Source organism: Nocardia jinanensis (assembly GCF_014645735.1).
In the GTDB taxonomy this organism is placed as follows: domain Bacteria; phylum Actinomycetota; class Actinomycetes; order Mycobacteriales; family Mycobacteriaceae; genus Nocardia; species Nocardia jinanensis.
The window spans coordinates 1-57671 of sequence record NZ_BMMH01000030.1; the positions used below are offsets into that span (position 1 = coordinate 1).

Annotated in this window: 52 protein-coding genes and 1 tRNA gene (1 of these 53 running past the window's edge); 25 read left to right on the forward strand and 28 right to left on the reverse strand. The window is 67.0% G+C overall.

Going from position 1 to position 57671, the window contains the following annotated elements:
- Positions 1-299 precede the first annotated feature (299 nt).
- Complete coding sequence (locus IEY68_RS32390; protein WP_062999948.1) at positions 300-1508, forward strand: glycosyltransferase family 4 protein; 1209 nt, start codon at positions 300-302, stop codon at positions 1506-1508.
- Between the two features lie 195 nt (positions 1509-1703).
- Here IEY68_RS32390 and IEY68_RS32395 read toward each other — a convergent pair whose 3' ends face one another.
- Positions 1704-3473, reverse strand: a complete 1770-nt coding sequence (locus IEY68_RS32395; protein WP_058853974.1) for an MmpA family trehalose lipid delivery protein — start codon at positions 3471-3473, stop codon at positions 1704-1706.
- A 163-nt stretch (positions 3474-3636) separates the two neighbouring features.
- Here IEY68_RS32395 and IEY68_RS32400 point away from each other — a divergent pair, with 163 nt between their 5' ends.
- Positions 3637-4827 carry a polysaccharide biosynthesis protein gene (locus IEY68_RS32400; RefSeq protein ID WP_229719180.1) on the forward strand — a complete coding sequence of 397 codons (1191 nt, stop codon included), beginning with the start codon at positions 3637-3639 and terminating at the stop codon, positions 4825-4827.
- Here the strand turns inward: IEY68_RS32400 and IEY68_RS32405 are convergent.
- The 4 genes from IEY68_RS32405 to IEY68_RS32420 all read right to left on the reverse strand — a co-directional run bounded on the left by IEY68_RS32405 (position 4784) and on the right by IEY68_RS32420 (position 11186).
- Positions 4784-9013, reverse strand: a complete 4230-nt coding sequence (locus tag IEY68_RS32405) for an alpha-(1->3)-arabinofuranosyltransferase (RefSeq protein WP_156426005.1) — start codon at positions 9011-9013, stop codon at positions 4784-4786. The genes IEY68_RS32400 and IEY68_RS32405 overlap by 44 nt on opposite strands.
- Before the next feature lie 119 nt (positions 9014-9132).
- Entirely contained in the window at positions 9133-9303 is a 171-nt protein-coding gene (locus IEY68_RS32410) for a DUF2613 domain-containing protein (RefSeq protein WP_082681090.1), read from the reverse strand.
- 239 nt (positions 9304-9542) lie between these two features.
- Entirely contained in the window at positions 9543-10643 is a 1101-nt protein-coding gene (locus IEY68_RS32415; protein WP_058853072.1) for an isochorismate synthase, read from the reverse strand.
- A gap of 30 nt (positions 10644-10673) precedes the next feature.
- Entirely contained in the window at positions 10674-11186 is a 513-nt protein-coding gene (locus IEY68_RS32420; protein ID WP_058853073.1) for a universal stress protein, read from the reverse strand.
- Between the two features lie 105 nt (positions 11187-11291).
- Between IEY68_RS32420 and IEY68_RS32425 the strand changes: the two genes are divergently transcribed.
- From IEY68_RS32425 to IEY68_RS32435, 3 genes are all read left to right on the forward strand, one after another.
- Positions 11292-12473, forward strand: a complete 1182-nt coding sequence (locus tag IEY68_RS32425) for a glycoside hydrolase family 3 N-terminal domain-containing protein (RefSeq protein ID WP_058853074.1) — start codon at positions 11292-11294, stop codon at positions 12471-12473.
- A gap of 164 nt (positions 12474-12637) precedes the next feature.
- Positions 12638-13270, forward strand: a complete 633-nt coding sequence (locus tag IEY68_RS32430; protein WP_058853075.1) for a TetR/AcrR family transcriptional regulator — start codon at positions 12638-12640, stop codon at positions 13268-13270.
- Positions 13271-13390: 120 nt separating this feature from the next.
- Positions 13391-14587 (forward strand): DUF5685 family protein, encoded by a 1197-nt coding sequence (locus IEY68_RS32435; RefSeq protein WP_229719181.1) that lies wholly within the window; start codon positions 13391-13393, stop codon positions 14585-14587.
- A gap of 9 nt (positions 14588-14596) precedes the next feature.
- Here IEY68_RS32435 and IEY68_RS32440 read toward each other — a convergent pair whose 3' ends face one another.
- A complete protein-coding gene (locus IEY68_RS32440) occupies positions 14597-15682 on the reverse strand; it encodes an acyltransferase family protein (protein ID WP_229719182.1) in 1086 nt (361 codons plus the stop codon).
- 361 nt (positions 15683-16043) lie between these two features.
- Between IEY68_RS32440 and pgfA the strand changes: the two genes are divergently transcribed.
- The 4 genes from pgfA (at position 16044) to IEY68_RS32460 (ending at position 20009) form a co-directional block, all read left to right on the forward strand.
- The gene (pgfA, locus tag IEY68_RS32445) at positions 16044-17219 is read left to right on the forward strand and encodes a cell envelope lipid trafficking protein PgfA (RefSeq protein WP_058853077.1); all 1176 of its coding nucleotides are present in this window, start codon (positions 16044-16046) and stop codon (positions 17217-17219) included.
- Between the two features lie 264 nt (positions 17220-17483).
- Positions 17484-18905 (forward strand): ATP-binding protein, encoded by a 1422-nt coding sequence (locus tag IEY68_RS32450; protein ID WP_058853078.1) that lies wholly within the window; start codon positions 17484-17486, stop codon positions 18903-18905.
- Positions 18906-19069: 164 nt separating this feature from the next.
- Positions 19070-19486 carry a DUF6915 family protein gene (locus IEY68_RS32455; RefSeq protein ID WP_058853079.1) on the forward strand — a complete coding sequence of 139 codons (417 nt, stop codon included), beginning with the start codon at positions 19070-19072 and terminating at the stop codon, positions 19484-19486.
- Complete coding sequence (locus tag IEY68_RS32460; RefSeq protein WP_058853080.1) at positions 19476-20009, forward strand: hypothetical protein; 534 nt, start codon at positions 19476-19478, stop codon at positions 20007-20009. Before IEY68_RS32455 ends, IEY68_RS32460 begins: the two co-directional genes overlap by 11 nt.
- Positions 20010-20088: 79 nt before the next feature.
- Here IEY68_RS32460 and IEY68_RS32465 read toward each other — a convergent pair whose 3' ends face one another.
- Entirely contained in the window at positions 20089-20652 is a 564-nt protein-coding gene (locus IEY68_RS32465) for a flavoprotein (RefSeq protein WP_058853081.1), read from the reverse strand.
- 292 nt (positions 20653-20944) lie between these two features.
- Positions 20945-21265 carry a hypothetical protein gene (locus IEY68_RS32470; RefSeq protein ID WP_229719173.1) on the reverse strand — a complete coding sequence of 107 codons (321 nt, stop codon included), beginning with the start codon at positions 21263-21265 and terminating at the stop codon, positions 20945-20947.
- Between the two features lie 169 nt (positions 21266-21434).
- Between IEY68_RS32470 and IEY68_RS32475 the strand changes: the two genes are divergently transcribed.
- Together IEY68_RS32475 and IEY68_RS36600 are read left to right on the forward strand one after the other, a co-directional pair.
- Positions 21435-22661 (forward strand): helix-turn-helix domain-containing protein, encoded by a 1227-nt coding sequence (locus tag IEY68_RS32475; RefSeq protein ID WP_058853083.1) that lies wholly within the window; start codon positions 21435-21437, stop codon positions 22659-22661.
- Positions 22662-22752: 91 nt separating this feature from the next.
- The gene (locus tag IEY68_RS36600; protein WP_199804857.1) at positions 22753-22896 is read left to right on the forward strand and encodes a hypothetical protein; all 144 of its coding nucleotides are present in this window, start codon (positions 22753-22755) and stop codon (positions 22894-22896) included.
- A gap of 358 nt (positions 22897-23254) precedes the next feature.
- On the opposite strand, the gene IEY68_RS32485 is transcribed toward IEY68_RS36600, so the two are convergent.
- The 4 genes from IEY68_RS32485 to IEY68_RS32500 all read right to left on the reverse strand — a co-directional run bounded on the left by IEY68_RS32485 (position 23255) and on the right by IEY68_RS32500 (position 28396).
- Positions 23255-23815: a hypothetical protein gene (locus IEY68_RS32485; RefSeq protein ID WP_156426004.1), complete on the reverse strand. Its 561-nt coding sequence runs from the start codon at positions 23813-23815 to the stop codon at positions 23255-23257.
- Between the two features lie 110 nt (positions 23816-23925).
- On the reverse strand, positions 23926-25440 hold the full coding sequence (locus IEY68_RS32490) for an RNA-directed DNA polymerase (protein ID WP_082681092.1): 1515 nt from the start codon (positions 25438-25440) through the stop codon (positions 23926-23928).
- A gap of 731 nt (positions 25441-26171) precedes the next feature.
- On the reverse strand, positions 26172-27038 hold the full coding sequence (locus IEY68_RS32495) for a MaoC family dehydratase (RefSeq protein ID WP_058853084.1): 867 nt from the start codon (positions 27036-27038) through the stop codon (positions 26172-26174).
- Complete coding sequence (locus IEY68_RS32500; protein WP_058853085.1) at positions 27038-28396, reverse strand: 3-oxoacyl-ACP reductase; 1359 nt, start codon at positions 28394-28396, stop codon at positions 27038-27040. Before IEY68_RS32500 ends, IEY68_RS32495 begins: the two co-directional genes overlap by 1 nt.
- 189 nt (positions 28397-28585) lie before the next feature.
- Here IEY68_RS32500 and IEY68_RS32505 point away from each other — a divergent pair, with 189 nt between their 5' ends.
- Positions 28586-29878, forward strand: a complete 1293-nt coding sequence (locus IEY68_RS32505) for an acetyl-CoA C-acetyltransferase (protein WP_058853086.1) — start codon at positions 28586-28588, stop codon at positions 29876-29878.
- Between the two features lie 287 nt (positions 29879-30165).
- Here the strand turns inward: IEY68_RS32505 and gnd are convergent, their stop codons facing one another.
- Entirely contained in the window at positions 30166-31197 is a 1032-nt protein-coding gene (gnd, locus tag IEY68_RS32510; protein ID WP_058853087.1) for a phosphogluconate dehydrogenase (NAD(+)-dependent, decarboxylating), read from the reverse strand.
- A gap of 338 nt (positions 31198-31535) precedes the next feature.
- Between gnd and IEY68_RS32515 the strand changes: the two genes are divergently transcribed.
- The gene (locus tag IEY68_RS32515; protein WP_063916403.1) at positions 31536-34184 is read left to right on the forward strand and encodes a VanW family protein; all 2649 of its coding nucleotides are present in this window, start codon (positions 31536-31538) and stop codon (positions 34182-34184) included.
- Between the two features lie 92 nt (positions 34185-34276).
- On the opposite strand, the gene IEY68_RS32520 is transcribed toward IEY68_RS32515, so the two are convergent.
- The 4 genes from IEY68_RS32520 to IEY68_RS32535 form a co-directional block, all read right to left on the reverse strand.
- Positions 34277-35368 carry a glycoside hydrolase family 183 protein gene (locus IEY68_RS32520; protein WP_062999947.1) on the reverse strand — a complete coding sequence of 364 codons (1092 nt, stop codon included), beginning with the start codon at positions 35366-35368 and terminating at the stop codon, positions 34277-34279.
- 151 nt (positions 35369-35519) lie between these two features.
- The gene (locus tag IEY68_RS32525) at positions 35520-36029 is read right to left on the reverse strand and encodes a type VII secretion system-associated protein (protein WP_062999945.1); all 510 of its coding nucleotides are present in this window, start codon (positions 36027-36029) and stop codon (positions 35520-35522) included.
- Between the two features lie 15 nt (positions 36030-36044).
- A complete protein-coding gene (locus tag IEY68_RS32530; RefSeq protein ID WP_189094620.1) occupies positions 36045-36983 on the reverse strand; it encodes a hypothetical protein in 939 nt (312 codons plus the stop codon).
- Positions 36984-37145: 162 nt separating this feature from the next.
- Positions 37146-38981, reverse strand: coding sequence for an acyl-CoA dehydrogenase (locus tag IEY68_RS32535; protein WP_062999941.1), 1836 nt, complete (start codon positions 38979-38981; stop codon positions 37146-37148).
- Positions 38982-39262: 281 nt separating this feature from the next.
- Between IEY68_RS32535 and IEY68_RS32540 the strand changes: the two genes are divergently transcribed.
- Positions 39263-39862, forward strand: a complete 600-nt coding sequence (locus IEY68_RS32540; RefSeq protein ID WP_062999939.1) for an alpha/beta hydrolase family protein — start codon at positions 39263-39265, stop codon at positions 39860-39862.
- A gap of 49 nt (positions 39863-39911) precedes the next feature.
- Here the strand turns inward: IEY68_RS32540 and IEY68_RS32545 are convergent, their stop codons facing one another.
- The 3 genes from IEY68_RS32545 to IEY68_RS32555 form a co-directional block, all read right to left on the reverse strand.
- Positions 39912-40577: a class I SAM-dependent methyltransferase gene (locus IEY68_RS32545; RefSeq protein WP_062999937.1), complete on the reverse strand. Its 666-nt coding sequence runs from the start codon at positions 40575-40577 to the stop codon at positions 39912-39914.
- A 42-nt stretch (positions 40578-40619) separates the two neighbouring features.
- Entirely contained in the window at positions 40620-41873 is a 1254-nt protein-coding gene (locus tag IEY68_RS32550) for an erythromycin esterase family protein (RefSeq protein ID WP_062999954.1), read from the reverse strand.
- Positions 41874-41967: 94 nt separating this feature from the next.
- Positions 41968-43044, reverse strand: coding sequence for a glycoside hydrolase family 183 protein (locus tag IEY68_RS32555; protein WP_229719174.1), 1077 nt, complete (start codon positions 43042-43044; stop codon positions 41968-41970).
- A 334-nt stretch (positions 43045-43378) separates the two neighbouring features.
- Between IEY68_RS32555 and IEY68_RS32560 the strand changes: the two genes are divergently transcribed.
- A complete protein-coding gene (locus IEY68_RS32560; protein WP_062999933.1) occupies positions 43379-44899 on the forward strand; it encodes a TLP1 C-terminal extension domain-containing protein in 1521 nt (506 codons plus the stop codon).
- On the forward strand, positions 44899-45663 hold the full coding sequence (locus IEY68_RS32565; protein ID WP_062999931.1) for a crotonase/enoyl-CoA hydratase family protein: 765 nt from the start codon (positions 44899-44901) through the stop codon (positions 45661-45663). The genes IEY68_RS32560 and IEY68_RS32565 overlap by 1 nt, the downstream gene beginning before the upstream one ends.
- A 437-nt stretch (positions 45664-46100) precedes the next feature.
- On the opposite strand, the gene IEY68_RS32570 is transcribed toward IEY68_RS32565, so the two are convergent.
- Together IEY68_RS32570 and IEY68_RS32575 are read right to left on the reverse strand one after the other, a co-directional pair.
- The gene (locus IEY68_RS32570) at positions 46101-46352 is read right to left on the reverse strand and encodes a hypothetical protein (protein WP_062999930.1); all 252 of its coding nucleotides are present in this window, start codon (positions 46350-46352) and stop codon (positions 46101-46103) included.
- An 88-nt stretch (positions 46353-46440) separates the two neighbouring features.
- Entirely contained in the window at positions 46441-47250 is an 810-nt protein-coding gene (locus IEY68_RS32575) for an alpha/beta fold hydrolase (RefSeq protein ID WP_062999928.1), read from the reverse strand.
- Positions 47251-47530: 280 nt separating this feature from the next.
- On the opposite strand from IEY68_RS32575, the gene IEY68_RS32580 reads away from it, so the two are divergent.
- The 5 genes from IEY68_RS32580 to IEY68_RS32600 all read left to right on the forward strand — a co-directional run bounded on the left by IEY68_RS32580 (position 47531) and on the right by IEY68_RS32600 (position 50548).
- Positions 47531-47863, forward strand: a complete 333-nt coding sequence (locus IEY68_RS32580) for a hypothetical protein (RefSeq protein ID WP_062999926.1) — start codon at positions 47531-47533, stop codon at positions 47861-47863.
- A 71-nt stretch (positions 47864-47934) separates the two neighbouring features.
- Positions 47935-48513 (forward strand): NAD(P)/FAD-dependent oxidoreductase, encoded by a 579-nt coding sequence (locus tag IEY68_RS32585; protein WP_062999924.1) that lies wholly within the window; start codon positions 47935-47937, stop codon positions 48511-48513.
- Between the two features lie 51 nt (positions 48514-48564).
- Positions 48565-49074: an NADPH-dependent FMN reductase gene (locus IEY68_RS32590; RefSeq protein WP_062999922.1), complete on the forward strand. Its 510-nt coding sequence runs from the start codon at positions 48565-48567 to the stop codon at positions 49072-49074.
- A 10-nt stretch (positions 49075-49084) separates the two neighbouring features.
- Positions 49085-49582, forward strand: coding sequence for a flavin reductase family protein (locus tag IEY68_RS32595; RefSeq protein WP_062999920.1), 498 nt, complete (start codon positions 49085-49087; stop codon positions 49580-49582).
- Positions 49583-49744: 162 nt separating this feature from the next.
- Positions 49745-50548, forward strand: a complete 804-nt coding sequence (locus tag IEY68_RS32600; protein WP_062999918.1) for an alpha/beta fold hydrolase — start codon at positions 49745-49747, stop codon at positions 50546-50548.
- On the opposite strand, the gene IEY68_RS32605 is transcribed toward IEY68_RS32600, so the two are convergent.
- The 3 genes from IEY68_RS32605 to IEY68_RS32615 all read right to left on the reverse strand — a co-directional run bounded on the left by IEY68_RS32605 (position 50545) and on the right by IEY68_RS32615 (position 51877).
- Complete coding sequence (locus tag IEY68_RS32605) at positions 50545-50895, reverse strand: DUF732 domain-containing protein (protein ID WP_189094622.1); 351 nt, start codon at positions 50893-50895, stop codon at positions 50545-50547. The two genes, IEY68_RS32600 and IEY68_RS32605, sit on opposite strands and share 4 nt — an antisense overlap.
- Positions 50896-51334: 439 nt before the next feature.
- Positions 51335-51408, reverse strand: a tRNA-Gly gene (locus IEY68_RS32610).
- Positions 51409-51505: 97 nt separating this feature from the next.
- On the reverse strand, positions 51506-51877 hold the full coding sequence (locus IEY68_RS32615; protein ID WP_062999914.1) for a VOC family protein: 372 nt from the start codon (positions 51875-51877) through the stop codon (positions 51506-51508).
- Positions 51878-51965: 88 nt separating this feature from the next.
- Between IEY68_RS32615 and dcd the strand changes: the two genes are divergently transcribed.
- Entirely contained in the window at positions 51966-52541 is a 576-nt protein-coding gene (gene dcd, locus IEY68_RS32620; protein WP_062999912.1) for a dCTP deaminase, read from the forward strand.
- Positions 52542-52716: 175 nt separating this feature from the next.
- On the opposite strand, the gene IEY68_RS32625 is transcribed toward dcd, so the two are convergent.
- Positions 52717-53289 (reverse strand): TetR/AcrR family transcriptional regulator, encoded by a 573-nt coding sequence (locus IEY68_RS32625; protein WP_062999911.1) that lies wholly within the window; start codon positions 53287-53289, stop codon positions 52717-52719.
- Between the two features lie 94 nt (positions 53290-53383).
- On the opposite strand from IEY68_RS32625, the gene IEY68_RS32630 reads away from it, so the two are divergent.
- Entirely contained in the window at positions 53384-53896 is a 513-nt protein-coding gene (locus IEY68_RS32630; protein WP_229719175.1) for a hypothetical protein, read from the forward strand.
- Between the two features lie 152 nt (positions 53897-54048).
- On the opposite strand, the gene IEY68_RS32635 is transcribed toward IEY68_RS32630, so the two are convergent.
- Entirely contained in the window at positions 54049-54489 is a 441-nt protein-coding gene (locus IEY68_RS32635; protein ID WP_229719176.1) for a hypothetical protein, read from the reverse strand.
- 244 nt (positions 54490-54733) lie between these two features.
- On the opposite strand from IEY68_RS32635, the gene IEY68_RS32640 reads away from it, so the two are divergent.
- Positions 54734-56110, forward strand: a complete 1377-nt coding sequence (locus IEY68_RS32640) for a helix-turn-helix domain-containing protein (RefSeq protein WP_062999907.1) — start codon at positions 54734-54736, stop codon at positions 56108-56110.
- Here IEY68_RS32640 and IEY68_RS32645 read toward each other — a convergent pair.
- A complete protein-coding gene (locus tag IEY68_RS32645) occupies positions 56079-56345 on the reverse strand; it encodes a protein kinase domain-containing protein (RefSeq protein WP_062999905.1) in 267 nt (88 codons plus the stop codon). The two genes, IEY68_RS32640 and IEY68_RS32645, sit on opposite strands and share 32 nt — an antisense overlap.
- A 424-nt stretch (positions 56346-56769) precedes the next feature.
- Here IEY68_RS32645 and IEY68_RS32650 point away from each other — a divergent pair, with 424 nt between their 5' ends.
- On the forward strand, positions 56770-57671 hold the 5' portion of the coding sequence (locus tag IEY68_RS32650; RefSeq protein ID WP_062999901.1) for a pyridoxal phosphate-dependent aminotransferase. It continues 352 nt past the right edge of the window; 902 of the gene's 1254 nt are visible here — the first part of the coding sequence; it begins with the start codon at positions 56770-56772; its stop codon lies beyond the right edge, outside the window.

The window sequence follows — 57671 nt, forward strand, 5'->3', positions numbered from 1 at the left end:
GTCCGTAGGTGGGCGACTATCGAGTGTGTCCAGAGTGGTGCGCCTGCTCAGGCTGGTCGAGGTGCACCTCTGCCTTCACCTTCCGTCTATTCTGGATGGTCGGCGTTTGCGGCGGGGCCCGCCCCGGTTCTGGAGCGACAGAGCGAAGGAGCGCAGCGACTGAGCGCCGGAGTGAAGAACCGGGGTTAATAGGGCCCCGCCCCGCGGCGCCGCAGGCGCCGCCAATAAACACAGCGTTATTGTGGACCGCGATGCCCATGTCCCGTCCGCGGGACCCGAGCCCACCGGAGAAGCCTCACGTGCGCGAAGTACTTCTGCTCTGCTGGCGTGATACCGGTCATCCACAAGGCGGCGGTAGCGAGCGGTACCTGGAACAGGTAGGCGCGCAACTCGCCGCCCGCGGGGTGCAGGTGACGCTGCGTACCGCCCGCTATCCGGGAGCGCCGAAGCGGGAGCGGATCGGCGGTATCGATATCAGCAGGGGCGGCGGCCGGTTCTCGGTATATCCCCGCGCGCTGGCCGCGATCGCGCTGGGCCGGCTGGGCCTCGGGCCGCTGCGCGGTATCCGGCCCGAAGCCGTGATCGATACCCAGAACGGCATTCCTTTCTTCGCCCGGCTGGTGTCGGGTGTGCCCACGATCGTGCTGGTCCATCACGGACACCGGGAGCAGTGGCCGGTGGCCGGACGGTTGGTCGGCCGGATCGGCTGGTGGATCGAATCGGTGCTCTCGCCCCGGGTGCACCGGGCCGACCAGTACCTCACCGTTTCGCTGCCCTCGGCCGAAGAACTGTCGACGCTCGGCGTCGACCGGTCCCGGATCGCGGTGGTCCGGAACGGCGCCGAGGCTGTCCCCGCGCATGTGCCCACCGGCACCGCGGCTGTGCGCTCGACCGAGCCCCGGGTGGTGGTGCTGTCGCGGCTCGTCCCGCACAAGCAGATCGAGGACGCGCTCACCGCGGTCGCCCGGTTGCGGAACCGGATCCCCGGGGTACGGCTGGATGTTATCGGCGGCGGCTGGTGGGCGGACAAGCTACGTGATGAAGCCGCGGCGCTCGGTATCGCCGATGCGGTGACCTTTCACGGCCACGTCGACGAGGGCCGTAAGCACGAACTGCTCTCCCGTGCGTGGGTGCACGTACTGCCCTCCCGTAAGGAGGGCTGGGGTCTGGCGGTTATCGAGGCCGCCCAGCACGGTGTGCCGACCGTCGGTTACCGGTCCTCTCGTGGTCTCACCGATTCCGTCGTCGACGGCGTGACCGGGGTGCTGGCCGACAATGCCGACCAACTGGCCGATATCGTCGGTGAACTGCTGGACGACGCGGCCGCCCGCACGATCATGGGCGAGAAGGCCCGCGCCCGGGCCCGGGAGTTCTCCTGGGAGCACACTGCCTCCGGTGTGCACCGGGTGCTGGCGGCCGCGGCTGCGGGCCGGCGGGTCAGTGGGCTCATCTCGGCGGGGGAGGATACGGCCGCCACTGTGCATGTCGAACTCCCCGCCGGCGCCTGACCCTTCTCCGGTGGTCCGCCGCACCCGGACCTCCTGAACAGCTCGCGCGGCGAATCCCGTACCGGTCGCGCCCGGCCGGTCCCGGCCTCGGCTCCTGAGCGCGCATATGCCGAAATTCCGATGTCCGGTCTCGACCGGGTGCCGGATCTCTGCGTGTGAACCGGCCCGGATGCCGAATCCGATCACGGTCGGCCCTCAGCGCCGGGCCCGGCGAATCAGGGCACCGTACGCGTAGGTGGCGAGCGGTATCACCAGCAGCAGCGCCCACAGAATATGTGCGGCGACCACCAGGGACCGGTGTGCCGGCGCGGGTCGCGGCCGCACGTCCGGGACCTGGTAGAGCGCCAGTTCGCCGGTGCTGTGGACCGGCCGCAGCCGCGCCAGGGTCGCCGCGGAGTTCCCGAGCGGGCCGGGGGTGTCGCGTTCCACCAGGACCCAGCCGACACCGAGCTGTGCCAGCTGATCCGGCGGACCTCCGTCGAGCAGCAGATTCTCCACTGTCTGCGCACGGGCCCCTTCTCCGGTCACCGTCAGATCGTGGACGGGTAGCGCGCCGGTTTGCAGGACATCGCGCGGCAGCATTCTGGGCGCCGGGTCCAGGACCGGGGCGGACCCGCTGTAGGGAAAGCGCCGGAACATTCCGCCCGGTAGTACGGCGATATCACCGGGTCCGTCGATCCGTTCGGCGATCTCGTGCCAGGAATCCGGGTAGCCGATCGCTCGCAGCTGCCCGTCGGCACCCCAGCCCAGGTCGAGCAGCGGCAGGGTGAGCACACCGATGAACAGCGCGGCGAGTGCCGGCGACCAGCGCGCCGGGCCGTCGGCCGGCCCGGTTCGCGCACCAGTGGGGCCGGCACTTTCTTCGCGCACCTCGCCCTCGCGGCTCCGGCCGGCGAACCCGAGGCATGCGGCCGCCGCGCAGAGTGCGTAACCGGGGGCGGCCAGCGCCACGAATTTCTGGGTGTCGCGTAGCAGTCCCGCACCGGGGACTTCGACGACCAGCCATTCCATGAAAGTCAGCCCGGCCGGGGTGGCGGTGAGTGCCGGGACCAGTACTGCCGCGCCGGCCAGCGCGATCAACACCCGGCGGGCCCGGGTGCGGTCGGGATCGCCATCCGCCGCCACCACTCGCCGGATCCCCAGCGCAACGACTGCGAGCAGCAGAATTGTCGCGAGCGCGGCGATCGGAGTGGTCCGCGATACCGGTACCGCCTCGGCGTTCCAGATTCCGCCCAGCCCGGCGAGACTGCCCACGGTGGCGAGCCAGGGTTCGGCCCGGGCGGCGAAGGCCGTGACACCGGCGGGATCGGAGGGTTCGGCCGCGACCCCCGAGGCCGCGGTGGCGACCAGCCACGGTGCGCTGGTGACGGCCATGAGCACGAGTACTCCGGGACTGCGTCGCGGGCCTGCCACCAGCAGGGCTACGGTCCCGGCGAGCAGGGCGCCGGTGGGAGTGAGACCGGCGGCCGCGAGGCAGCCGGCCAGCACGGACCAGTTCCGGAAACGCTCGAAGCCGCTGTGCCCGGCGGTGCGCAGCCGCAGCGCGGCCGATGCCGTCCACGGTAGGGCGGCATAGCCGGTGAGCAGGCTCCAATGGCCCTGCAACAGCCGTTCGGCGATATAGGGATTCCAGACCACGAGCGTTGTCGCGACCAGTTGTGCCGCGAGCGGGGCGCCGAGCAGTTCCCGTACGAGCACAGCGGCGCCGTATCCGGCGGCCCACAGGGCGGCGAACAGGATGATCTTCACGATCAGTCCACCGTCGATCACCGGGGAGAGCGTGGCGAGCAACCAGTCCTGGGGCACCGCCCGCGGGGCGGCATCGCCCAGGCCGAGCGCGGTATCGGTCGGATAGGAACGCGGGGTGCTCACGGCGTCGCGGAGCAGCAGATATCCGGGGCGCAAGAGGGGTGCGGTGATCAGGAGGGTGAGCAGCAGGCTGTAACCGGCCGGGAGCCAGGACATCCACCGGCCTGCTCGTTGCGCGCTCACGGCCAGTCACCCTACGTTCGGTCGGCGCGGCGGGGCGGACCGGTATGCGGACCGAGCTTGGTGGGACACTAGCGCCGTGCAGTCCGTTCGCCGTCTCCCCGCCGTGGCGGACATGACCCTGGTGACCGCGGGCGCGATGACCGCGAATATCGCGAGCTATCTGCTGCAGTTGCTGGCCGGGCGCTGGCTCGGAGTCGCCGGGTACAGCGAATTCGCCAGCCTGCTCGCGGTGCAGCTGCTGTGTGCGGTACCCGCACTGGCGTTGCAGAACGTAGTGGCGCGTGAGCTCGTGCACGGGGCCGATATCGCCGCACTGCGGGCGTTGCGCCTGCGGTGTGCGCTCCTGGTGGCGGCGGCGGTCGTGGTGCTGGTACCGGTGGTGAGTGTGGTGCTCGAGGTCGGTATCGCGGCGTCGGCCGCGGCGCTGGGGTCGGCGCCGGCGCTGGTGGTCCTGGCCGGGGAGCAGGGGGTGCTGCAGGGGGCGCGGCGATTCCGCGGGCTGGCCGTGGTGCTGGGGGTCGCCGGGATCGCCAAAGTGCTCCCGGCGCTGGTGGTGCTGGCCTCCGGCGGTGGCGCGACCCCGGCGCTGTGGGCCGCCGCCGCCGGTATCGCCGCCGCCGCGGTGTACGCGCGGATGGTGGCGGGTAGCGGCCGCCGGCCCATATCGGCCGGTGATCCCGGCGCGGCGGCCGCCGCCGACCGGCCGGCGGGGGTCGCGGGCGGGCTCGCCGGGGTTTTCGCGGTCCTGCAGGCCGCGCAGGTACAGGCAGCGCTGATGGCGCTGTCCTCCGCCGATCTGATCGTGGTCCGGATCGTGCTGGACGAACCCGACGCCAGCCGCTACGCCCTGGGCACCATCGCCACCAAGATCGCATTCTGGTTACCGCAGGCGGTCGGGGTGGTGCTGTATCCGCGGATGGCGCAACCGGCCTCGTCGGGTTCGGCGGTCCGTTCGGCGCTCGCCGTGCTGTCCGGAATCGGGGTGCTCGCCGTAGCGGGCGCGGCGGTGGCCGCACCGCTGGCCCCTCTTTTCGCCGGACAGGACTACGCGCCGATCCAGGGACTGCTATGGCTGTTCGCCCTGCACGGCGCGCTCCTGGCGGTCCTGCAGGGTGCGCTGTTGTCGGCTATCGCGGTGCAGCGGACGGCGCTGGCGGTACTCGCCTGGGCCGGTCTGGTGATCGAGGTGGTCCTCATGCTCACCCTGGCGAACAGCGTCACCGGGCTGATCGCGACGGCCGCGTCGGTGGCGGCGGTCACCACGACTCTCGTCGCGGTACTGGTCATCCGGACGGCGGCGGGTCGTCCGGTCCCGGCTCCCGCCTGATCCGTGGTAGCGCCGACAGGCCTACCGCGACCACCGCCACCAGTGCGGGGAACTGGACCCACAGCGAATCACCCATATAACCGCCGGGCATCCGCCACGGGCCGGTCGACAGCGCGGCGGACGAGACCGCGGTACCGATTCCGGCGACCGCCGCGAGGGCGCGGCGAGGTATCCGGGGCGCGAATCGCAGCGTCGCCGAGCCCGCGACGGCGAGTACGGTGCCGGTCAGCCCGGCGATCAGGGTCGCGGCGGCCGTCAGGCCGAGCGCCGCGAGTATTCGCGGCGACCACACGGCCGGCGCCGGTGCCACGGGGCCGGTCCGCGGACCACGCGGCACCGCGAGCGCGAGGAGCGGGATCAGCAACAGGAGGCCGAGGACGATGGCGATCCGGTACCAGCTGTCGATCGGAAAGGAAAGGGTGACCGGACCGGTGGCATCGCCCGGTAGCAGCCAGCCCTGCTGCCAGCCGTCGACCACTATCGGCTGGAGTTCACGTCCGTCGGCGGTGTGTGCGGACCAGCCCGCGTTGGTACTCAGCGGGAGGGTCAGCAGCCGGGTCCCGTCGCCCGCGACAGGTGCTGGGGCCTGGGTGTTCACCAGTCGCAACCGGTCGACGAAGAACAGGTCCGTCGGCGCCACCAGTACGTCGACCTCGCCGGTCGGTAGGGCGACCGGTCGCACGGTTCCGGGCTCGGTGGCCGGGAACGCGCCGGTGTCTTGCGGGAAGTCCGGGCACACCTGGGCGGGAACCGGTTCACCGGAACGTAATTCGCCCACCGTGGCGGTGACGCTGGTGTGCAGCAACCGGCCGCCCACCGCGATGGTCGGGCCGGTATCGCAGCCGACGGTCACCAACCGCTCCGCCGGGGCGGGTGGCGGATACTCCGGCCCGAGGACGCCGACCTCGGCGAGTCCGGGCGGCTGGGGCTGGTGGTAGCCGAGTGCGGTCCGGTCCAGTACAGATTCCCAGCTGCGGATACTCAACTCGATCCGGTCGGTCACCGTGGGATGCAGGTCGATCCGGGAGACTTCGTCGGGGTCCTCGAGTTCCCGGACCTGCGGACCGTTGCCCAGATTCACCGTGACGGAGGTGGGCGCGGCGGGCAGTCCGCCCACGGAAGGCGTCAATTCCAGCCCGGTCACCAGGGTGGGTTCCGGGAGTTCGATCGTCAGGGACGGTTTCGGCCCCAGCTTGTCGCGGACGGTGTCCTCCGGCGCGGTCCAGCTGGTGCGGGGGTCACCGTCGGTGGCGGCGAACGCGGAACCACGCAGATCACCGACATCGGAGGCGCCGCGCGCCACGGGCCGCGCGGGATCGGTCAGCAAGGCCTCCAGCGCTGGGCCCTGCCGTGGACGGATCATGAGTAGCGGATCGACAGTGGCGGGTACGGGAACCGAGAGCGTGCGCCCGAACGGCCCCAGCTCCTCCGGTGCCAGCGCCAGCCCCTTACCGCAGCGGACGCGGTCGGGGCTGTCGAAACACGCACTGCGGCCGGGAAACTCCTGGCCGAGGTCCCAGCTCGTCACGGTGGCCTCCGGGAGGGGCGGCGGGAGGACGGTCCGATGGCGGATCTCGACCGGGACGGGGGCCTCGCGCACGGTGTAGTCGTCCAGACCCAGTTCGCTGATCCCGAACTGGCCACCGGTGCTGCCGCGTTCGGTGCGGATGGCGGTGATCTTCACCCATTCGGTGGAACCGACCGGCAGTGCGACCGACACCGATTCGCCCGGCTCACTGATCCGCGCCGAGACGCTGCCGTGGTTGGTGCGCACCTCCACCCACTTCACCGGGTCGCCTATAGCGGCGGGGGTGGTGGTGAACCGCAGCAGCCCGGACTTGAACGGTTTGTCGAGGTCGAGCCGGATCCATTGGCCCAGAGCGTATTCACCCGCATTGCTGATCCAGGCGGTCGCCGGATCGCCGTCCACCGCGGCGGCGGTCGAGTTCCCGGGGGCGGCGCCACCGATCTGTGTGGCATCGGCCGCCGAACTGGACGCGGTGATGGTCGCGCCCGTCCAGCCGCCCTGCACCAGTTCGGCGCCGGGGACGTCGTAGTCGGGGGCCAGGTTGTGGGTTCGGCGTGCGTCCCCGGGCGCGCGCAGGGCGGAATTGTGGTTGTCGACCTTCCCGAAATCGGTTTCCCGGTTCATCGGGGTGTCGGTCACTGTCACCGGGCCGGCCGGCAGCCCCGCCGCGGCGGCGTCGGCGGCCAGCAGGGTGGGTTCGCGCGAGGTGGCAGGGTCGCGGTGCAGGCGTTCCAGGACCTCCGGCCCGCCCTGAACCACCGGGACCGAATCGAGCGGAACCGTATACGCGCCCGGGAACTGTTCGGGCGCACCGGTTCCGCCGCGCAACTCGGCCGGAGTACCGGGGACGGGTGCGTCGACCCGGTAGATCTCCACCGCGGGGTAATCGGGGCGCAGATCCGCGTCCACTACGAAATCATCTCTGCCGGAATCATTTTCGACAGTCTTGCCGAACTCGGCGACCTTGTGCAGGCCCGGCGAACCCTCCACCGCGCTGTGCGCCAGCATCGGTCTGGTCGAGCGGGAGGTATCCGGATCGAGATCGTTGCGCAGCACCAGCACCCCGATACCTTGCCCGCGCAGGGCGGCGGCCAGCCCGTCGGAGGGCCGTCCGTCGGCGATCAGCCGCTGCACCGAATCCATCGCCCGGATGGTGCCGGGCGGATTCAGGGGGACCGCGTCGCGCACCGCCCACGGGGTCTCGGCCAGCGCCTGTAAGGGTTCGTCCCGGGTCAGACCCCATACCTGACTACCGAACGGGGCGCCGGGAACGACCAGTGCGCGGGTGTCGGCGGCGTTCTCGTGCAACCAGTCCGCAGTCTGCTGCCAGTAGGCGGGGACCTCGTCATAGGCGCCGCGCGGTGCGAGTTTTCCGGTCCAGGCCAGGGAACTGGACAGTGCGAGCGCGGCGAGTACCAGCATGGCGACCGCGACCCGGCGGTCCCGGTGCGGATTGGCGAACGCCGCGCGCCAGACCTCGGGCCGGACCGAGGCGGGCAGCGGGACCCGGGACAGCAACTGGGCGATCCCCAGCACCAGCGGCAGCCGGATCAGCGGCTCCAGTTTGTGCACATTGCGCAGCGGTGCGCCGCCGGAATCGAGAAACATCCGGATGGGCTCGGCGAACGGTCCGCCCAGGTGTCCCGCATAGCCCGCGCAGATACCAGTGAGCCCGACGCACAGGATCAGCACCAGCTGTCCGCGCGACGGCATCGACCGCAGTGCCAGCCCCGCCATCCCCACCGCGGCGATCAGGCCGGTGGCCAGGACCGCGGCGGGCTGGGTGACCAGTACCGCGCCCGCGATCCGCTCCGGGGAGACGAAGGGTGTCCAACTGTTCGTGCCGCGCAGCACTTCGCCCAGTGAGGCCCACTGCGTGGTGACACCGGAGGATTCGATGTAGTCGAGGAACGGTGGACTCACCCGGCCCAGTAGCAGCAGTGGTACCGCCCACCACGCCACCGCGAGCGCGAGCAGCGGCACCCAGGCCAGCGTGAACCGCCACCACGTGCGGTTGGGGCGGAAACTGGCCCACCACAGCAGTGCGGGAAGGAAGGCGGCCACCGTGGCCACCGCGTTGACCGCTCCCATCAATGCCAATGCGACGGCACTGCCGGCCGGGGACCGCGCTCCGCCGCGCCGATGCCGGCGGTAGGCGGTGCCGAGCGCGGCGGGTGCGAGCAGAACCCAGGGCGCCAGCATCATGGGCAGCGTCTCCGAGGAGATCGAGCCGACGGTGGTCAGTACCCGAGGGGAGAGGGCGAAGGCGGCAGCCGCGATGACCCGCGAGCCGCGGCTGCCGATCCCGAGCGTTTCACAGAGTTTGACCACGCCCCAGAAACCGGCGAGGAGCAGAAGCGCCCACCAGACGCGCTGAGTGATCCAGGCGGGCAGGTGCAGCAGATCACCGAGGGCGAAGAACGCGCCGTGCGGGAAGAAATAGCCGTAGGCCTGGTTCTGTACCTGGCCCATCGGTGCCTGGCTGCTCCACAGGTGGCCGGCGCGGGTGAGGAAACCGAGTGGATTCTCGGCGAGATCGTATTTGGTATCGGCGACGGTGAGGCCGGGGGCTTGCAGGAAGGTCAGCAGGAAGGCGGCGAAGGCCGATCCGAAGAACCAGCGGCGGCCCAGTTCGCCGGTGGGTGCCGGATCCGGGATGGAACGGGGGGCCGCGTCGGCGGGTTCGACGGGGTCGGACTGGACGGGCACCGTGGGTCAGGCGTTTGCCGTCCCCGCCGGAAGGAACCGACGGGGACGGGATGAGATCGGGCCGGGTCTCAGCGCTTGCCGTATTCGACGCTGTTCAGCAGCGAGCTGTCCGCATTACCGCTGCGGTCGACCTCTGGGCGGGCGTTCTGCTGCAGCGCGGCGGTGATGGCGAAGACCGCGATCGCGCCCAGCAGGGCGCCGCCGACCGCACTCGCTACACCGGGGACAGCAAACTTCATCGCAGCACTCCAAACTCGAAGCAGGCAGATATCTGGGTCAACCTAGCAGGACCGGCGGGGTCCGGGTAGGCACCGTCGGGTGTTTCACCCTAACGGTTGCCGATACCCCCGCCCGCACCGCCGTGGATATCGAGCCCGGGGGGCACCGTCCCCTTCCGATACCTGGATCAGCAGAGTCTTCCCGGCCGACTCCGCGGCCCGGCGGAGTCGGCCGGGTCGTGCCACCGGGATCGGTGGATTCATTCGCCGTCCGGCGGTACGGCGCAGTCGAGGGCGCCGAGCAGAGTGCGCAGTTTGACGGTGGTCTCGGCCAGTTCGGCGTGGGGATCGGACGCTGCGACTATCCCGCCGCCCGCGTGGGCGCGCAATGTCTGCCCGCCGGCGGCCAGTTCCGCGCTGCGGATGGCGACCACCCATGTCCCGTCACCGGCGGCATCGCACCACCCGACAGCGCCTCCGTAGAACCCGCGGTCCTCCTCGTGGCCGGTGATGTATTCGAGCGCGTCCGCGGTCGGGGTGCCGCAGACCGCCGGGGTCGGATGCAGCAGCAGAGCCAATTCGAGCGCGTTGGGCGCCGGTTCCCGCAGTATGCCGTGGATCGGGGTGCCCAGATGCCACATATCGTGGGTGGCCACGAGTTTCGGGCGGCGGGGTATCGAGAGGCCGGTGCAGACCGGGGACAGTCGTTCGGCGATCCAGTCGACGACGAACGCGTGTTCGGCGTGGTTCTTCGCGCTCGCCGACAGTATTTCGGCCTGGGCGGTGTCGGCCTCGTGGTCCGGGAGCCGGGGCAGGGTGCCGGCCAGTGGGTACAACTCGACCCAGGTACCGCGCCGGTGCACGAGCAGCTCGGGGCTCGCGCCGATCAGCGTCGCCCCCTCGCGCCCGGCGGGTGTCAGGTCGACCGCGAAGATATCGGCCCGCGGATGCCGGGTCGACAGATAACCGGCGAGGACCTCGGGGTCCAGCGGGCTTGCCGCTTCGGCCAGCACGGACCGGGCGGCCACCACTTTGCGTAGACGGTTGCCGGGATCTTCGAGGAGTCGCACGAGCCGGGCCACCCGGGCGCGGTGTTCGGCCGGACCCGGTGTCTGGACCACCGCCCGTACCCGGGGTAGTTCCGGCAGCGCGGCCGGGCGCCAGGGTCCCGCGGTGTGCAGAAATTCACCGGGCTCGACCAGCGCGGCAGGGCCTCGCGGGTCGAACGGCAGCGCTCCGGCGATCGCCGGAGCGGCCCCCTCGCGCAGCGCGGCCGCGGCCTGCCACGGGTCGCGGTGGACGGCGCGCACACCGGTACCGCGCACCACACTGTCGGGTCGTGCCAGCAGGAAGCCGGTCATGATCCGACAGTAGCCATGTTCGCGTAGGCCCTACTTTGCGGCGTGATCGTCACGCCCGGTCCTGCGCGACCCGGCCGGCTGTGCCGGGGGTACCAGGAAAACCGGACGATGGCAGTGTTTGAGCACGGCATCGGCGACACTGCTGTGCACAAGTGCCCGCAAACCGGTGGCACCGCGGGTGCCGGCCACGATGATGTCGACGTCGAGTTCGTCGGCGACATCGACGACCGCCTGCCACGCGCTGGTGGCGTATTCCTGGGTGCGTGCCTCGGCGTTCAGCCCGGCCAGGCCCGCCAGGTGCACGCCCTCGGCGTTGATATCGCGGGCGGTGGTGTAGGCGATGTCCTCGAGTTCCTCGTCGGGCACCCATTCCGGCTGCACCATCCCGGAGATACCGGAAATACGCGCCGCTTGGCGCACCATCGGCTCCCAGGCGGTGACGACCACCGCGCGATCGGCGGCGAGGAAACGTCCGGCGTATTCGATCGCGCGTTTGGCGTGTTCGGAACCGTCGTAGGCGATGAGCATCAGATCGCAGGGCATGGCGGCGACCTCCAGGGCGAACTCCTGACGGGTGTTACCAGATTACCCCCGCACGGAAGCCGAGCCGAGGTTTCACGCGCGGGGGGCGCGGGCTACCGTCGAACGATGCGGAAGATACCGTTCGTCCTGCTCGCGGTGCTCGCGATGCTGCTCACCGGCTGTTCCGGCGGTGACGGCGGCGGATCCGGTACCGCGACCACAGCGACCCCGGGTGGCGCGACCGGCCCCGAGGTCGCGGCCAGTGGCGAGGCCGGCCCCACCACCACGACCGGAGGCGATTGCGCCGCCCAGTTCCTGGGGCAGCTCAGCACCCGGGAGAAGCTCGCGCAGCTGCTCACCGTAGGAGTGACCGGTACCGACGATGCGCTCGCGGTGGTCCGCGACCATCAGGTCGGCGGGATCTTCGTCGGCAGCTGGACCGATCTATCGATGCTCACCGACGGCGGGCTCGCGCAGGTGACGGCCGCGGCGAAAACGCCGCTCATGGTGACCACCGACGAGGAAGGCGGCCGGGTGTCGCGCCTCGCGAATCTGATCGGGACCGCGCCGTCGGCCCGGGAAACCGCGCAGACCATGACACCCGACGAGTTCTACACCGCGACCCTGGACCGCGCGCGGGCGATGCAGGGGTTGGGGATCACTGTGGATTTCGCCCCCGATATCGACGTGAGCTCCCAGCCCGACGATTCGGTGATCGGTGACCGCTCGTTCTCCGACGATCCGGCGGTGGTCACCGAGTACGCCGACGCCTATATCCGGGCCATGCACGAGGTCGGTGTCGGCACGGTGCTCAAACATTTCCCGGGCCACGGGTCCAGCACCGGCGATTCTCATCTCGGGGCCGTGACGGTACCGCCGCTGTCGGAGCTGAGCGATAGCGATCTGGTGCCGTTCCGTGAACTGATCGGTTCGGGTTCGGCGGTGATGGTCGGTCATCTCGACGTCCCCGGACTGACGACCCCGGGTGTGCCGGCCAGTATCAGCCCGGAGGTGATGAACCTGCTGCGCGAGGGCTCGGGGTACGGGGCGGCACCGTTCGACGGTGTGATCTTCACCGATGACCTGAGCGGAATGGCCGCGATCACCGATCGGTTGTCCATCGAGCAGGCAGTGGAGGCGACGCTGGTGGCGGGCGCGGATAATGCTCTGTGGATCAGTACCGACGCCGTGGGCCAGGTCCTCGACCAGTTGGAGCAGGCGGTGGCCGCCGGACGTTTGCCGATGGAGCGGGTGGATGCCTCCGTGTTGCGGATGGCCGACTACAAGCGGGTGCCGCGCGCCTGCTGAGCGCGCGGTGCCCTGGCCGGTGGGGGCGGCCCGGGCGAAACGATGGATTCGGGTTTCCGGCCGTCCACCGGAAGAACACCGGCGCGCGTGCATCGCGGCCGGTGGTTCCGGTCCTGGGGAACTTACTTTGGAGTAATATAAAGGGCTCACTGGTAGGAGACGTGATGGCGGGCGGTACGAAAAGACTTCCGAGAGCGGTGCGCGAGCAGCAGATGCTCGATGCCGCGGTCGAGGTCTTCTCGCGCAAGGGTTTCCACGAAACATCCATGGACGCCATCGCCGCCGAAGCCGAGATCTCCAAGCCGATGCTGTATTTGTACTACGGCTCCAAGGACGAACTCTTCCGCGCCTGTATCCAGCGCGAGGGCCTGCGCTTCCTCGAATCCGTCGCACCCGCCGGCAACCCGCTGCTCAGCCCGCACGAACAATTGCGCACCGCACTCGAGGGTTTTCTCGGCTTCGTCGATCTGCACCGTAATTCCTGGCAGGTCCTGTACCGCCAAGCCCTCGGGCAGCAGGCCTTCGCGTCGGAGATCGAGAACGCCCGCGAGCGGGTGATCGAATTGACCGCGAAACTGCTGGAGTCCAGTGCCAAACACGCCGAACCGGGCACCAACTTCGATATCGTCGCCGTCGCTGTGATCGGCGCGGGGGAGGCCATCGCCGATTCCGTGGCCGACGGCCGGATCGATGTGGCCGAAGCCGTGGATCTGCTCGACGCGCTCGCCTGGCGCGGGTTGGCGGGCCGCAAACCCGGCTCGGCCGATAATGGCGACCCCGCGGAATTGCCCGAATAGTACGAATTGCCCGCTCAGTGGGGCTCGCTCTGTTGCGCAGAACCCGGTCGGTCCGTATTTTCTATCCGCGCAACGGATGTCGCGGCGGTCGCCATCCGATCGGGAGGGCAAGTGTTCGGAATGTTGCGGCCGTGCCGGCACGGCGCCGCGAAATACGGGGTGGACCCAGGGCTGTGGCAGTCCCATATGTGCGGATTGTGTCTGGGCCTGCGCGACGGGCACGGGCAACTGGCGCGTAGTGCGACCAATACCGACGCGGTGGTACTCGCGCTGCTCACCGAGGCCCAGGCCGCGTCCCCCGCCCCGCGTCGCACCGCCGGACCCTGCCCGCTGCGCGGGATGCGTACGGCGCGGGTCCCGGTAGCTGCCTCGGCGCCGGTGCAGCTCGCCGCCACGGCCTCCCTGCTACTGGGATCCGCCAAGGTCGCCGACCATATAGCGGACGGCGATACCCGGCCCCGCCTGCACCGGCCGATGCGCCGGGTCGCGACCGGCTGGGCCACCGGGGCACACACCCGGGCCGCCGCCATCGGCCTGGATATCGCCCCGCTGGTGGCGGCGATCGAGGCGCAGGCGGGCGCCGAACAGCGGGTCGCCGCCGGTGACGGACTACCGGGCGCGGCCGCCCTGGACGATCTGACCCTCGCCAGCCGCCGCTGTGCCGCGGAGTTCTTCGCCCATACCGCGGTGCTCGCCGACCGCCCGGAGAATGTGGACGCATTGCGCGGCGCGGGTGACGAATTCGGCCGGATCGCGCATCTGGCCGACGCGCTCACCGACTATGACGCCGATGCCGCCGCGGATCGCTTCAACCCGCTCGCCGCGACCGGTACCACCCAGGACGAAGGCTATGCCCTGGTCCGGGAATCGCACCACTCGTTGCGGTCCGCACTGCGGACCGCCGGCCTGACCGATATCCCGGCCCTGCGCTGGGCGTTACTGGACCCGCTCACTACCGCACTGCGCCGGATCGGCCGCACCATCGCGGCACCGCCCGTCGCCTCGGCGCAGAAGTATCAGCAGTATCCGGTGAGCGTTCATCCCACCGATCCGCGGGCGTCCCTCGGTCCGCAGCGGCCAGGGGTCGCCGAATCGATCCAGCTGATCCTCACCCAGTACTGCACCGGTTATGCCTGCTGCGCCGAGCACACCCGGCCGTGCAGTGGTGAGCGGCAGCAGTCCTGGGCCGAGCGAGGATGCGATTGCAGCGGTTGTTGTGAGTGCGGCAGCTGCTGCGGCGACTCAGCGAGCTGTTGCGGTGACGGTTGCTGCTGTGGGGACGGTTGCTGCTGCGACGGCTGCGGTTGCGACTGCTGAGTCGCGCGTTCAGGATTTGGCGGTCCGCGGCCGGTCTCGTCGCCGCGCCCACTGCCGGCACGGTTCCTCCACCAGGGCGTGGCTGGCCGCGGCGATCGGCAGGGTGAACGCGACCGTCAGCACCAGCACTACCCCGAAGTTGCCCTGGAACGGCAGGATGCCGAACACCGGGAAGATCACCGACAGCACGGCGAGATGCCAGATGAAGATGCCGTAGGACCAGCGTCCCGCCATCGCGACCGGCGCCGCGGTGAGCCACCGGTGCGGTTTGTCCGGTGGTCCGAGTACCAGCGGGGCCAGCAGCGCGAAGCCGATCACCGCGCCGAGCCCCATCTTCGCGGCGTACTGCCAGGGTTCGGCCCGGGTCAGCCCGGCGACTCCGCCCAGTCGTGTCGACGACGCCACGAACGCCGCGGCGGCGATCAGCCACATCAGCCGCTGATTGCCCAGGAACCGCAATCGCTGCCGCCACCGGTCGTCGCAGGTCAGTTCGGCGAGCAGCATGCCGCCGGCGAACCAGGGGATATAGGCCGGTAGCCAGTTGTCGGCATGGATGGCGTCGAGAGTCGGTACCGGAATGAAGTTCCAGCTCAGGAACAGCAGCCCGAATACAAGGACCGCCGGTACCCGCGCCGCCGCCGCACGGCCGCGCAATCCGTGCAGCAGCCAGGCCAGTAGCGGCAGCGCTGTATAGAAGGCCACCTCGACCGACAGACTCCACATCTGGGTGAGTCCGTCGGTGAGGGTGAGGGGTACGAAGACCTGTAGCAGCAGCAGGTTCGAAATCCATACTTGCAGGCCGGCGGTACCCGCGGCGGCCGGGACCAGGACGAGGACGGTACAGACCACGACCCAGTACGCGGGCACGATCCGTGCCACCCGATGCCGCAGGTAGTACCCGAGACCGGGCGCTTCGCCGAGTCCGCGCGCGGTGAGCGCGTGCGGGCGCCACAGCAGGAAGCCGGACAGTGCGAAGAACACCGCGACGGCCATATCGAAGCGTTCCAGCAGCCGTCCGAGTCCGGGTATACCGTTGGCGCCCGTCTGGAATGCCACGTGAGTGAGCACTACACCCAGCGCCGCGAGGCCGCGCATCCCCTCGAGTGCGGGAAGAAAGCCCCGCTGACGCGCTGCGGGGACCGGCGATTGCCCGGACGGTCGTGTGCCGCCGCCGGGCCGGGCCTGGTCAGCGGTGGTGGCGGCCGGTCCGCCGGGGGGCCGGGAGCCGGTATCGGTGGTCGGGGTGGTGGTCATCAGGGTCCAGTCTGCCGGGCCGCTTGCGCGTGAAGGAAGCCGGCATTTCACAATGCGGGTTACACTCCCCCCGATTTCGGTCTGATTCCGCCCTCACCACCGCCCGGGTAACCCCCAGGCTGTTAGTGTCAGGGCTCACGAGTGCCGCGGCGTCCCGCTGTACCCGCGGAACGACCTGTGTTCTACGACGAGGAGACTTTGCATGGCACTGAGTGCCGGAACCAGAAGGACGGTCGCCTGCGTGCTCGTGGGTCTCGGCGCGTTGTTGCTCGTTGCCGCGCTGATGATCCCCACCTACACCGTCAGCAAAATGGCCAAGACTCCCCTCGATCTCGAGATCACCACGGTCGCGGTCAACCAGAAGGATCAGGAAAGCCTGGTCCTGGACTCATCGTCGCTGACCGCCGCGGGCCGCTCGGCGGAGGTCAACAAGAATGTGCCGCTGGTCTCGCAGCGCTTTCTCACCGTCGAGGATCCCTCCGATGCCGACGAAATGACCATCCAGGCCGGTAACACCCTGCGCCGGATCGACAAATCCGGTGACACCGGTGTGCTGACCGCCTACGTCGACCGGGTCACCATCGACCGCGTGTCCGGTGAGCCGGTGGCCGCCGATCCCAACGGTTCGATCGCGATCACCACCAACTCCAAGGGTGAAGCCCTCGCCGATCCGGTCCAGCACACGGGGCTGCAGTACCGGTTCCCGATCGGTACCGAGAAGAAGACCTACCCGTACTTCGACGTGCTCGCCCGGACCACCACCGATATGGAGTTCCAGGAAGAGACCGAGATCAACGGCACCAAGGTCTATCACTTCCGGCAGAACGTCCCGGTGACCAATCTGAACGATGTCTCCAAGGCGCCGACCAACAAGCTGGAACTGCCCGCCGCCAAGTGGGGTGTCGAGGGCGGCGAGGAACCGGTCACCATGTACCGCTTCTACGGCAACACCCGCGACGTGTGGGTCGAGCCGGAGACCGGCACGGTCGTCAAGGGCGGCGAACAGCTCAACATCTTCTACGGCCGCAGCGCCGACAAGGTGGAGGTGCAGGCGCTCAAGGCCAATATGGTCTTCGATACCGATACCGTCGAATCGCAGCTGGCGGTGGCCAAGGATAATATCGACAAGCTGTCGCTGTTCGGCCGCGTGCTGCCGATCGTCTTCGGCATCCTCGGTGTGCTCGCGCTGATCGGCGGTATCGCACTCGGACTGACGGGCGGCCGCGGCGGTTACCCGGCCCGGCCCGCCGGTCCTTCCGGTCGCCGGCCCAGTGGGGGCTCGTCGGTCGCCGCTTCGGAAGCACCGACCACCACCCTGCCCCGCACCGGTAACGCGGACGCTCCCACGGAGACGATCAAACTCCCGAAGAACCTCTGAGGTAAGAACACAGGAGGTGCCCCGGACCGATGGTCCGGGGCACTTTTTGCTTTCCCCGGCAGCGCCTTTCACCACCGCAGCCGATCTGCAATGTCTCGGCGCATTCCGAAGGACCCGGCATACGGTCTCAGTCCCGGGATGCTGACCCACCCTCAAGGTCCGCAGCGGGGGCGGCGCGACCTTGTCCGGGTTCGGCCATGGCCGGCGGCTAAAAGACTATCATTGATGATAGTATCATTAAAGATAGTATCCTGGGAGGCGGTTGTGGACGGATTCATCGGGCGACGTGCTGAGCTTGCCCTTCTCACCGAACTGCTCGAGCCGCTGCGCGAGGGCAGCCGGTCGGGGCGACCAGGGCGAGCGTTACTGATCCGGGGCCGTAGGCGGGTGGGGAAGTCGCGGCTGGTGGAGGAGTTTCTAAATCGGGCGCGAGTGCCGCACGTGTTCTTCACGGCGGTGGGCGGGTCGCGGGGCGAGGACCTGGCGGGATTTGTTGCCGATCTCGCAGGTTCGGACCTGCCCGGCGCCGCGCAGGTCTCGGAGTTCGCGGAACCGAAGACGTGGCGAGCCGCGTTCGATCTGCTCGCCACCGTGCTGCCGACGGATCGTCCGAGCGTCGTCGTACTGGACGAAATGCCCCATCTGGTGCGGGAGGATCAGGCGTTCGAGGGCACGCTGCAGAAAGTGTTCGATCGGACCCTGTCGAAGTTGCCGGTGCTGCTCGTGCTCATCGGATCCGATATCGCGATGATGGAGAAGCTGAACACCTACGGCCGTCCGTTTTATCAGCGCGGTACCGAGATGGTGGTGCCGCCGATGAATCCGCACGATGTCGCGGCAATGCTCGATCTGTCACCGGCCGATGCATTCGATGCGTACCTGGTCAGCGGCGGTCTACCTCTCATTCTCGAGGAGTGGCCGCGAGGGGCCGGGCTGTGGGAATACCTCGACTTCGCGCTCCGCCGCCCCACCTCGGCCCTATTGGTCAGCGCCGAACGGGCGCTGGCCGCCGAATTCCCCACCGAGGCGCAAGCGCGCACGGTGCTCGGCGCGATCGGTCACGGCGAGCGGACTTTCAGCCTCATCCGCCGGACAGCCGGGGATCTTCCCCCGACTTCACTCACCCGATCACTCGGGTTGCTCACCGAGCGACGTATGGTGGCGGCCGAGCGGCCGCTCTCGGTGCAGGCGAGCAGGGAAACCCGCTATCGCGTCGAAGATTCGTATCTGCGGTTCTGGCTTTTCTTTCTCGGTCCCGGTATGCCCGCGATCGAACGTGGGCGGGGAGATCGAGTGCTGGAGACGATCCGGGCAAGCTGGACATCCTGGCGGGGCCGGGCAGTAGAGCCGCTGATCCGGGAGGCGCTGTGGCGGGCCGCGGACAGGTACCTGCCCGCGGGGACAGGGGCGATCGGCGGTTACTGGACACGGACGAACAACCCGGAGATAGATATGGTCGCCGCCGATCGGGGGCCGATCGCCAAGCGGATCACGTGTGTGGGATCAGTGAAATGGCTCGAGAACAAGCCGTTCGATCAGCGAGATCTCGCCGCTCTCATCACCCACCGGTCACAACTACCGGGCGCCGATGCCGATACCCCGATGCTGGCAGTCGCGCGGGCGGGAGGCTCGACGGCGGGCGCGCGAGTGCTGACACCGGACGAACTGCTCACAGCGTGGGCCTGACGAATTCGCCCTACCGGACAAGAACATCCGGTGGAATCCGTCGGACCGCAGAACCCGAGATCGGTACCCCACCTACCGGATTCATCCGGATCTGTCACCCCGGCATGGCACAATCCTGCGCACCTTCCCAGGCGGGGTCGGGAATGCTCGAACCGAGGAGCTCGATGGCTCAATCATGGCTGCACGCCGAAGCGTCCGCGCGACACTTCGGCGGCTCCCCCGACGATTACATCGCCATTCACGAGTGGATAGATGCTTTCAAATCGATCGTCGGCGACGTAACCCATCGTCAGTACCGACACAATTCGCACGGTCCGTGGATGGCGCAGGAAGTATTCGGGCGCAGCATCACCAACAGCGCAGGTAAACGAATTCTCGTCCGCGATATCACCGAGAACCACATCGTCGAGGATCTCGGTTGGCTGCCGTCACCCGCGGATTGGTCGGCCTGTCTCACCTGTAAGACCTGGATGGGCGGTAAGCGAAACAAATTCATCGGTCGCGAAGAGTTGCTGAACTCGGCGCTGCCCCATCCGAACAGAGCCCACGGGACAACCTCCGAGGAGAGCCATGACCACTGAAGAAAACTCGATCGTCGGGCGGCCGATCCGTGGAGAAATCGAGTATTTCGACACCTCGCTGGTCGAAGAGTTGTGGCCGGACGATGAAGAAGATTCCGGAGACACCGCACCGGTCGAGCAGAAACCACTGACCGATTTCATCGCTGCCCTGGACGCGGTCTTCGCATTCCCGGAGGTGCAGTCGATTCGGTGGGAGCAGTACACGCCGTACTTCAACGACGGTGATCCCTGTAAGTTCAGCGCCGACGATGTCGGGTTCCGGATCGACGGGATCGACGAGGGTGTTCTCGACGAGCACGGCTGCATAGCTGTCTGGCTGATCAGGTCCGCCGATGATCACAGTCAACGGAATGCAGCGGAGTATCCGCAGATCAGCGACGCGCTGTTCACCGCCATGAATGCTTTCGACGCGGCAATCATCGATGGTGCCCACGACGCCGACCTGCTCGAACACTTCGGCGACCCGGCGCAGGTGGTCGCCACCCGCGCGGGTTTCGACGTCGAGTTCTACGAACACGATTGACGCTCGCGTGTCCCGGAAAGCAGGACCCCTCTCCGTAAGCCGGAGAGGGGTCGAACGGTTCACGTCGAAGCGTCGATGGTCAGCTCGATATCGAGAGTCTCGGGTGATCGAGTGCCGCGCGCCAGGCCATTTCCCACGGGAAGCGGTCGATATATCGTTCGCCGGTGCCTGGTTCGGGCTGTTCGTAGACCTCATCGCCGACGAGCATGGTCACGCCCCAGTCGGAGAGCTTGCGGATGGCGTCCTGCACAGCGGGAAAGCTGATCTGTGCCCGGTTCGAGAACGGCACAGCTACGACAGGCAAGCCCTTGCCGACTGCTTCGACCAGCAGGCCGAGTGGGAGGGTGTCGGATATTCCGGCCGCCCACTTCGCCACTGAGTTGCAGGTGATCGGGGCAACGATCATCGCGTCGGCCGGGGGAAGCACATCGGGGGCGCCCGGTTCCTTGTACTGGCTGCGCACGATATGCCCGGTCTTGGCTTCCAGCGCGGCGGGGTCGATGAACCGGCGCCCGTCCGGGGACGCGATCACGCACACGTCCCAGCCGTCCGCTTGGGCCAGGTCGACGAGTGTGCCGATATTCCGCGCGGCAGACGAACCGGTCACGATGGCGTACAGGACGGGATTTCCCTGCTCGTTCATGGCCTCATGGTGTCAGTACCACGTATCGGTCCCGGGATGCTCCCTCGGGCCACACAACAGTGACCGGCATGTTTCGATCGCACACCACAGCCACGACATCGGCCGTGCCACCGTAGCCGCGCGCGGGCTTCCCGTCCCACACCGCGAACAGCTCGTCGGCTTCATCGAGCACCGTATCCCCAGTACTGCCGCGCGGCGTCTCGCGGCGATCAGGGTCTCCGAGGCGGGTAGAACACCGCCCACGCGATCACGGCCAGTGGGAGGCCGATCGCCACTGACAGGCCGAGTGTGGTCATCGCTGCCGGCCCATATCGACCAGGGGCCAACGGTACCCGCGCGGGTAGACCTGCATCGGTGTCGCCAAAGCCGCGATGTCGGTGATGGCATGCCGCACCGCGTCGGCATGCTCGAAGCTGGGCACGATCACTGCTGCTGCCCCGTGCTCATAGATTGTTCCCGCCAGGATCAGCACACTCGCCAGTGGGCCGGTATCGAGCCGGACCGTCCACACCAGCCGGTAGCCGTACCGCTGCGCGACCTGGTGGATATCCACCCCGTTGCCGTGCATGTCCCTGCGAATCAGCCCGATTGCCTTCGGAGCTTCACCCTGCATCGTGTCCCCTGTCGTCTCCCTGCTATGGCATGCACCCACCGCCGGGGCTATGTGAGCAGCCCGGCGGTGGGGCTGAGAGAAGGGTGTCAGCGCAGGTACAGCGTTTTGCCCCGCTGCGGGGCATCGCACGTAAAGTGTGTGTTGTCACGGCCGTTCCGAGGGAGTACGCATGAGCGCCGAACAGCACGAAGGGGATCAGTTCGTAGGCCAGCGGGTACGCCAGATCCGCGCCCGTCGCGGTATCTCGCAACAGGTGCTCGCCGACCGGGCGGGGCTCAGCCGGGGTGCCATTTCCAAATACGAGATCGGCGAACGGCCCATAGACTCCCGCCGCACGATGCTCGCTCTCGCCTCAGCGCTCGGTGTCACCCTTGGGGAACTGACGGGATACGAACACGACCGCGTAGATCCTTCCGCCGCCGGGTTCCATGCTTCTGTGCCCGATATCGAGGTCGCGTTGTGGACGCAGGGGAACAACACGCACGCCGCCCCGCCGTGCTCCCTGGATGAACTGTCGGCCACTGCTCAGCGCGCGGCCGAGCTGCGTATAGCCTGCGATTACGCCACGCTCGGTCCGCTGCTCGCGCCGCTGCTCACCGACTCCTACCGGCATATCCGGGACCTGAACGGAGCTGAGCGTGAACGGGCATGGGATGTGCTGGCGATGGTCGCGCACACCACGGCGGCGGCGCTGAAAGCGCGCGGGTACGGGGCGCTGTCCTGGACGGCTGCGCAGGAAGCGGAGAACGCAGCGCGCAACATCGGTGGGACGGCCGCATTCGCCGCTACCGCCTTCGCACGGAGTCAGGTGTTGCTCTCGCAGCCAGGCTCTCTACCTGCCGCGCTGGCGCACGCAGAGGGCACAGCCGAGCAGATCGCCGCTGATGTCCGCACGGTGGGCGAGATAGAGACGTTTGGGATGTTGCACCTACAGGCGTCGCTTGTGACCGCGACCCTGGGCGGCGACCCCGAACCGCACCTGGACGAGGCCGCAGCACAGGCGAGCAGGCTGGCGCAGGCGGACCGGGGTACCTCCATCCTTCGCAATCCGACCTTCGGCCCTGCCAACGTCCAGCTCTGGCGGATGTCGGCGGCGATGGAGCGGCGGGAACCCGGCCAGGTGCTCGCGCTCGCCCCGACTCTGACCCCGGACAACCTGCCGGCCGAGGGACGACGTGCTCAGTACTTCGTCGAGATCGGCCGTGCGCAGGCCATGCAGAAGAACTACCGCGATTCCCTGTACTCGCTGCTGAGGGCTGAGCACGCTGCCCCGCAACACGTCCGGAACATGGTCCACGTCCGGGAGTTGGTGGGGCACATGATGCGTAAGGCGCGGCGCGACCTAACCACAGGGGAATTGGGTCGGCTCGCTCAGCGCGTCGGTGTGGCGCCGTAGCCAAGCATCAGACCACGACTGCGCCTCTCCAAAGTATAAAACTGACGGAGCTGCTTGACGCCAGGTTCCGTTGATCCGTAGGGAGATTCGGGTGAGTAAGCACATCACTCCCCGGACTCCGCGCTTGAACGGGAAGGTGGAGCGTTCACACCGCATCGGCGCCGAGGAGTTCTATCGACTTCTCGATGGCGTCGTCATCGACGACGTAAACGTCTTCAACGCCAAACTCAAATAGTGGCACGACTATTACAACTGCCACCGACCCCACGGCGGACTCGAGGGCCAGACCCCACACGAGAGACTTCGACATCAGACGACAACCGACATCAGACGACAACCAGGGACCGAGTGTAGTCGATCTTCGTCAGCGGAATAATTATCAGGGTGAGAAGACTTGCCGAATTTCTCTACCACATCAAAAGCGTGAACGCGCCGATTAGGATGCCCGCCCCCGCTGCGCTCCGGCGAGCACCGGGCTCAACGAAATGGACAAAGTTCCCCGTCAGCTACAATCACCCCAGAAATCAACGGCCGCGGATCGCGTCAATAATTCTGTTGCGCCATCACATCGCCGAATTATCCAATTATTGTACCTACGCGGATACCTGCAAACCGATCATCCATGTCGTAATATCATGCATTACCTCCACCTTTGATTTCCCGCTGGCGGTTGCCGCGAGATCTTCGATATTAATAGAAACATATCGCGATCGTCGGGGATTTAAGAGAGTGGCGGTATTTATCTGATGCCCGGCAGCGTGCAGCATTGCTATGTACGTCACGATTTGCCGGTAGTCCATGCTGCGAAACGGCCTAGTAACTGCTTTTACTTCGATCAGTTCGCTTGCGCATTGGATGTCTGCAAAGGTTATGTCGACAACGCCGCAACCTGGAATTGTAGGACTGAATTGTACCCCAATCTTTCCATTGAGATACTGTTCAATGCGACCCGACAGCTTGTCCACTTCCGCCCACTCTTCTTTTGTCAGCGGCGTTTTGGACAATTCGGATCTTGGCAATCGAGTGACAAATTTCCGTGCATCTTCTTCAATTTTAAACCTGGTAAGCCTGCCGCCGTCGGTGTTATTCTTAGCTAGGAGAAAGGCGACTTCGGCTAGTAGTGAATGTCTCCCGGTTTCGGAATAGCTGCGCACCGACTTTCCAAGAGGTTGCGAATTCTTATTCGCCCACCTCACGACCTCGCCTAGGGCGGGTGCGCAGCTATCCCAGATGGAATTCTGACGAGCGAACGTGCCAGCTGAAATCATGCCGGGACCTCCCAGTTGATGTCCTGGAACTTGCTCGCAGCCCAATCTCGCACTACGAGGTCTAACGTGTTTGCATTGGGTTTGTTTGCCTGCCTCCAGTGGCTGCCTTCATCGCCGAGAGTATAGGAAGCCACCATAAAGGATCGTCTTACCCATGGATGCATAGTGGCTATGTAGTTTTTCAGGTCGCTCAGCCAATAGTTGGTTCTCCAGCGTGCAAGCGTAAGTACTATATCCCGTTGTATTATTGGTGCGGGGCCAGTGCTAAAGCCATGCGATGCGTCGAATAGACTGATTAGCAACTGCTCGTTCTCTGTCGATTTATGCCCGGATAAGACTCGGATCATGTATGCAAGATTAAGGTCGATCTTTGCAATGAAGTGGGAATCGGAAATCATCCCGCGGAGACGGGCGCTCACCTGTTCCGAGAATTCACTGTCGTCAATATGATCCATCGTCCCGCGAAGGGATACCATCACCTGAGGAGTAACGGGTACGAGTGTTTCAAGGTTCTCAAGTAGCGATAGCGCTGCTTGCCTTCTAGGTACGGGATCCAGGTAGCTTAGGGACGACACCAGTCGGCGTGTCAAAGCAGTGTGTATGCGACCCTTATCCATTTCCGCTCTGAGTAGTGCGAGAATATCGAACTCCTCGATTTTATTCTTGAGATTCTCGTAATCGTCATCCGCTGTTGCCGAATAGGGATCATAATGCAAGTGTAGGCCGAGAAAGCGAGCGGCACTGCCCCGGACGGCCTCGGGAGGATCGAGTGTTGATAGATACTCGGCTGATGTCATTATCCGAGTCTTGGTTTTCTGCAGAGATAGACCTTCGTTCCGAAGAAGCTTTTCGGATAGAAATCCGATTGCGCTATACGCGGACTCCATGTCTGGAACGAAGAAGCGGTAGTCATCGGCGTACCTGCAAAAATTGTTTGTTGCACGCTCTGTGAGTAGCAGTTTGTCGACGCGATTCAATACAAGCTCAGAGAGAATTCGAGCTGCTGGGCCACCAACCGGGAGTCCATAAGACGTGTTGCCCGACAGCTTGCCGAGCACCTTCATTATTTGTCTTGTTATACCTCCGGCGCGGTCCACATCGCGCAGGGAATTCTCAAGCCTGTGATGGTAAATTCTAGAATAGAAGTCCGAGATATCGGCGGCAACCACAAATCCCTCAGCTTCAGCAAGGGTCCGCGTCTTCTCTTGAAACTGCTTCCAGCTCTCTTGTGAGAATAATCCATCGGATGGTAGTGGCCGGTATCTATAAGAGAATACCTTCTCATCAGATTCAGAAATCCGTGTGCGTTCAATCTCGTCTGCGAGGCTGAGCACCAAGGCTAGGAGGTAGGCATTCCATACTGGATCGATTTGCGTTGCCCAGCGGAATCCTACGTAGCCGACCGGTGCAAGTGTTGAATAGTTGTCTATAACTGCGCCTCCGATTCGGCTATCAAAATTTCGATCCATGTCGGAAATCACTTCCGAAACCTTGTCGGGTACGTCGTGCATCACGTGATTCTCGAAGGGTAACGGAAATACGTCGGTATCTCCCCAGTGGGCAACATTCTGAACTGCGCGATTGATTGCTGAAGAATCCAGAAGAGGCAACCCAAGTCCTTCGCCGAGTGTGTCGTTACGGAGGTAAGACTACCGGCTAACGTCGGTTGGCCCCTGGCGATGAGCGCGATCCTGCCACCGGCGTTGACTCAGGGTTTGAACTCTCGGCGTTGTGCACGTGCCCACGCGCGTCGCTGTCTGTGTGCAGCCTGCTCATGCAGAGGCAGTTTGAGTGCTTCGCCGCGAACACCTCAGCCCAGCGGCATGTACTGCCGCACCCCGTTGCGCTTGCCAACTATATCTTTGCTAAGGGGTAGCCATCATTTGAGGTTCCCGGCGTTTCGTATGGGAGGCGCGCCGACCGTGCGACTTGTATGTGTCCAACTAACTCCAAACGTATGCCCCTGCTCTGTGTCGTTATCGAACATACGTCTGAGTCTTAGTTGGTTGTCGAAACCGAATACTTCACCAGGTCACCGGGAGCTTCGGGTTGGCGACTGTCACCTGTCGTAGTCTCTCGTGTTCGATGCTTCCGGTAATGAAAAGGTCAGGAGTTCGATTCTCCTGGCCTACTGCAGCAACAGGCTTTGACGTTGCTGACGGGTGCCTTCTCGTGGTTGTGGCACGTAGAACCCCGCTCCGGAGAGTCCCGGGGCGGGGTTCGCACGTAGGTCCCGGGCGGCTCAGCGCAGTGTCGCGGTGAGGTGCGGGTAGCCCTTCTTCGGATGCTTCAGTGCCAGATCCCAACCCTGCTCGACCTGGTCGGCGTACACGTTGACGGTAGACGGCAGCAGGATCGGCTTGCCGAATTTCACGGCGTAGGAAGCCTTGTCCGGAATCCGGCCCTCGAGAGTTGCCAGGATGGTTGCCGCCGACCACATTCCGTGCGCGATGGCCCGTGAGAAACCGAATGCCTTGGCACCCAATGCCGAGGTGTGAATCGGGTTCTGGTCGCCGGAGGCGTTCGCGTAGCGGGTGATCGTCTTCTGATCCACCTTCAGCGTCCGCAGCGGGGGCGGCGGCACCTCGTCCGGTTTCGGTTCGGGCTTGGGCCCGCCCGACAGCGATGTCTTCTGCTGGTGCAGGAAGGTGGTGACCTGCCGCCACACCAGTTCCCGGCCCACCCGGATCTCGCTGATCGCGTCGACCAGCAGACCCTTGGGGTGTTCGCGCAGGTTCTCGATATGCGCGGTGATATCGAGCGGTTCGCTCAGCGAGATCTCCCGGGTGCGTTCGATCAGGTTCTCCGCGTGCACCGCGCCGACCGCCACGAACGGGAAATCGCGCTGTACCACGAGTTTCATCACCAGCGGGAAGGTGATGATGAACGGATAGGTCAGCGGCAGGGTGTCGCCGAACCGCAAACCGGTGGCCGCGCAGTAGGCGGCCAGGTGTTCCGGATCGGCCCGGAAGCCGTCGAGCCGGACCTCACGGTCCGGAATCACCGATTTCCGGGCCGATACCAGCGGTAGCGGGACCGCGCCCAGCGCGGCCTTCACGAACAGGCTGCTGTTCTTCGGCGGTGTGTCGAGAGTGATGGTCTCGGTCATCAGGCGCCGATCATGCTCTGGCCGCAGACGCGGACGATATTGCCGTTCACCGCGTTCGACGCCGGGCCGGCGAAGTAGGCGATGGTCTCGGCGACGTCCACGGTCTCGCCGCCTTGGTTCAGCGAGGCCATCAACCGGCCGCCCTCCCGGGTGGCCAGCGGGATCGCCGCGGTCATGGCGGTCTCGATGAAACCGGGCGCGACGGCGTTGATGGTGATGCCCTTGGCGGCCAGTTCGGGTGCCTCGGCGTTAACCATGCCGATGACCCCGGCCTTGGACGCGCCGTAGTTCGTCTGCCCGCGGTTGCCGGCGATACCCGCGATGGAGGAGACGTCGATGACCCGGCCGCCCTCCTTCAGCGCGCCTGCGGCCACCAGTCCCTGGGTGATCCGGTGCGGCGCGGCCAGATTGACGTTCAGTACCGCGTTCCAGCGGCCCTCGTCCATATTCGCCAGCAGTTTGTCCCGGGTGATCCCGGCGTTGTGCACGATGATGTCGATTCCGCCGAAGCGTTCGGTGGCGAATTCGGCCAGCCTTTCGGCGGCGTCGGGTGCGGTGACGTCCAGTGCCAGCGCGGTGGCGCCCACCTTGTTGGCGGTTTCGGCCAGCGCCTCACCGGCTGCCGGGATATCGGCGACGATGACCTGCGCACCGTCCCGGGCGAAGACCTCGGCGATGGTGGCGCCGATACCGCGGGCGGCGCCGGTCACCACGGCGACCTTGCCGTCGAGGGGCTTGTCCCAGTTCGCCGGGGCGACCGCGTCGTCCTTACCGACGCGGATCACCTGGCCGTCCACGAAGGCCGATTTGGCGGACAGGACGAACCGCAGGGTCGAGGCCAGACCGGTCGCGGCCGGGGAGGCGTCGGGGTGCAGGTACACCAGTTGCGCGGTGGCGCCACGCAGCAGTTCCTTGCCCACGGACCGGGTGAAGCCCTCGAGCGCCCGCTGGGCGATCTGACCGTCCACGCTGCCGGCGAGTTCGGGAGTGGTGCCGATGACCAGCACCCGACCGGACGGCGCGATACTGCGCATGGCCGGCTGGAAGAACTCGAACAGCTGCGACAGATCCTCGATGCTGCCGATACCGGTGGCGTCGAAGACCAGGGCGCCGTACTTGGTTCCCGTGGTGAGGGAATCGGCGAAGGTGTAGTCGCCGGCCAGCAGCGCCCGCAGCGGTTCGGCGACGCGGCCCTTACCGCCCAGCAACACCGGCCCGGGCAGCGCCGGCTCACCGGCCACGTAGCGCCGCAGTTTCTCCGGCTTCGGCAGACCCAGCTTGTTCGCGAGGAACCCGCCCGGCGCGGAATTGACGAACGATCCGTAGAGGTTGGGTGCACCCTTGCTCTTGGCTGCCACAGTTCCCACCTTTTCTGTTGCTCGATGTGGTGTCGGGAGTCGCCGGAGGCGGTGTCGACATTGAACTTACTCCGGAGTAAGTTTATCGTAAACCGAGCGCGGGCGGGCGTCGGACGCCGCGGCGGGGAGCCGCGGCCCGGGCCCGGAGCACCCGACCCTCTCGCCAACTCGACAACCTGGGAGACCCGAGTGACCACCACACCCCGAACGACTCGTCCGGTAGCCATCCTCGGCGGTAACCGCATCCCGTTCGCGCGTTCCGACAAGGCCTACGCCCACGCCTCCAACCAGGACATGTTCACCGCGACCCTGGACGGGCTGGTGAGCCGATTCGGCCTGCAGTCCGAACGTCTGGGCATGGTCGCCGGCGGCGCGGTCCTCAAACGGGTCGGCGAGCACGGCATGATCCGGGAGAGCGTGCTCGGCAGCCGGCTCAGCCCCTACACCCCCGCCCACGATCTGCAGCTGGCCTGCGGCACCGGCCTCCAAGCCATCGTCACGGTCGGCGATGCCATCGCGGCCGGCCGGATCGAGGCGGGAATCGGCGGCGGCACCGACACCACCTCCGACGCACCCATCGGGGTCAGCGAGCGGATGCGGGAGTGGATGCTGAACATCAACCGCGCCCGCACCAACGCCGAGCGGCTCAAGCTGGTGGGGCAGTTGCGCCCCGGCATGGTCGGGATCGAGATTCCGCGCAATGCCGAACCGCGCACCGGGTTGTCGATGGGCGAGCACGCCGCCATCACTGCCAAGGAATTCGGTGTCGCCCGCGACGCACAGGACGAACTGGCCTACCTGTCGCACAAGAACATGGCCGCCGCCTACGAGCGGGGTTTCTTCGACGATCTGGTGACCCCGTTCCTCGGACTCACCCGGGACGACAACCTGCGCCCGAACTCCTCGCTCGAGAAGCTGGGCACCCTGAAGCCGGTCTTCGGTGTGAAGCTGGGCGACGCCACGATGACCGCGGGCAACTCCACTCCGCTCACCGACGGTGCGTCGGCGGTGCTGCTGTCCAGCGACGAATGGGCGACCCAGCGCAACCTTCCGGTGCTCGCGCATCTGGTGGACAGCGAAGTCGCCGCGGTCGACTACATCCACGGGCCCGACGGGCTGCTCATGGCCCCCACCTACGCGGTACCGCGGCTGCTGGCACGTAACGGCCTGACCCTGCAGGATTTCGATTTCTACGAGATCCACGAGGCCTTCGCCTCGGTGGTGCTGGCCACCCTGCAGGCCTGGGAATCGGATCAGTACTGCAAGGAGCGGCTCGGCCTGGACGGGGCGCTCGGCTCGATCGATCGCGCCAAGCTGAACGTCAACGGCTCCTCGCTGGCCGCCGGGCACCCGTTCGCCGCCACCGGTGGCCGGATCGTCGCCCAGGCCGCCAAGCAGCTGGCGGAGAAGGGGTCGGGCCGTGCGCTCATCTCCATCTGCGCGGCCGGGGGCCAGGGCGTGGTCGCCATTCTGGAGCGCTGAACCGGTCCACGACGGGTCCGTCCGGCGGGTGAGGGAAGCGCCCACGGCCGAGGCGGACCGACAGGGGATACGAGGTGCCCCGATCGGGAAGATCGGGGCACCTCTGTATCCGGCGATCGGACGCTCGCGCATACGCGTTCCCTTTCATCGGGACGTCGAGAGCGGATCAGGTGCTGATTTCCCGCGTGGCACGCTTCGGCCGTATCCCGGCGCTGATCGAATCGTGCGCGGGCCGGGCGGTGCCGGCGCCGCCCGGCGGTATGTCACCGGCAGGTGACCCGCGGTTTCTACTCCTGGCCGGGCAGTTCGTGATGTCCGCCGAAGGCCTCCCGCATCGCGGAGAGGGCTTTGTCCGCGTACGCGGATTCCCCGCGCGAAGCGAAGCGCTGGAACAGCGCCGCCGACAGCACCGGTGCCGGTACTCCGATATCCACCGCCGCGTCGAGTGTCCAGCGACCCTCCCCGGAATCGGAGATCCGGCCGCCGAAGGAATCCAGGTTCGGGTCGGCGCGCAGTTGCGCCGCGGTGAGGTCCAGCAGCCAGGACGCCACCACCGACCCGCGTCGCCACACTTCGGCGACCTCCCCGATATCGATGTCGTAGCGGTAGTACTCGGGATGTTCGAGCGGAGTCTCCTCGGCGGAGTATTCACCGCCGGCCCGGTTGCCGTAATCGGCCTTGTGCAGGATGTTGAAGCCCTCGGCGTAGGCGGCCATGGCGCCGTACTCGATCCCGTTGTGCACCATCTTCACGAAATGGCCCGACCCCGCGGGACCGCAGTGCAGGTAACCCTGTTCGGCGGGACCGGGCTCGCCCGTCCGCCCCGGAGTCCGTGGCGCGGCCGAGACCCCGGGCGCGATGGCCCGCAATAGCGGTTCCACGTACCGCACCGGTTCCGCCGCACCCCCGATCATCAGGCAGAACCCGCGCTCGCGGCCGTACACACCACCCGAGGTACCGATATCGAGGTAGTGGATACCGAGCGGGGCCAACTGCGCGGCCCGGGCGATATCGTCGTGGTACCGGCTGTTACCGCCGTCGATGACGATATCCCCGGGTTCCAGCAGTCGCGCCAGCTGATCGACGGTGGCGCCGGTGAGGCCGGCCGGGATCATCACCCACACCACCCGGGGGGTGTCGAGTTCGGCCACGAACTCCACGAGATCGGTGCTACCCCGGAAACGGCCACCGAGCTCGGTGGTGAGGTCGTCGATCACCTCGACGTGGCGTTCGCATCCCACCGCGGTATGCCCGGCCGCGACGATCCGCCGCACGATATTGGCCCCCATCCGGCCCAGCCCGATCATGCCCAACTGCATCTCGCGTCTCCTTCGCATAGGAGTCCGGTTCGCACGTCGTCACCGATTGTGCCCGCCCGTCGAGAAAATCCGTCGACTCGATGTGTAACGACCTGTGCGCGGCACCGATATACCGGTCGGCTCCGTGCATTCGCCTGACCCCCGACCCGGCGACTGCACGGGGCCACTCTGCTGTCCGGGACTCGGTTCGGGCGATATGTCCCAACTGCGACGTCAGTGCGTATCCAGATGGCGCAGCTGTGATCGATCAGGCACTGAAGATTACAGTTCGGACAACTATCGTTGGCGAAGGCTCGCACCCGCGAGTCCCCGAAGTATCGATTTGGGGAGGACGGTTCGTGAGCAGCGAATCGAACACCGACCGAGGTGACAGACGCGATTCCGGCCGTCCGCAGCCGATCGACGGCGGCCTACGTCAGCTGCTCGAGACCGGCCGTGCCCAGCAGGGCCGGCCTTCGCCCGAACCGACAGAACCGGCCGACAATGTCAGAGCCGGCTGGCGCGGCGGCAGTTCCTGGCTGAACCCCGCCAACGGAGCGCAGCCGGACCGGGGACCGTCGTCATCGGGTTCGGATCCCGGCGCCGACTCCCCCCGAACCTCGGCCCACACCCCAGAGATCTCGCGGTCCGCCACTCCACCGCTGCCTCCTGGTCGCGCTCCCGCCGGGCACGGTCCCGGCGCTCCCACCGGGGCCGACCCCAGGACTGCCCCCGGACCGTCCGCCGGCCCCGGCGTGCCCAGCGGTCCTGCTGGGCCTTCGGGTCCCGGGCCGTCCGCCGGTCCTGCTCGGCCTTCGGGTCCCGGGCCGTCCACTGGTCCCGTTCGGCCTTCGGGTCCCGGACCGTCCGCCGGTCCCGCTCGACCGCTCGGGCCGTCCGCGTCCACCGGGCCCGCCCCCGCCGACCCCACCGGCTCCGATTACGCCACCCAGCAGTTCCCGCTGCCCGCTCCCGCGTCCGCCGCCTTCGCCGACTCCGACCCCGACGATGCGCCGACCGAGGTTTTCGATTCGACCGCGCTGACCCAGCGCCTCTCCGGGGGCCCGTCGTCCTGGCCGGGACATCCCAACAATCCGACCAGCGCCGATATCCTGTCGCACGGTGGATCCGAGCCGCCGGCGCCGCCACGCGGCCCGGGCGGGGGCCGCGGCACCGGCGGGCCCGGTGACGACAACGGCCGGTTCTCGGCCGCCCGCGCCCGGCTGCGCGATTCCGCGAAAGCCCGGCGCGTGCTGCTGGTCGCCGCGATCGTTTTCGGTGTGGCGCTCGTGGGCTATATCTCCGATCTGGTGATGACCTCCGGCAAGATCCCGCGCGGGGTCGAGATCGCCGGTGTCGCCATCGGTGGGATGGACGAAGCGGACGCCCGCGCGAAGTTGCAGGAAAAACTCGATCCGCGCGCCGGTGAATCCGTCCCGGTGAAGATCGCCGATGTGCAGACCCAGCTCGTGCCCGCCGCCGCCGGTCTCGGGGTCGACTGGGAGGCGACCTGGGAACGAGTCGGTGGTCAGCCGCTCAACCCCGCCTCACGTCTGCTGTCCTTCGTCGCCACCCGCGAGGTCACGGTGGCCAGCTCGGTCGACGAAGCCGCGCTGGGCCGCACCTTCGAGGAGTTGAAGGTGCACGATCAGCCGCCCGTGGAGGGCGGTATCCACTTCGAGGGCACCCGGCCGGTCGAGGTGAATCCCACTTCCGGCCGGGTACTGGATCAGGCCGGCGCCCGCACCGTGCTCACCGAAGAATGGGCGACCGCGAGCACCCTGGACCTGCCCGTCGCCACCGCACCGCCCGCCGTCCGCCAGGACGCGATCGATCAGGCGATGCACCAGATCGCCGAACCCGCGGTGAGCGCGCCGGTCGGTTACATCGGTAAGGGCGAGGCGAATGCCACCCTGAGCCCGGAACAGATCGCCACCATCGTCGGCTTCGTACCCGACGGGAACGGCGGGCTGCGGGTCGAGTTCGACCACAAAGTGGCCACCGACCTGCTCGCACCGCAACTGGCCTCGACCGAGGTCGAACCCAAGGACGCGACCTTCACCTTCTCCGGCACGCCCACCGTCGTCCCGGCCGTGGTCGGCGACAAGATCAACTGGGCGAAGACGCTGGAGCAGCTGCCCGCGATGCTCGCCGCCGCCGGCGCTCAACGCACCACACCCGGAATCTATGAGCGGATCGAACCCAAGCTCACCACCCAGGCGGCCGAGGCGCTCGGGATCAACGAGGTGATGGGCGAGTTCACCACCAGTGGTTTCACCGGGCCGTCCGGGGTGAACATCCGTACGGTCGCCCAGGAGGTCAACGGCGCGGTCGTCAAACCGAACGACACCTTCTCCCTGAACACCCACACCGGTCCGCGTACCGCAGCCGAAGGCTATGTGGAATCGGGCATCATCGACCACGGCCGCCCCAGCAAGGCGGTGGGTGGTGGGATCAGCCAGTTCGCGACCACTCTCTACAACGCCGCCTATTTCGCGGGCCTCGAGGACGCCGGTCACACCGAACACAGCTACTACATCTCCCGCTATCCGGCCGCACGGGAAGCGACCGTATTCGACGGCGCCATCGACCTGCAGTTCCGCAACAACACCCCGCACGGTGTGTACATCCAGGCATTCGCGGACAGCTCCGAGGTGACGGTCCGTATCTGGGGCACCAAAACGGTGAATGTGGAGTCCTTCACCGGCGAGAAGACCAAACCGACCGAACCGGAAACCGTCACCCTCCCCGAGGGCGACGACTGTATCGCCTCGACGGGCGCACCGGGTTTCACCATCTCCGACACTCGCGTGATCAGCGATGTGAATACCGGCGCGGAGGTGTCCCGTACGACCCGTACCGTGAAATACGACCCGGTGCCGGAGGTCAAATGTGAATCACCGGACAAGAAGCCGGAGGAATCCGCGGACGCACCGAGCGGCGGCAGCGGGCCCAGCAGTAGTCCACCCACCAGCAGCCGGCCCGGCGGCCGCCCGGGCTCCCGCTGAACGAGGTCCCCGCGGGAGCACGACCGAGCCAATACGGAACCGCCCGCCCCGAATACCGGGGCGGGCGGTTCCGTCTCCGTCGGCGAGTGCCGTTACAGCGGGGTCCGCATGAGCAGCACGTTGTACTGGCGGTGCACCGTGAGCAGGAAGTACAGATCGCTACCGGTCTGGTAGGGGAAGATCATCGGCGCGTACGACGTCGGGAGCGCGGCCGCCTCCAGCAGTACCCGGGGGGTGCTCCACGGCCCCTCGGGTGAGTCCGCGGTCCGCAGCACCACCGAGTTGAACGGATCGGTCGTCAACATCACGAATTTGCGCAGGTGGTCGTTCCACTGCACGGACAACTCGGCCACCCCGTCGACCACCGGCGCGGAAGCTTTCGCGTCGTTCGGTTTCCAGCCGTGACCGTCCCAATACTCGTAGGCGTCGAGATTCGCGATATCGGCTTCCCGCACCCGCGATACGTATCCGGGGTGGTTGCGGCCCGCTGGAGTGCCGTACCGATAGACGAACCCGTCGTCCTCGACGAAGGCGTTCTGCTGGAAACGTTCGTGCCCGTCCACATTGGCCCGCCGCGTATTCGGCAGCTGGGCCCAGGTCCGCCCGCCGTCGCCGGACGCCGCGAGGGTGGAGAAGTTGGTGGTCCACAAACCGTGGTCACCCCACTCCTTCACCGACATCATGCTCATGTACTGCACCCCGCCCACCGCGATACCGGCGGTCGGGATCAAGCTGATCTCGATACCCGGGATCTTCGGGCTCGGTAGCGGATTGGGGACCGCGCCGTCGAATACGATGCCCCGCGCGGGATCCTTGGTGTGGCTGTAGAACAGCACATTGCTGGTCCACGCCCACACGCTGCCGGCCAGCAGGTTCGGCACCCCGAGGCCCGCTGAATCGCCGAAGGCGGTCAGCATGGTGCCGGCCCCGTCGTCCCACATGACCCCCAGATCGGTGCCCAGTACATTCACCTGCTGAGTCCGGTTGGGACTGTCCAGCCCCGTCACCTGGAACACGGCCTGGGTGTCCCCCGGCAGCGTCGGCAAACCGCGGGGTTCGCCGTTGATACCGGGGATCGGATTCACATTGTTCGGATCCGCGACCGCCGGACCTGCCAGAACAAGCGCGGCGACGGCACCGGCGACCCCGGTGCGTACGAGGACGGACAGCGGGCGGTGGGTCATTCGATGTCCTCCTGCTGGGCGGCACGGCGGTCCGATGGCCCATCTTGCCATGATCATCGTCGGGCGGCGGGCCGGACGGGAAGCGCAATGGGCCGCCACCGGTGCACGGCCCTATAGTGCGGACGCGTGGCGGCACGGCTCGGTCGAACCGTCACGTGAGTAGCGCTGAGGTCCGAAGCCTGAATTGCGCCGGCCCGGAGGGGTTCACCAGGATGTCCGCGCCCGCGGGCACGATCTCCGGCAATGCGCTTCCCACCACCGGCCACCAGCGGTCCGCGTGGCGGCGTCGCTTGTGCACCTCGGCCGTCACGACCATCACGCAGTTCACGCCGTCCGGCGATTCGACCGTGACCGGAGAATTCTGTTCGTCGCAACCGATGTGTACGACGGTATTGCGGAACATGCCGATGAATTGCTCGTCCAGGGTTCGTCCGGCGGCGAAGGATCGCAGCAGCGAGTCGATGGGATCGGTCGGCACATCGGAAGCGGAGGGCACATACTGTGGATTGGGTTGGAACGGTCCCAGACGATCGTCGTGCTCGATCTTCCAACCCCCGACCATGACGTGCGGTGGCGCCTCCGACGACTCCGGCTGCCAGGCCGGGTCGAGGAGCACGAACCAGTCGTCACGACGGACCGCGCCGGGTACCGGCTCCTTCATTCGGGCTGTTTCCTCTCAGTCGGCGCTGCCGGATTCATTGTCTGCCGGGCGGTACGGGAAGCTACGATACGGAGGCGAACCATCCTTCTGCTCTACCACGAGAAACGACATGCCGTTCTCCCCGGTGACGGGATTGACGAGCCCGGTCCAGGCATGGAAGTCCCGCTCGATTCCGGCTTCGTTCTGTAGGTAGTGTGCCGTTGATTCGGCCGCCGTCGAGCCGTCCGGGGCGGTTTTGCACGACATCGAGAGGACCGGCATCCCTGGATTCTCGGCGAGGGCGCGTCGGAAATGCGGGTTCGCCTCGAGAATTCGGCCGAAATTCGTTCCGTCCACGCGTACCGTCGTCGGCCCACCGGCCGCACCCAGATCGACAGCGACTCCGAAGCTGGTCGGATTACCGTGGGCGTCGACATATACCGGGGCGTAGCCCAGGCGCTGTACATCTCCGCCCCAAGGGGCAGGTTCCGGACGGAACGCCCAATTCGGTGCGAAGGCCGCGGGCTGGTTCGGATCGGGCAATTTATCGCTGGGGACCGGCACATAGGCCATATCGCTCGTTCGTACCGGCTGCTGGGACCAGCTCGTGATCTGGCCTTCGTCCTGGTCCTTCGTCGGGAAGGACACCCCCAGGATATCGCCGTTCTGGTCTTTGATCGGAATGCTGTGAGCCTGTTCCGGACGGAATTGCACCACCGCGGAGTCGCCATCGGTGCCCGTGACGAGCCCATCGTCGCCGCGCCCGCTTCCTCCAGGGGAAGCGTCGTCCAGCGCGCGGGTGCCGGTGAACTCGACGCGCACGATCGAATCCGCGGCGGACTGCGTAGTTTTCGCGAATTCCCCGAGGTTGTGCCGCCCGAACTCGCCGATTTGCCTGCCGGCGGCTCCGATCCGCAGGCACATATGTTCCACGGCCGTATCGATGTACTGAAAAGAGCCGCTGCCAGTGGCCACCGATCCAGAGTGGCAGAGTCCGGATACCGGAACATACGGCTATTGCCGATGCTGGGAGGAACTCGAAAAGCGGAATACCCGCATCGGCCCGGCCGGCCCGGAAACACCGCGAGCGGCCCGGAAATCCGGGCCGCTCGCGGTGGAAATAGGACGGACCGAACCTCAGAACGCCGCTTCGTCGAGCTCCATGATGTCGTTGTCGAGGTTCGACAGGATGGTGCGGGTGGCGGTCAGTTCCGGCAGGATATTGCGGGCGAAGAACTGGGCCACGGCGACCTTGCCCTGGTAGAAACTCTTGTCCGCGCCGTCGGCGCCCGCGTCGAGGGCCGCACCGGCGATCTCGGCGTGGCGCAGCAACTGCCAGCCGATGAGCAGGTCGCCGACCGAGAGCAGGAAGCGCACCGAACCGAGGCCCACCTTGTAGAGCTCGTCGGTCTGTTCCTGGGCGCCCATCAGGTGGCCGGTCAGGGTGGCGGCCATGCCCTGAACATCCTCGAGTGCGGTAGCCAGCAGTTTCCGCTCACCCTTGAGGCGTCCGTTACCCGCTTCGGAGTCGATGAACTTCTGGATCTGTCCGGCCACGTGCGCCAGGGCCACACCGCGGTCACGGGCGATCTTGCGGAAGAAGAAGTCCTGCGCCTGGATGGCGGTGGTGCCCTCGTACAGCGAGTCGATCTTGGCGTCGCGGATGTACTGCTCGATCGGATAGTCCTGCAGGAAGCCGGAACCGCCCAGGGTCTGCAGCGATTCGGTCAGGTACTGGTAGGCCCGTTCCGAACCGACACCCTTGACGATCGGCAGCAGCAGGTCGTTGACCCGGGCGGCGGTATCGGCGTCCGCGCCGGAGACGGCGGCCGCGATATCGGCGTCCTGATGGGCGGCGGTGTAGAGGTACACCGCGCGCAGGCCTTCCGCGTACGCCTTCTGGGTGGCCAGGCTGCGGCGCACATCCGGGTGGTGGGTGATGCTGACGCGCGGCGCGGTCTTATCGGTCATCTTGGTCAGGTCGGCACCCTGGACACGCTGCTTGGCGTAGTCGAGCGCGTTCAGGTAGCCGGTCGACAGGGTGGCGATCGCCTTGGTGCCGACCATCATCCGCGCGTGCTCGATGACCTCGAACATCTGCGCGATGCCCTGGTGGACCTCACCGACGAGCCAGCCCTGGGCGGGGACGCCGTGGCCACCGAAGGTGACCTCGCAGGTGGCCGAGACCTTCAGGCCCATCTTGTGCTCGACATTGGTGACGAATACGCCGTTGCGCTCGCCCAGTTCGCCGGTCTCGTGATCGAAGTGGAACTTCGGTACGAAGAACAGCGACAGACCCTTGGTGCCCGCGCCCGCGCCCTCGGGGCGGGCGAGCACCAGGTGCATGATGTTCGGGAACAGATCGTCGGAGTCGGCCGAGGTGATGAAGCGCTTCACGCCCTCGATATGCCAGGAGCCGTCCTCCTGCTGGACCGCCTTGGTGCGGCCGGCGCCCACATCGGAGCCGGCGTCGGGCTCGGTGAGCACCATGGTGGCGCCCCAGCCCTGCTCGACAGCGATTTTCGCCCACTTCTTCTGCTCTTCGGTGGCGTTGTTGTAGAAGATATTGGCGAAGCCGGGGCCGGCGGCATACATGAAGGCCGCGGGCTGGGCGCCGAGGACCAGTTCGCCGATGGCCCAGTAGGCGGCGCGGGGGAAGTCGATACCGCCGAGCTCAGGGGCGACGGCGTAGGAGTCCCAGCCGCCTTCCTGCAAGGTGCGGTAGCTCTTCTTGAAGGATTCGGGGAGGGAGACGGTATGAGTCTCGGGGTCGAAGACCGGCGGGTTGCGGTCGGCGTCGGCGAAGGATTCGCCCAGCGGTCCCTCGGCCAGGCGACGGACCTCGTTCAGCATCTCCTTGACGGTGTCGGCGTCGAGATCGCCGTACGCGCCGGAATCCAGGATGCTGCCCAGACCGAGTACCTCGAAGAGGTTGAACTCCAGGTCGCGGACGTTGCTCTTGTAATGACCCATTGTGATACTCACTCTCCGTTGAGTCGGGTGCGGTCGGTGCAGATACCGTTCCCGCCCGTCGGTTGCCGTCGGGTAGCTGTCGCGTAACGGCAGGCTACTCGCGGGTAACTTATTGATTATATTACCGGCGAGTAAGGCAGTCGGCAAAGGGTCGCGCCGCATTGTGATGCGAAAAACAGGCAGCGGGCGCACAGCGGTGGTTTCGGGCCGGTCACGGCCGGGTGGCGTGTCGGTCGTGACAAGGAATGAGGTTCGCCCGACTGGGCCCGTTAGGGTGGGGCGTGCGGATCGAGACGAACTCAGGGCCCGCCGAGGCCGAGATCGATTACCCGGCCGTCCCGGCATTCCTGCTGGTCTTCACCCACGGTGCGGGCGGTGGTGTGGACTCCGCGGACATCCTGACCGTGCGTGATACGGCGCTTGCCGCCGGTGGAGTGGTGGCCCGCGTCCTGCAGCCCTACCGCGTCGCCGGCCGCCGCGCGCCCGGTAAACCCGAGCTTCAGGATCGGGCCTGGATGGAACTCATCGCCGCGTTGCGCGCGCAGATCGGGCCGGCACTGCCGCTGGTGCAGGGTGGGCGCAGCAATGGAGCGCGGGTGGCCTGCCGGACGGCGGTCGAGCTCGGCGCGCGCGGGGTGGTAGCAGTGTCGTTTCCGCTGCACCCACCCGGAAAACCGGAGAAGTCCCGTCGCGCGGAACTGCTGGCCGCCGGCGATGCCGATGTGGTGGTGATCAACGGCGGTAGTGACCCCTTCGGTATCCCGGACACCGCGGACGCGGCCGAGGTGCGGGTGATACCGGGTCAGCCGCATTCCTTCCGGAAAGGTTTCGACACCATCGCCGAAACCCTCGAGCCCTGGTTCCGGCGCTGGAGGTCTTGATCGGTGGTGTCGCCCGGTCCGGGCCGGATACCACGTCGTCGGTCCCGCGCTACTGTTCCCGCGTTGATTTCGTCGCCACGACGAGGGCATCGATCGCGTCCCTGTCCTCGGTCGGGCGCAGTACCTCTCGGGCCGTATCGATTTCGAGCCCGGATTCGGTTCCCAGATCCGCCACCACATCCTCGGGTGTGAACAGGATCGCCGGATCCTGCGGACCCCCGTGCCCCCGGGCCGGATTCTCGCTGTGATGGCCGAGCACGAAGAGCATGCCCCCGGGGGAGAGCGAATCGGCGGCCTGCCGTAGCAGGCGCCGGCGCTCGGGAGCCGGTAGATGCAGGAACACCAGCAGGACCAGCTCCCACGGGCCGCCGATTTCGAGCGCGGGGTCGGTGAGATCCGCGCACTGCCAGGTGATCCGTTCCCGGATCGACCGGGTCAGCCGGGTGGCCACTGTGCGGCCCTTGTCGATACCGACCTGGGAGAAGTCGATACCGTGCACCCGCCAGCCGTGCGTGGCCAGCCACAGCGCGTTCCGCCCCTCACCGCAGGCCAGATCCAGCGCGCGGGGCAGCTCGGGTACCTCGCCGTCGGGCCCGGGCAGGCGTGGTACGCGCCGCTCCAGTCCGTGCACGAACTCCACCATCGTGTTGTTCGGGGGCGCGCCCCACACCAATTCGCTCTGTACGTAACGCGCATCCCATTCGGCCGCCTTCATACGGCCAAGTGTATGGAGGCGGCCGGGCCGGGAGTCGCGGGTTCAGCTGTCGCCGCGGTCGGGCAGCCAGTGCACCGGCGTGGTCTCGCGGATGTGGATCAGCGCGTCGAACGAATCGCGCAGTGACTCCACCCGGAAGCGCGCTTCCTCATCCCGAGCCGGGTCGTATACCCCGCTGATCACCCGCATCCAAGCGGGCGCCGCCGTCCAGGCCCGGACCTCGGCGGGGACTTCTGCGCCGAGGTCGACGAACCAGGCGGGAAGGTCGACGGTACCGAGGACGGCGTCGACCAGGTCGGGACGCGGTGCCGGCGCCTGTGCCATCCCGAGATCGCCGTGGTGGAAACCGATCGCCACCGACCGATAGGACTTGCCGAAGTACGCGCGCAGATGGCTGCCTTCGGTGCGCATCCGCTCCGCGGCGGAGCCGATACTCGGATCGGCTGCGGCGGTGTGCCCGACCCCGTCCCAATAGACGATTCGAGCGCCGGTGCGCTCGTGATGGTCGATCAGCCTTTGCGCCGGGGCTGGTTCGCCGCCACCGAAGCCGCCTCGTCCGGCCACACTGCGCTCGTGGAAATCCACGATCGCCCGCAGGAGTTCCAGGGCGGTGGTCGATTCGCCCGCGGCTTCGGTATCGGCCCGCCGGGGGAGTGATTCCACCAGCGCGAGGGCGTCGCGGGCGCTTTCGGCGAACGGGCGCCCGGGGTGAACGCCCTGGTGACGCTGGACGTGCTCGTCGATCCGGTGTGCGCTGCGGATCGGTGTCAGATGCGATTGCAACTCCGCCAGTCGCGCGGGCGCCCGGCGGCGCACATACCTGAGCACTTCGTCGTAGTCGGCCGGTTCGGCCGCCGGGGGCCGGACGCCGACAACGCCGATCTGCTTCTCGGGGTGTTCGAGGTTGTGGGCGCGGATCCATTCCAGGCTCGCCACGGTCTCGGCGGTGCGCAGGGGCCGCCACGCACCGGCGAGCGCCTCGTGTGGATCACCCCCGGTGCGCACGTACGTGTCGAGTCGCGCGCCCGATCGGGCGCTGTCCTGGATAGCCAACGTCCGGAAACCGTGTTCGGTGACCAGTACTCGGAAGATCCGGTCCCTGATGTCGTAGGTCTGCCGGGAGAAGCGGGTGGATTCGCCGATTCCGACCACCGTGGCCGCGGCCAGGCGATCGATCAGCTTGCGCAGATCCGGTCCGGTATCGGTGGAGCGGGTGCCGAGTATGGGCTGCGCCGCGCTGCGCAGCCACTCGTACACCGCTTCGGTGGCGCCGGCCGGGGTCGAGGTGGTCGTCACGAGGACTCCTGGTGTCTCGGGGAGTATCGCGACCAGCCTCATACCTGAACCATACTTGAGGTCAAGCTTGTGGATCCCGATCGAACCGGGAATCTCACAACCGGGTGCGCATCAGTACGACGTTGTACTGATTGTGCAGGGTGGTGAGGAAGTACAGATCGCTTCCGGTCTGGTAAGGGAAAATCGATGGTGCGTAGGCGGTGGGCAATTCACGATTATCGATCAATACCCGCGGCTCGCTCCACGGTCCCGCCGGTGACGACGAGGTCCGCATCACCACCGAATTGAACGGGTCGGTGGTGAGCGAAACGAATTGTCCGAGATGGTCGTTCCACATCACCGAAAGTTCGCCGACGCCGTGCATGATCGGCCGCGCGGCATTGACATCGCCGCGTTTCCAGCCGCCCCCGTCCCAGTATTCGTAGGCGGCCAGGTTCTGGATATCGGGTTCCCGGACCCGGGAGACGTACGCGGCATTGTCGCGACCCGAGGCGGTGCCGTAGACGTAAACCCAACCGCCGTCCTTCAGAAAAGCGTTCATCTGGAAATTGCGGTTGGCGCCCTCGTTCGGACGCCGGGTGAAGGCGAGATCGGCCCAGGTTTCACCGTTATCCGCCGAAGCCGCCAGGCCGGAGTAATTGGTCGTCCATTCTCCGGGGGTGTCCCAGGTTTTCACCGACATAAGGCTCATGTACTGCACACCGCCCACCGAGATACCGGCGGTGGGAATTCTGCTGATCTCCAGCAGCGGGATCTTCGGGCTGGGTATCAGATCCCTGGCCTGGCCGAACACATCTCGGACCACGCTGTCGAAGAAAATTCCCTGACGCGGATCCCGGGTATGACTGCGGACCAGCACATTGCTGCGCCACGCCCACATACTGCCCGCGAGGAGATTGGGAAAACCGACCCCGGCGGTATCGCCGAATGCGGTCAGCATTTCGCCCTGCCCGTTGTCCCACATGATGCCCAGATCGGTCCCGAGCATGTTGTAGTTCTGGGTTCCGTTCGGGCTGGCCATACCGGTCACCTGGAAAACGGCTCGGGTGGCTCCGTGTAACTGGGGGAGTCCATTGGTGCCGTTCAACACGGGAATCGGATTGATGGCGTTGGGATTTGCGGTGGCCGGTGCGGTGGCGGCGATCAGTGCGGCCGATGCGCCCGCCAGCACCGAAATAAGTATCGAGCGGGTTCTCTTCAAGTCCGTCGGACCTCCGGGTCATGTCAAAGACGCCACCGTCATATACGGGGCGCCTCGATGGATACACGGAACATTTCGACTGGCTGGCGGAACGCGGCCATGTTAGCAGTGGGTTCGGCCTGATCAGACGCATTGTCGGCGGTTGTGCGCAGATGTTATTAACGGCCTCGGTGGATGCAATGATCCAGCGTCGCGGGTATCGTGCCGGGCCCTTGGTCCACAGGCGACATAGACCGCTCCATGGTCTAATCGAAAGTTAACCGTGGATTTCAGCGGGAGACTTCAGTGAGGAAGCGGAGGACGCATGCTGCCATCCGGAATGGACCCGCGCACACCGGTGCTCGTCGGCGTAGGGCAGGTTGTGCACCGATCCGGTGAACCGGGCCTGCCCGGACCGGTCGAGCTCGCGGCCGAATCGCTGCGCCGGGCCGGTACGGACAGCGGGACCGGGGACGCGCTGCTGCGTTCGGCGGATGTGATCGCATCGGTGGCGCCGGTGAGCCGACAGTACGCCGACCTGGGCACACTTGTCGCGGCCGAGCTGGGCACCTCCCCGAAACGGACACTGCAATCGGCGCCCTACGGCGGGGACGCCCCACAGCGGCTGCTGAATCTGCTGGCGAGCGAGATCGCCGAGGGCCGGTCTGATATCGCGTTGCTCTGCGGCGCCGAATCGGTCGCCTCCTGGAACGTCGCCGAACGGTCCGGTGCGGATCTCGGCTGGCCGGAGCAGGACGAGAACGCCCGGCCCGACCGGATCATCGGCTCCGACGACGCCCCCAACACCGATATGGAGACCGCGGCCGGTCTGTGGGGCCCGATCTATGTGTACGCGCTGATGGAATCGGCCATGCGCAACCGGCTCGGACTCGACGAGCAGGCCCACCTGGCCCGGATCGGCGGGCTGTGGTCGCGGTTCTCCGCCGTCGCGGCGCGCAACCCGTATGCCTGGTTGCCCCGCGAACGCAGCGTGGCCGAACTGATCACCACCGGACCTGACAACCGGATGGTCTCCACCCCGTATCCGAAGCTGTTGATGGCGAATCTGACGGTCGATCAGGGCGCCGCGCTGATCCTGTGCAGTGCCGCCGCGGCGGATGCGGCAGGAGTCCCGCGGGAGCTGTGGGTTTTCCCGCACGGTGGGGCCACCGCCACCGATACCTGGTTCCTCTCCGAACGGACCGATATGGCGGCGTCCCCGGCGATCGCCGCGGCCGGCCGGGCGGCGCTCGGCGGCGCGGGAATCGGGATAGACGATATCGCGCATATCGACCTGTACTCGTGCTTCCCGGTGGCCGTACAGATCGGCGCGGCCGCCCTCGGATTGTGCATCGACGAGCCGGAGCGACCGCTGACCGTCACCGGCGGCCTGACCTTCGGCGGCGGTCCCGGTAACAACTACAGCACCCACGGCATCGCGACCATGGCCGAGATCCTGCGGCGCAACCCCGCCGACTACGGCCTGACCACCGCTCTGGGCTGGTACATCACCAAGCACGGGGTGGGGGTCTATTCGGCGAAACCACCCGCCGGGTTGTTCCGGCCGGTGGAGGCCGAGGTACCCGTCGCCCGGCGGGAGACCGCACCCGGCTACACCGGGCCGGCGGTGATCGAGGCATATACGGTCCCGCACCGTAAGAGCAGCGCGGGCGACGAACCCGAAGCAGTCGTGGTGAGTGCTCTGAACCCGGCCGGTGCCCGCATACTTGTCCGGGCGACGGACAGCGAGACCATCGCGGCGGTCACCGCGGGCGACCGATTGGGCGCCGCCATCGATATCACCGCCGCCGACCGTTTCATCCTGCGTAGCGAGAGGACCGCCTGATGACCGATACCGTGCTCCTGGACCGGTGTGATGCCATAACCGTACTCACGGTGAACCGGCCGGCGGCGCGAAACGCCATCGATCTGGCCACCGCCAAGGCGATCGAGGCGGCGCTCGACGAGTTCGAAGCCGACGATTCGGCCCGGGTCCTGGTGCTCACCGGCGCCGACGGAACCTTCAGTGCCGGAATGGATCTGATCGCGATGACGCGCGGTGAGGTGCCGGTGACCGAGCGGCGCGGCCCGCTCGGGATCGCCTCGAATCCGCCGGCGAAACCGATGATCGCCGCAGTGGAGGGTTTCGCCCTCGCCGGCGGTTTCGAACTCGCGCTGTCCGGTGATCTGATCGTCGCCGCGCGGGACGCGAAATTCGGTCTGCCCGAGGTGAAGCGCGGTCTGGTGGCGGCGGCCGGTGGTGTCATGCGGCTGACCCAGCGCCTCCCGCGCAGTATCGCGGCCGAGCTCGCGCTCACCGGTGGGCGGATCAGCGCGGAACGTCTCTACCAGCTGGGTCTGGTCAACCGGGTGACCGAACCGGGTGAGGCCCTCGAGGTCGCGCTGGAGCTGGCCGGTGAGATCGCGGCCGCCGCTCCGCTCGCGGTGGCGGCCAGTAAACGGATCATCGACGAGACCCCCGATTGGACTGCCGCGGAGGGTTTCGCGAAGCAGGGCGAGATCGCCCTTCCCGCGCTGGTTTCCAAGGACGCGGCCGAGGGCGCGCTGGCATTCGCGGAGAAACGCGCCCCGGTCTGGCGGGGACGCTGAGCCTCCTGTCCGGAGCAGTCGGATTCCGGTTCGGCGGTTGCGCCGGATCCGGGACCCGGCTGCCCGACCGCCACCGGGACCCCGGACCCAGTACTGCAACAGCACTCTGTCGGGGTAGGGGTTCGGCGAGGCAAGCTGCGGCGGTAATTCCGCACCAACTCGCCGGTTCGGCCGATATTGTGCAATTTGCCCGAGGCTGTCCGCCGATTGTGGCACTTCGAGATAATTCCCGGTCTCGAACCACTGGCTAACCTGACACCATACCGATTCCAGAGCTGGTGACGGGTTCGTCCGGAACCGTCGACAATCCTGTGGCGAGGCTCGATTGAGCAACGACATGACCAGGGTCTTGACCCGCGTGATGAACGATCTGAAACGTCTGACGGGTAACGGATCCGAGGGTATCGCGGATTTCGGCAGGGGTGCGGCTCGCTTTATCAGCAGGGATGCCGCCGAGAAGGTGCATGCCGATGGGCGTGGATCTGGGGGTATCGGGGCACATCCACGTCGGCCTTCTGTAGTTCCGCGGTGGCGACAACGACGCAGCGCACCCCGTCGGGTGCCGTCCCTATCAGAGGCCGGTTGTGGTCGTCACAGCCGATCTCCACCACGGAGTCCCGGATCCGGGATACGAGCTCGTCGCCGAGCAGTTGGTCACCGGCTGCCACGCGGCGAAGGACCGACACCATGAGACGTACACAATAGGTGGACATAGGTTCGGTCGACTGGCACCACACCGCGGATCGGCACCGACTCATCCAAATGTCGTTGCAGTACTCAGAAGCGGTGCCCGGCGTCGTCCCGCAGGGTGGGCAGCCAGTCCAGGAGCACGCGGACGCAGCCATCGGGGTCGTCGTAGAAGGGTGTGTGGCCGCTACCGGCGAGCGTGATGTGGCGGGCCGCGGGCAGCGATTTGCGGGCTCGGCGGCTCTGCGTGGCGTAGGTGAGCAGGATGTCGCGGTTACCCCAGGCGATCGTCACCGGCAGATCCGCGAGCGCGGCGGGGTCGTGCAGTTTCGCGTCGGTGAACGAGGCCAGGGCCGGGGAGAACCCCAGCGAGTCGACCGCGCCGCGCGCGGTGTCCAGCGCGACCTGCGCGCTGACGGCCCACGGTTTGCCGAAGACCAGACCCAGGAACGCGGTCCGGCCGACCGGGCTCCCGAGTACTTTCGGCACGGCGGGGCCGAGGACGCGACCGAGTGTCTTGGACCGTCCCAGCGACTGCTGGCACCAGATACGGCCGGCAGTATCCCAGAAGAAGATCGGGGAGAAGGCGGTCACCGAACGGGCCAGGCCGCGTGCGCCCAGATTCAGCGAGATTCCGCCGCCCATGGAATTTCCGGCCAGGTGGGGCCGGTCGATGCCCTGGTCGTCGAGGAAGCCGGCGAGCGCGTCGGTCAGTGTGTCGACAGTGGTGTGCGGAAGTGGTGCGGAATCGCCGAAACCGGGGAGATCCACCGCGATCACATCGAACTGTTCGGCGAGTGCGCCGATGACGGGTTCCCAGACCTGCCACCGGCTGCCGACCCCGTGGACCAGCACCAGTGGTTCACCGCGGCCTTCGCGATGGTGGTTGAGGATCGTCATGTTCGCCGCTTTCCGATCAGATCGCGATTCCGGGGCTCTCAGATTAACAGCAGGCGCCAGCCCTCAGTTGGCTCCGCGCGGCCTCCGGTGAGTCCGGTCCGGGTGGCCGCCGGGTGCGGTGGACGCGCTCCGGGCTGTGAATCGCGTCGGAATTCCGGGCCCCAGGTTGCGGGCCGAGTGTGACTGCGACTACACACATGCGTGGACGTCACGCGGGCGGCCGCGGGTACTGTTCCCCGGTCGGCGCAGCGTCGTGCGATACATCTGAGAGAGGAACCCGGTGCGGAAGACCCTGATTACCGCGACCTTCGTCATTCTGCCGCTGTTGGCGGCCTGCGGTAGCGATACCGAATCCGCGCCTGCGCTGACCGAAGCGGATCTGTCCAAATCCTTGCAGCAGAAAGGAATCCAGGATCCCGCCTTCGCCGACTGCGCCGCGAAACTGTACATCACGCAGGGCATCTCGCAAGACGGCCTGCGGACCATGGTCAGTGACGAATTCGACACCCGGATGGCCGATCCGGAGACCCTCGGCATGAGCCAGGACGACGCCGACAAAGCCCGGGCAGCGACCAACAAAATCGTCACCGAATGCCTCGGTAACGTGCAATAGCGGTTACCCGGAAATGATTCTCGCTGATCGCAATACTGCTTTCGGGAATCACCTCACAGCAGCATGCCTGCATGACACCACAGAATCCGCCCTTCGCCGCGGCCCGCACGGCCGCGGTGATCGGCGCCGACCCGGCGGGCGTCACCGCTGCGCTGGGGTTGCTCGACGCGGGTTTCGATGTCGCGCTCTACAGCGACCGTGACCAGAACGCGTTGCGCAATCGAACGCGGCCGGGTGTTCGGGCCGTCGCGGTGGCTCCGCACCCGGCGGGCCCGGCGGGCAGCAGCCGGCGCCCCGGCCGTACATCCCGGCCCACCGGTCGGATCGCCTTCGACGGCTATATCGGCGTCACGGTGGACAGTACGTTCGAGACCGCGGGCCGGATCACCTCCTTCGTGGAGCGGGGCGGGGCGTTCCTGGTGGAATCGGTGACGCCGGAATCGCTCGGAGCGATCGCCGCGTCCACCGATCTCACCCTGGTCGCCACGGGCCGGGGCCGTCTGGCCGGGTACTTCCCGGCCGCCGCCGACTGTCCCGTGCACCGAGGTTCGCCCCGATCCCTGAAGGGGCTGTACGTACTCACCCGGACCACCGGTTCCGATCGTGTCGAGCCGAACCCTCCCGCTGCCGGGCCCCGGATGGTGCACTGAGGTCACAGCACCAGTCGAGTCCGGCGCGCGCCGGAGACAGGAGGCTCCGGCGTGACCGTGGCAGTGGTGGTCGGTAATCCGAAACCGGCATCTCGAACTCTTTCCGCGGCCGTCGGCCTCGCCACAGCACTACGGCCGGATACCGAGCCCGCGGTCATCGATCTGGTCGAGTTCGGGCCCGGCCTGCTGAACTGGGGTGATCCGGCGGTCGCCGAGGCTGCCGGCGCCGTGGCCGCCGCCGAGCTGGTGGTATTCGCCAGCCCCACCTTCAAGGCCACCTACACCGGTCTGCTGAAACTGTTCCTCGAGCAGTTCGACGGCGGTACCGGGCTGGCCGGGGTACTGGCCGTCCCTTTGATGCTGGGTGCGGGCCCCACTCACGCGCTCGCCCCGGATCTGCTGCTCAAACCGGTCCTGGTGGAGCTGGGCGCGACCACCGCCCTGCCCGGGTTGTACCTCTCCGACCGGACGTTCGCCGAGGACGGCGTGCTCGACGCGTACGCCGACCGATGGCGGCCGGTGGCGCAGGCGCTGTCGGCGACGACAACCCATTCGAAGTGAGGGGCGAATCATGAACGAGGTCTTCGAAACCCCCGCCGACGGCACCGGCCTGCGCCGCGCCTTCGCCAACTTCCCGAGCGGGGTCGTCGCGGTCTGCGCCGATATCGACGGAAAGCCGGTCGGGCTGGCGGTGAGCACTTTCGTCCCGGTCTCCCTGGATCCGCCACTGGTGTCGTTCTGCATCCAGAACAGCTCGTCGACCTGGCCCAAACTGGTCGACGCGGGCTATCTCGGCCTGAGCCTGCTGGGCACCGACCAGCAGCAGGCGGCGCGCTCGCTCAGCTCCCGTACCGGCGATCGTTTCCGCGACCTGGAACTGCACGAGGGCACCGGCGAAGCCGTGTTCATCCAGGGCGCCTCGGTATGGATCGAGGGGACGCCCGAAGCGCACGTCCCAGCCGGTGACCACACGGTGGTGATCCTGCGGGTCAACCGGCTGGCCATCCATCCCGATCGCGAACCCCTGGTCTTCCACGGCTCCCGTTTCCGCCTGCTGCACGCCAGCTGACTGCTCCGGCGACCGGGACGGGATGTGGCACCGGGTAGCTGAACTGCGGTGATCCTGCTCCGAAGCGGTTCGGCGTGGGTTTCGGGAGCCACTCGGCCGCGGAGTCGGCGAAACGACGGCAATTCGCTGGAGGAGTGCGCCCGGCTTTGCGAGAGTAGCCATATGACCGTATTCGCCAGCGAGCCGCCCGCGTCCTTCGAATCCTTCGACGGGACCAGGATCTATTACCGGCGGGTCGGGTCGGGGTCGCCGGTGATCATGATCCACGGCTCCGGCGGCGGATTGCACTCGTGGCAGCCGGTGGCCGAATATCTGGCCGACCGGTTCGAGTTGTGGCTGCCGGCCCGTCGCGGCTATGCGCCGAGCGGGCCCGGCCACGCGCCCAAGCACTACGCCGACGAGGCGCGCGACCTCGGAATGATCATCGATATGATCGACCGGCCCGCGCATCTGGTGGGTATGTCCTACGGTGCCACGGTCGCCCTGCACGCCGCGGCCGCCGGACTCCCGGTCCGTTCGCTGGCGCTGTGGGAGCCGCCGCTGTACGCGGCGGGTGGGGAGCTCGCACCGGTCCTCGCCCGATACGAGGAACTCACCGCGAACGGTGAACGCGGCCGAGCCCTCCGGGTGCTGGCGGAAAAGGTCTCCCGAGTCCCGGCGTCACTGCTGGAGGCTGCGGGCGAGGCAGATCCGGACCAGAACGATCCCGACGACTCCTACGGCTGGAGCCGGGATCTCGAGTCGATGATCGCCGATACGACCTATCTCGATCGCTGGTCGAGCGTGATCACCCCCACGCTGCTGATGCGTGGCTCGGACACCTGGGAGCCGATGCCGGAAACCGTAGACCGACTGGCGAGGGTTATGCCGCACGCGGCGCTCGAGATTTTTCCCGGGCAGATGCATTTCGCGCCGTCGACGATCCCCGAAACCGTGGCGAGAACCCTCGCGGAGTTCCTGTACTAGGTCCGCAGGACCGGCACCATCTCCGGACACAGCACGTCCACACTCGTCCCCAGGAACCAGCCCTCCTGCATACCGGGCGCGACTCCCGCGCCGATCAGCTGCTGCCGCGCGGTGAGCTTGCCGCGCGCCGTGGGATCCGCGTGTAACGTTCCGCACACCTGTTCACCGAGGGCTACCGCGTCGGGGCGGTCGGCGCCCACGATCGCGAGACGGGTGTGCAACGCGAAATCGGCCGGGACGCCGGGTGCGGGGGCCGCATGGGCCTCGGCACCGGAAACGGCTCCACCGACGGTCAGCGCGACCCCGGACAGCACGGCGAAGGCACCGGCGGACAAGTATTCGAGCAAAACGATCTCCTCGGTTCGTGAAATCGTGATCGACCCGAGGGATCGGGACGTCACGGTTATGGCGAGGGCCAGGTTTTCGGCCGGATCCCGCCGTTCACAAACCGCATCATTCACTCATCTCTTCGCATTCAAACGTATTGCGCGGAAATGGCTCTCGTGCGTCAATTCGGTGGCGTATTCGGGCACCGGGCCGGGGAATCCGGCTCGCGCGAATTCACGGTCGACTCCGCACAGCGGGCGAGACGATCAGTGGCGGCGGGGGGAGGACGTCCCGGGATCCGATGTACTGATGCGGGACCCGCGGCTCTGACCCCAAGCAGCTACGAACTGCGGATAGTGGCACATCTGTGGCGCAGATGGGATCGGTAGCCGGAAGGCAGCAGCGGAGACATGAAGCTAATGGTATGGATGACCAGCGCGGATACTGTGAAGGTATTGGTGGAGCCGGTGACGGGAATCGAACCCGCGCCATCTGCTTGGGAAGCAGAAGTTCTGCCATTGAACTACACCGGCCTGCGCTCACAGGCGCGAAAGGCAGCTTAGCAGAGGCCGGACGCGAGCTCTAATTTTTCGGTTCGCCCGCCGGCCTTCCGCTGCCGAAGCTCGACGATCAGCGTTCGGACCAGACACCGAGCCGGTTACCGCTGGGGTCGGTGAAATGGAAGCGGCGACCACCGGGGAAGTCGAAGGGGCCTTCGACCACCGTGCCGCCCGCCGCTCCGACCGAGCGGAGGGTGGTGTCGAGGTCCGCGGAGTACAGCAGGACCAACGGTCCGCCGGTGGAGACTTCGTCGGCGGGGGCGAGGCCGCCCGCTTCGCCTTCCGAGCCGTCGAAGCGGCGGATACCGGCGTAGGTGGGGCCGTAGTCGTTGAATTCCCAGCCGAACGCCGACCGGTAGAAGCGTTTGGCGGCGTCGAGGTCGGTGACGGCGAGTTCGATGTAGTCGATGCCGTGATGGGTGTGCGCGCTCGTCTCGGACATGCCTGGAGTATGCCCGCGGGATATGACAGGAAACGGGACCCCGAGGACCGGGGGCTTCGCTCCGCGGGGCGGTCGCTACGCTCGTGGCGTGCTGCTTTCCGATCGTGACATCCGGGCGGAGTTCGCCGCCGGACGGTTCGGGCTCGAACCGTTCGAGGACAACCTGGTCCAGCCGTCCAGTATCGATGTGCGGCTGGACCGGATGTTCCGGGTCTTCAACAACACTCGCTACACCCATATCGACCCGGCGCAGCGCCAGGACGAGCTGACGAGCCTGGTGGAGCCCACCGAGGGCGAGCCGTTCGTCCTGCATCCCGGCGAATTCGTGCTCGGGTCCACGCTGGAGGTGTGCACCCTGCCCGACGATCTGGCCGGGCGCCTGGAGGGTAAGTCGAGTCTGGGGCGGCTGGGGCTGCTCACGCATTCGACGGCCGGGTTCATCGACCCCGGGTTCAGCGGTCACATCACCCTGGAGCTGTCGAATGTGGCGAATCTGCCGATCACCCTGTGGCCGGGTATGAAGATCGGGCAGCTGTGCCTGTTCCGGCTGACCAGCCCGGCGGAGAATCCGTACGGCAGCGCGGGTGCCGGGTCGAAGTACCAGGGGCAGCGTGGGCCCACGCCGTCGCGGGCGTATCTGAATTTCCCGGCATCGAGTCGGTGACCGCACTCGCGGGCCCGTCGACGAGACCGTCGTGTTCGTGACCGAAGCCTGGATGATCGATGACGGCAGCGCCGTCGCTGATCCCCCGTGGAGGCGCTGAGGACACTCCGGGTGAGGATCGGCAACGGGCAGTTCGGGATGTGCCGTCGGATGGTCGATCGCTGAGCGGGACGCCCTATTGGTCGTCGGTGCCGCGCGGGCCGAGCACGAGATCCGAGGTCCGGGCCAGCACCTCGCCGCGGTCGGTGCCGTCGAGTGGATCGGCGGCCAGGAAGTGCATGCCGATTCGCGCGCAGAAGGCGAGCAGGCTGCGTGCCTCGATTTCGACCGGGTCGGTGAAGTAGGTCCCGATCATTTCGCGCAGCAGTGCCATACGCTGGTTGTCGACCCGGCGCAGCCGCTCGGCGACTTCGTCGTCGCGCCGGGCCCAGTCTCGGATAGCGAGGTCGATGGGCAGCAGCTCGGGGGACAGGGTGAGCGCGCCGGCGCGCTGGATCTTGGTTCGCGCGTCGCCTCCTTCGCGCGTGACGTTTTCGAGTACGTCGTCGATGCTGCGCTGCTCCCAGGTGTCCAGCATCGCCTCGAGCAGTGCGTTGCGGTCTGCGAAATATCCGTAGAACCCACCCTTGGTCACACCGAGCGATTTCGCGAGGGCTTCGACGCGGACCGCGTCGGGGCCGCCGCGGGCCAGGGCACGTAACCCTTCATCGATCCAGCCCGCGGTCGTCGTCCGTACCGCGCCCACCATGTGTCTCCCTTCACAGTCCAAGGTGTATACGGCACCGTATATTCGCGCTACCGTCTTATATACGCCAGCGTATAACAGAAGGTGGGTGTCAGAGATGACCGAGAATTCCGAGATGCGCCCGACGACCGGCTCCGCGGCTCCGGTTGCCTTCCAGCAGCACGACATCGACGAGTCGATCCGGGCGCACAGTGGCATGGCGGCGTACGACTACGCCGACCAGTTCACGATCGTCACGAAGGCCGCCGCGTCCGCGACGCCGGAAGAATGGGCGCGTATCGCCCTCGACGAAGTGGCGGGTACCCAGGGACAGGTCGTCTGGCGGGTCGTGCTGGGGCTGCGGCTGGCTCGCCGATCTGCGGCCGGACAGGTGGCCGGATGGCCGATCGTCGAGCGTGGTACCACCTGGATCACCCTGGGGGCGCGGTCCTGGCTGCTCAGCGGCCGTCTGGTTCTGGAGATTTCCGACGGGACCGTTTCTGTGGGTACTTTTCTCCGCTACGAGTCCCGGCTCGGGGGGCGCGTCTGGGCTGCTGTGTCCCCGGGGCATCGACGCTTCGCGCCGGAGCTGCTGAACGAGGCGACACGCATTCTCTCGGCGCGGTCGTGACGCGGTACCTGTCGGGAGTATCCGGTCCGGACGGGGCCGCTCGGCCGCCGGTGTGCACGTCCCGCGGTGCGCGACAGCCGTATAGGACGTTCCGGACAGTCGGGCGGGCTACGTCCGGCAGACTCGGCTGCCGGACGTAGCCCCATCCCCGGTCATTCCACGGCGCCGCCGGCCAGGAGCGCCGCGTTGATCACCGAGGAGAGCGGCGGCAGTAGGCCGTCGCGTTCCGGTGGTACCACCCAGTTGCAGCCTTCGCGGTTCCAGCGACCCAGGCCGGTGGGTAGCATGACCGCGCTGCCGATGCCCGGGATATCGATATCGATGCGTTGCAGCATCTCGATCACTTCCGGATCCGGCCGGCGATCCGGGTACGCCAGGAAACTCCAGCGAATCTGCCGGGCCAGCATGGGGACTCGGATATCCCGTGATTCCAGTAGTTCGCGGACGGCTTTCGCGCGTTCGGTGGGTAGATGGACAACACAGGCCCGGCTGGTGATCGGCAGCATCACGAAGCCGCCGCGTTCGGTGGCCGATAACCCGAATTCGTGACGATAGTAAGCGGCCCAGTCGTCGACCGTTCTGAGCTTTTCCACGTTCACGGTGTATCCCCTTGCCTCCTGCTGCCGAGCCTCCCTGGCGTGCCGAGCCACGGCCCTGTGCCGGTTTCGCCGACCTGTTCTTCCAGGATCGCGCCCGGATCGGCGCGTCGGGAACGCCTACACGCTCGCGTTCCACTGCCCTTGCGCTGCCACTCGCACCGGTGGCGAATTTCCCTGTGGTTGCAGTCACATTCGGCTCGTACTCTGGAAAAGGAAATCGTTCGGAAAGGGTGACAACGTGGTCGGCCAGTGGTCTGGAAGGGAGGCCCGGGCGCTTCGCGAGGCCAAGCGGATGAGTATCCGGGAGTTCGCGGCACATCTGGGTGTGCACGAACGACTGGTGTCCAAATGGGAGGCCGGGGGCGACCGGGTGCATCCACGTCCGGTGAACCAGGCTGCCCTCGATACCTGTCTCGCCAGATCCGACGATATCGAGCGGACGCGGTTCGCGGCGTTGGCCGCGCCGGAACCCGATTCCGGCCCACGCCCGGACGCCGGCCGGTCGGCCGCGCCCGGCGGATATTCCAATGACGCCGAACTCCTGGCCCTCATCGATACCGGTGCGGCCCGTGGGGAGGGGCTGGCGGCGATTTCGGAGAAGGATCTGATCATGGCGGCAGCGCACGAGGCGAGTGAACACGCGGGCCGGGCGGAGGGAACGAACATCGGACCGAGCACGCTGGATCAGCTCGACGCCGACATCACCCGGATCGCCAACGACTACGTGCACACCCCGCCGATGCCGATGATGGTGGAGATGCTGCGGGTGCGGCGCCGGGTGTACCGGTTGCTGGAAGGCCACCAGCGGCCGTCGGACACCAGTCACCTATACCTGCTCGCCGGGTCGTTGTCGGGACTGCTCGCCAACGCGAGTACCGATCTCGGCTATCTCGATGCCGCCGGGGAACAGATCCGGGCCTCCTGGGCGTACGCGGAAATATCCGGCCACAACGGGTTACGGGCCTGGGCGCGCGGTATGCACGCGCTCATCGAGTACTGGTCCGAACGCCCGCACCGAGCACTGCAATTGGCGCAGAACGGTCTGCAGTACGCGGATTCGGCCACCGCGGCAGTCCGGCTGCACAATATCGAGGCCCGCATCTGGTCGAAGATCGGTAGCACCGCGGATACCGAACGGGCCATCCACGCCGCCGCCGACGCGAGTTCCGCGGCTGCCGCCGACAGTCTGCACGACGAGGTGGGTGGCGTCTTCGGGTTCTCCGACGCGAAAGCCAGCTATTACGCGGGCGCGACCTATATCCATCTCGGCCTGGCCGAACCCGCGCTGGCGGCCACCGAACGCACGATCGAGCTCTACCGCACCGGTCCGGCGCGGCAGCGATCCTACGGTGCCGAATCCCTGGCGCGTGTCGATTCGGCGGCGGCCCATTTGATCAACGGCAGCCTCGATGGCGCCGAGGCGGCACTGCTGCCGGTGCTGGCGCTCGACGAGGACAAACGGATCGCACAGTTGGAGGAACGGCTCACCGGTGTGCGCCGGCGGATCTGCGCCCCGGCCTTCCGCGGGGTCGCCGAAGCCAGGGCACTGGACGAGCGGATCGAGGAGTTCTGCGGGTCCACCGCTACTCGCAGCCTGCCGCCCGGTAGCGGGTAGTCCGCGCGTCGGTGAACTGCTCGGGTGCCACGTCGCGCAGGCTCGCGAACACCCCACCGGTCCGGGTCGGCCCGGCCGATTCGTCGAGGAATTTCGCGATACCGAAGTCGGCGAGCAGCACAAGTTCGCGTATACCCCGGGGCAGCAGGATATCGGCGGGTTTCACAGCTCGGTGCAGAGCACCGCTCTGATGCGCGTGGTCCAGGGCGGCGGCGGTGTCCTCGATGATCCGCACGGCGCGTGCCGGAGCGGGCGGTCCGGCCCGCTACAGCTCACCGGCATCGATGCCGTCGACGTACTCCCTCGCGATCCACAGCCGGCCGTCCTGCTCGCCGCGTGCGCGCACGGCCACGATATGCGGGTGTGCGCGGCGGGCTGCGGTATCGGCCTCGCGCCGGAACGAGCCGCGACCTCGGGGTCCGCGGTCCGGGCGCGGTCGAGAAGATCGAGAGCTACCGACCGGGGCAGGTCGCGGTCCGTCGCGAGGTAGACCTCGCCACCCCGCCGACGCCGAGGCGGCGTTCGATCCGATACCCCGCGAAAACCCTCGCCGCTCACCCGCGACTGCCCCACCTGGCTCTCCGCTGCCTCCCGTTCAGCGGTAACGGTACTGCACCGGGCCGGGGCGGGCCGGATATCCGCTTGCCCCTGGTGGCACCATGGATCGGGTGAGCACTGGCCATTCGCACCCCGCGCCCCGGATTCTGGAGCAATCGAAGAAGCTGCAGAATGTCGTCTACGAGATCCGTGGACCGGTGCACGCACACGCGGCAAGGCTCGAATCCGAGGGACACCGGATCCTGAAACTCAATATCGGCAATCCCGCGCCGTTCGGGTTCGAGGCACCCGATGTGATCATGCGGGATATGATCGCGGCCCTGCCGACCGCGCAGGGTTATTCCGAGTCCAAGGGCATCCTGCCCGCGCGGCGGGCGATCGTCACCCGCTACGAGCTGGTACCGGGCTTTCCGGAGCTCGACGTCGACGATGTCTACCTCGGTAACGGGGTGTCCGAGCTGATCACCATCACCATGCAGGCGCTGCTGGACAACGGGGACGAGGTGCTGATCCCGGCCCCCGACTACCCGCTGTGGACCGCGATGACCAGCCTCGCCGGCGGCACCCCGGTGCACTATCTGTGCGACGAGGCCAGCGGCTGGCAGCCCGATATCGCCGATATCGAATCGAAGATCACCGATCGCACCAAGGCGCTGCTGGTGATCAACCCCAACAATCCGACCGGTGCCGTGTATTCGACCGAGGTGCTGCAACAGCTGGTGGACGTAGCGCGCAAACACCGTTTGCTGCTGCTGGCGGACGAGATCTACGACAAGATCCTCTACGACGACGCCAAACATATTTCCCTCGCGACGCTGGCGCCGGATCTGCTGTGCCTCACCTTCAACGGTTTGTCGAAGGCCTACCGGGTGGCCGGATATCGGTCCGGCTGGCTGGCGATAACCGGGCCGAAGGAGCACGCGGCAGGGTTCCTGGAGGGAGTGGATCTGCTCGCGTCGTCGCGATTGTGCCCGAATGTGCCCGCACAGCACGCCATTCAGGT

Coding starts and splice junctions, on each gene's coding strand:
- IEY68_RS32425 (WP_058853074.1), top strand. CDS start 11,292: ATGCGGAAGATACCGTTCGTCCTGCTCGCGGTGCTCGCGATGCTGCTC.
- IEY68_RS32630 (WP_229719175.1), top strand. CDS start 53,384: ATGACCGAGAATTCCGAGATGCGCCCGACGACCGGCTCCGCGGCTCCG.
- IEY68_RS32440 (WP_229719182.1), bottom strand. CDS start 15,682: ATGCGCGGCCTCGCGGCGCTGGGTGTAGTGCTCACTCACGTGGCATTC.
- IEY68_RS32615 (WP_062999914.1), bottom strand. CDS start 51,877: ATGTCCGAGACGAGCGCGCACACCCATCACGGCATCGACTACATCGAA.
- IEY68_RS32420 (WP_058853073.1), bottom strand. CDS start 11,186: ATGCCCTGCGATCTGATGCTCATCGCCTACGACGGTTCCGAACACGCC.
- IEY68_RS32600 (WP_062999918.1), top strand. CDS start 49,745: ATGACCGTATTCGCCAGCGAGCCGCCCGCGTCCTTCGAATCCTTCGAC.
- IEY68_RS32570 (WP_062999930.1), bottom strand. CDS start 46,352: ATGGTGTCGGTCCTTCGCCGCGTGGCAGCCGGTGACCAACTGCTCGGC.
- gnd (WP_058853087.1), bottom strand. CDS start 31,197: ATGCAGTTGGGCATGATCGGGCTGGGCCGGATGGGGGCCAATATCGTG.
- IEY68_RS32495 (WP_058853084.1), bottom strand. CDS start 27,038: ATGACCGAGACCATCACTCTCGACACACCGCCGAAGAACAGCAGCCTG.
- IEY68_RS32475 (WP_058853083.1), top strand. CDS start 21,435: ATGAGCGCCGAACAGCACGAAGGGGATCAGTTCGTAGGCCAGCGGGTA.
- IEY68_RS32625 (WP_062999911.1), bottom strand. CDS start 53,289: ATGGTGGGCGCGGTACGGACGACGACCGCGGGCTGGATCGATGAAGGG.
- IEY68_RS32545 (WP_062999937.1), bottom strand. CDS start 40,577: ATGAAGGCGGCCGAATGGGATGCGCGTTACGTACAGAGCGAATTGGTG.
- IEY68_RS32465 (WP_058853081.1), bottom strand. CDS start 20,652: ATGAACGAGCAGGGAAATCCCGTCCTGTACGCCATCGTGACCGGTTCG.
- IEY68_RS32560 (WP_062999933.1), top strand. CDS start 43,379: ATGCTGCCATCCGGAATGGACCCGCGCACACCGGTGCTCGTCGGCGTA.
- pgfA (WP_058853077.1), top strand. CDS start 16,044: ATGGCACTGAGTGCCGGAACCAGAAGGACGGTCGCCTGCGTGCTCGTG.
- IEY68_RS32470 (WP_229719173.1), bottom strand. CDS start 21,265: ATGCAGGGTGAAGCTCCGAAGGCAATCGGGCTGATTCGCAGGGACATG.
- IEY68_RS32415 (WP_058853072.1), bottom strand. CDS start 10,643: ATGACCGGCTTCCTGCTGGCACGACCCGACAGTGTGGTGCGCGGTACC.
- IEY68_RS32430 (WP_058853075.1), top strand. CDS start 12,638: ATGGCGGGCGGTACGAAAAGACTTCCGAGAGCGGTGCGCGAGCAGCAG.
- IEY68_RS32595 (WP_062999920.1), top strand. CDS start 49,085: ATGAACGAGGTCTTCGAAACCCCCGCCGACGGCACCGGCCTGCGCCGC.
- IEY68_RS32565 (WP_062999931.1), top strand. CDS start 44,899: ATGACCGATACCGTGCTCCTGGACCGGTGTGATGCCATAACCGTACTC.
- IEY68_RS32395 (WP_058853974.1), bottom strand. CDS start 3,473: ATGTCCTGGCTCCCGGCCGGTTACAGCCTGCTGCTCACCCTCCTGATC.
- IEY68_RS32585 (WP_062999924.1), top strand. CDS start 47,935: ATGACACCACAGAATCCGCCCTTCGCCGCGGCCCGCACGGCCGCGGTG.
- IEY68_RS32435 (WP_229719181.1), top strand. CDS start 13,391: ATGTTGCGGCCGTGCCGGCACGGCGCCGCGAAATACGGGGTGGACCCA.
- IEY68_RS32490 (WP_082681092.1), bottom strand. CDS start 25,440: ATGCACGACGTACCCGACAAGGTTTCGGAAGTGATTTCCGACATGGAT.
- IEY68_RS32535 (WP_062999941.1), bottom strand. CDS start 38,981: ATGGGTCATTACAAGAGCAACGTCCGCGACCTGGAGTTCAACCTCTTC.
- IEY68_RS32525 (WP_062999945.1), bottom strand. CDS start 36,029: ATGAAGGAGCCGGTACCCGGCGCGGTCCGTCGTGACGACTGGTTCGTG.
- IEY68_RS32455 (WP_058853079.1), top strand. CDS start 19,070: ATGGCTCAATCATGGCTGCACGCCGAAGCGTCCGCGCGACACTTCGGC.
- IEY68_RS32460 (WP_058853080.1), top strand. CDS start 19,476: ATGACCACTGAAGAAAACTCGATCGTCGGGCGGCCGATCCGTGGAGAA.
- IEY68_RS32575 (WP_062999928.1), bottom strand. CDS start 47,250: ATGACGATCCTCAACCACCATCGCGAAGGCCGCGGTGAACCACTGGTG.
- IEY68_RS32520 (WP_062999947.1), bottom strand. CDS start 35,368: ATGACCCACCGCCCGCTGTCCGTCCTCGTACGCACCGGGGTCGCCGGT.
- IEY68_RS32400 (WP_229719180.1), top strand. CDS start 3,637: ATGACCGCGAATATCGCGAGCTATCTGCTGCAGTTGCTGGCCGGGCGC.
- IEY68_RS32410 (WP_082681090.1), bottom strand. CDS start 9,303: ATGAAGTTTGCTGTCCCCGGTGTAGCGAGTGCGGTCGGCGGCGCCCTG.